Source organism: Pantoea sp. UBA7232 (assembly GCF_002473195.1).
Classification (GTDB): domain Bacteria; phylum Pseudomonadota; class Gammaproteobacteria; order Enterobacterales; family Enterobacteriaceae; genus Pantoea; species Pantoea eucrina.
Genome location: NZ_DKTK01000009.1, coordinates 1 through 56,989 on the forward strand (window position 1 = coordinate 1; position 56,989 = coordinate 56,989).

At 57.9% G+C, this 56,989-nt stretch carries 55 protein-coding genes and 1 pseudogene; 14 read left to right on the top strand and 42 right to left on the bottom strand.

The genetic code is table 11. The features are described 5' to 3' along the window. The 7 genes from B4056_RS09755 to lrhA all read right to left on the bottom strand — a co-directional run. The coding region (locus B4056_RS09755) for a 2Fe-2S iron-sulfur cluster-binding protein (protein ID WP_288654565.1) at positions 1–458 on the bottom strand (458 nt) is incomplete at its 3' end. Positions 459–570: 112 nt separating this feature from the next. Then, the gene (gene nuoF, locus B4056_RS09760) at positions 571–1,911 is read right to left on the bottom strand and encodes an NADH-quinone oxidoreductase subunit NuoF (protein WP_094111141.1); all 1,341 of its coding nucleotides are present in this window, start codon (positions 1,909–1,911) and stop codon (positions 571–573) included. Next, positions 1,911–2,426 carry an NADH-quinone oxidoreductase subunit NuoE gene (gene nuoE, locus B4056_RS09765; RefSeq protein WP_039379025.1) on the bottom strand — a complete coding sequence of 172 codons (516 nt, stop codon included), beginning with the start codon at positions 2,424–2,426 and terminating at the stop codon, positions 1,911–1,913. The genes nuoF and nuoE overlap by 1 nt, the downstream gene beginning before the upstream one ends. 2 nt (positions 2,427–2,428) lie before the next feature. Beyond that, a complete protein-coding gene (nuoC, locus tag B4056_RS09770) occupies positions 2,429–4,228 on the bottom strand; it encodes an NADH-quinone oxidoreductase subunit C/D (protein ID WP_039379028.1) in 1,800 nt (599 codons plus the stop codon). Positions 4,229–4,344: 116 nt separating this feature from the next. Beyond that, positions 4,345–5,022, bottom strand: coding sequence for a NuoB/complex I 20 kDa subunit family protein (locus tag B4056_RS09775; protein ID WP_039379030.1), 678 nt, complete (start codon positions 5,020–5,022; stop codon positions 4,345–4,347). Positions 5,023–5,037: 15 nt separating this feature from the next. Next, positions 5,038–5,481 (bottom strand): NADH-quinone oxidoreductase subunit A, encoded by a 444-nt coding sequence (locus B4056_RS09780; RefSeq protein ID WP_039379033.1) that lies wholly within the window; start codon positions 5,479–5,481, stop codon positions 5,038–5,040. Positions 5,482–6,129: 648 nt separating this feature from the next. Beyond that, the gene (lrhA, locus tag B4056_RS09785; RefSeq protein WP_039379035.1) at positions 6,130–7,053 is read right to left on the bottom strand and encodes a transcriptional regulator LrhA; all 924 of its coding nucleotides are present in this window, start codon (positions 7,051–7,053) and stop codon (positions 6,130–6,132) included. Positions 7,054–8,013: 960 nt separating this feature from the next. Between lrhA and B4056_RS09790 the strand changes: the two genes are divergently transcribed. Next, on the top strand, positions 8,014–9,231 hold the full coding sequence (locus B4056_RS09790) for a pyridoxal phosphate-dependent aminotransferase (RefSeq protein ID WP_039379037.1): 1,218 nt from the start codon (positions 8,014–8,016) through the stop codon (positions 9,229–9,231). 120 nt (positions 9,232–9,351) lie between these two features. Continuing rightward, a complete protein-coding gene (gene yfbR / locus B4056_RS09795) occupies positions 9,352–9,951 on the top strand; it encodes a 5'-deoxynucleotidase (protein WP_039379039.1) in 600 nt (199 codons plus the stop codon). Positions 9,952–9,966: 15 nt separating this feature from the next. Here the strand turns inward: yfbR and B4056_RS09800 are convergent, their stop codons facing one another. The 3 genes from B4056_RS09800 to B4056_RS09810 are packed head-to-tail and all read right to left on the bottom strand — an operon-like array spanning position 9,967 to position 11,366. Beyond that, positions 9,967–10,626, bottom strand: coding sequence for a sugar phosphatase (locus B4056_RS09800; RefSeq protein WP_094111121.1), 660 nt, complete (start codon positions 10,624–10,626; stop codon positions 9,967–9,969). Between the two features lie 28 nt (positions 10,627–10,654). Next, positions 10,655–11,107 (bottom strand): terminus macrodomain insulation protein YfbV, encoded by a 453-nt coding sequence (gene yfbV / locus B4056_RS09805; RefSeq protein ID WP_039379043.1) that lies wholly within the window; start codon positions 11,105–11,107, stop codon positions 10,655–10,657. Next, on the bottom strand, positions 11,097–11,366 hold the full coding sequence (locus B4056_RS09810; RefSeq protein WP_288654568.1) for a hypothetical protein: 270 nt from the start codon (positions 11,364–11,366) through the stop codon (positions 11,097–11,099). The genes yfbV and B4056_RS09810 overlap by 11 nt, the downstream gene beginning before the upstream one ends. Positions 11,367–11,445: 79 nt before the next feature. Between B4056_RS09810 and ackA the strand changes: the two genes are divergently transcribed. Then, positions 11,446–12,648 carry an acetate kinase gene (gene ackA, locus B4056_RS09815; protein ID WP_094111120.1) on the top strand — a complete coding sequence of 401 codons (1,203 nt, stop codon included), beginning with the start codon at positions 11,446–11,448 and terminating at the stop codon, positions 12,646–12,648. Between the two features lie 71 nt (positions 12,649–12,719). Next, entirely contained in the window at positions 12,720–14,864 is a 2,145-nt protein-coding gene (pta, locus tag B4056_RS09820) for a phosphate acetyltransferase (RefSeq protein WP_169713301.1), read from the top strand. 80 nt (positions 14,865–14,944) lie between these two features. Here pta and yfcD read toward each other — a convergent pair whose 3' ends face one another. Further along, entirely contained in the window at positions 14,945–15,490 is a 546-nt protein-coding gene (gene yfcD / locus B4056_RS09825) for an NUDIX hydrolase YfcD (protein WP_039379079.1), read from the bottom strand. Between the two features lie 328 nt (positions 15,491–15,818). Here yfcD and B4056_RS09830 point away from each other — a divergent pair, with 328 nt between their 5' ends. Then, the gene (locus tag B4056_RS09830) at positions 15,819–16,730 is read left to right on the top strand and encodes a TIGR01777 family oxidoreductase (protein WP_039379083.1); all 912 of its coding nucleotides are present in this window, start codon (positions 15,819–15,821) and stop codon (positions 16,728–16,730) included. A 13-nt stretch (positions 16,731–16,743) separates the two neighbouring features. Here the strand turns inward: B4056_RS09830 and B4056_RS09835 are convergent. The 4 genes and pseudogenes from B4056_RS09835 to dalD form a co-directional block, all read right to left on the bottom strand. Next, a pseudogene (locus B4056_RS09835) lies at positions 16,744–16,977 on the bottom strand (SDR family oxidoreductase); the annotation flags it as partial. Positions 16,978–17,212: 235 nt separating this feature from the next. Continuing rightward, a complete protein-coding gene (locus tag B4056_RS09840; RefSeq protein ID WP_113655379.1) occupies positions 17,213–18,493 on the bottom strand; it encodes an MFS transporter in 1,281 nt (426 codons plus the stop codon). Positions 18,494–18,520: 27 nt separating this feature from the next. Continuing rightward, positions 18,521–19,990, bottom strand: a complete 1,470-nt coding sequence (gene xylB / locus B4056_RS09845) for a xylulokinase (RefSeq protein ID WP_094111118.1) — start codon at positions 19,988–19,990, stop codon at positions 18,521–18,523. Positions 19,991–20,000: 10 nt separating this feature from the next. Continuing rightward, positions 20,001–21,395: a D-arabinitol 4-dehydrogenase gene (gene dalD, locus B4056_RS09850; protein ID WP_150034177.1), complete on the bottom strand. Its 1,395-nt coding sequence runs from the start codon at positions 21,393–21,395 to the stop codon at positions 20,001–20,003. A gap of 196 nt (positions 21,396–21,591) precedes the next feature. On the opposite strand from dalD, the gene B4056_RS09855 reads away from it, so the two are divergent. Beyond that, on the top strand, positions 21,592–22,539 hold the full coding sequence (locus B4056_RS09855; RefSeq protein ID WP_039379090.1) for a sugar-binding transcriptional regulator: 948 nt from the start codon (positions 21,592–21,594) through the stop codon (positions 22,537–22,539). 103 nt (positions 22,540–22,642) lie between these two features. On the opposite strand, the gene hisP is transcribed toward B4056_RS09855, so the two are convergent. The 15 genes from hisP to B4056_RS09930 all read right to left on the bottom strand — a co-directional run bounded on the left by hisP (position 22,643) and on the right by B4056_RS09930 (position 36,893). Beyond that, on the bottom strand, positions 22,643–23,416 hold the full coding sequence (hisP, locus tag B4056_RS09860) for a histidine ABC transporter ATP-binding protein HisP (protein ID WP_039379092.1): 774 nt from the start codon (positions 23,414–23,416) through the stop codon (positions 22,643–22,645). An 8-nt stretch (positions 23,417–23,424) separates the two neighbouring features. Further along, positions 23,425–24,141, bottom strand: a complete 717-nt coding sequence (locus B4056_RS09865) for an ABC transporter permease (RefSeq protein WP_039379094.1) — start codon at positions 24,139–24,141, stop codon at positions 23,425–23,427. Next, positions 24,138–24,824, bottom strand: a complete 687-nt coding sequence (locus B4056_RS09870; protein WP_039379095.1) for a histidine ABC transporter permease HisQ — start codon at positions 24,822–24,824, stop codon at positions 24,138–24,140. The genes B4056_RS09865 and B4056_RS09870 overlap by 4 nt, the downstream gene beginning before the upstream one ends. Before the next feature lie 196 nt (positions 24,825–25,020). Then, positions 25,021–25,803, bottom strand: coding sequence for a lysine/arginine/ornithine ABC transporter substrate-binding protein ArgT (gene argT / locus B4056_RS09875; protein ID WP_039379096.1), 783 nt, complete (start codon positions 25,801–25,803; stop codon positions 25,021–25,023). Between the two features lie 274 nt (positions 25,804–26,077). Beyond that, positions 26,078–26,647: a UbiX family flavin prenyltransferase gene (locus B4056_RS09880; protein ID WP_094111117.1), complete on the bottom strand. Its 570-nt coding sequence runs from the start codon at positions 26,645–26,647 to the stop codon at positions 26,078–26,080. Positions 26,648–26,783: 136 nt separating this feature from the next. Then, positions 26,784–28,301 carry an amidophosphoribosyltransferase gene (gene purF, locus B4056_RS09885; RefSeq protein WP_094111116.1) on the bottom strand — a complete coding sequence of 506 codons (1,518 nt, stop codon included), beginning with the start codon at positions 28,299–28,301 and terminating at the stop codon, positions 26,784–26,786. A 36-nt stretch (positions 28,302–28,337) separates the two neighbouring features. Further along, on the bottom strand, positions 28,338–28,823 hold the full coding sequence (cvpA, locus tag B4056_RS09890) for a colicin V production protein (RefSeq protein ID WP_039379104.1): 486 nt from the start codon (positions 28,821–28,823) through the stop codon (positions 28,338–28,340). A gap of 249 nt (positions 28,824–29,072) precedes the next feature. Continuing rightward, positions 29,073–29,834 (bottom strand): cell division protein DedD, encoded by a 762-nt coding sequence (gene dedD, locus B4056_RS09895; RefSeq protein WP_104085233.1) that lies wholly within the window; start codon positions 29,832–29,834, stop codon positions 29,073–29,075. Continuing rightward, positions 29,824–31,092, bottom strand: coding sequence for a bifunctional tetrahydrofolate synthase/dihydrofolate synthase (gene folC, locus B4056_RS09900; protein WP_288654571.1), 1,269 nt, complete (start codon positions 31,090–31,092; stop codon positions 29,824–29,826). The genes dedD and folC overlap by 11 nt, the downstream gene beginning before the upstream one ends. 171 nt (positions 31,093–31,263) lie before the next feature. Further along, complete coding sequence (gene accD / locus B4056_RS09905) at positions 31,264–32,172, bottom strand: acetyl-CoA carboxylase, carboxyltransferase subunit beta (protein WP_039379111.1); 909 nt, start codon at positions 32,170–32,172, stop codon at positions 31,264–31,266. A 132-nt stretch (positions 32,173–32,304) separates the two neighbouring features. Further along, entirely contained in the window at positions 32,305–32,967 is a 663-nt protein-coding gene (locus B4056_RS09910; protein ID WP_039379114.1) for a DedA family protein, read from the bottom strand. Positions 32,968–33,001: 34 nt separating this feature from the next. Continuing rightward, positions 33,002–33,808 carry a tRNA pseudouridine(38-40) synthase TruA gene (gene truA, locus B4056_RS09915; RefSeq protein WP_039379116.1) on the bottom strand — a complete coding sequence of 269 codons (807 nt, stop codon included), beginning with the start codon at positions 33,806–33,808 and terminating at the stop codon, positions 33,002–33,004. After that, the gene (locus B4056_RS09920; protein ID WP_065648816.1) at positions 33,808–34,818 is read right to left on the bottom strand and encodes an aspartate-semialdehyde dehydrogenase; all 1,011 of its coding nucleotides are present in this window, start codon (positions 34,816–34,818) and stop codon (positions 33,808–33,810) included. Before B4056_RS09920 ends, truA begins: the two co-directional genes overlap by 1 nt. A 92-nt stretch (positions 34,819–34,910) precedes the next feature. Further along, positions 34,911–36,062, bottom strand: coding sequence for a 4-phosphoerythronate dehydrogenase PdxB (gene pdxB, locus B4056_RS09925; protein WP_288654573.1), 1,152 nt, complete (start codon positions 36,060–36,062; stop codon positions 34,911–34,913). Positions 36,063–36,119: 57 nt separating this feature from the next. After that, positions 36,120–36,893, bottom strand: coding sequence for an AraC family transcriptional regulator (locus B4056_RS09930; RefSeq protein WP_094111111.1), 774 nt, complete (start codon positions 36,891–36,893; stop codon positions 36,120–36,122). 93 nt (positions 36,894–36,986) lie between these two features. On the opposite strand from B4056_RS09930, the gene B4056_RS09935 reads away from it, so the two are divergent. Next, the gene (locus B4056_RS09935) at positions 36,987–37,877 is read left to right on the top strand and encodes a DMT family transporter (protein ID WP_113655384.1); all 891 of its coding nucleotides are present in this window, start codon (positions 36,987–36,989) and stop codon (positions 37,875–37,877) included. Here B4056_RS09935 and B4056_RS09940 read toward each other — a convergent pair. Continuing rightward, a complete protein-coding gene (locus B4056_RS09940) occupies positions 37,864–39,240 on the bottom strand; it encodes a sensor histidine kinase (RefSeq protein ID WP_094111110.1) in 1,377 nt (458 codons plus the stop codon). The two genes, B4056_RS09935 and B4056_RS09940, sit on opposite strands and share 14 nt — an antisense overlap. Then, positions 39,231–39,902 (bottom strand): transcriptional regulator TctD, encoded by a 672-nt coding sequence (gene tctD, locus B4056_RS09945; RefSeq protein ID WP_150034173.1) that lies wholly within the window; start codon positions 39,900–39,902, stop codon positions 39,231–39,233. The genes B4056_RS09940 and tctD overlap by 10 nt, the downstream gene beginning before the upstream one ends. A gap of 120 nt (positions 39,903–40,022) precedes the next feature. Here tctD and B4056_RS09950 point away from each other — a divergent pair, with 120 nt between their 5' ends. The 4 genes from B4056_RS09950 to flk all read left to right on the top strand — a co-directional run bounded on the left by B4056_RS09950 (position 40,023) and on the right by flk (position 44,115). Continuing rightward, entirely contained in the window at positions 40,023–41,000 is a 978-nt protein-coding gene (locus tag B4056_RS09950) for a Bug family tripartite tricarboxylate transporter substrate binding protein (RefSeq protein WP_039379130.1), read from the top strand. Positions 41,001–41,011: 11 nt separating this feature from the next. After that, positions 41,012–41,443 carry a tripartite tricarboxylate transporter TctB family protein gene (locus B4056_RS09955; RefSeq protein ID WP_094111108.1) on the top strand — a complete coding sequence of 144 codons (432 nt, stop codon included), beginning with the start codon at positions 41,012–41,014 and terminating at the stop codon, positions 41,441–41,443. Positions 41,444–41,455: 12 nt separating this feature from the next. Then, complete coding sequence (locus B4056_RS09960) at positions 41,456–42,964, top strand: tripartite tricarboxylate transporter permease (protein WP_094111107.1); 1,509 nt, start codon at positions 41,456–41,458, stop codon at positions 42,962–42,964. A gap of 119 nt (positions 42,965–43,083) precedes the next feature. After that, on the top strand, positions 43,084–44,115 hold the full coding sequence (flk, locus tag B4056_RS09965) for a flagella biosynthesis regulator Flk (RefSeq protein WP_288654578.1): 1,032 nt from the start codon (positions 43,084–43,086) through the stop codon (positions 44,113–44,115). Between the two features lies 1 nt (position 44,116). On the opposite strand, the gene B4056_RS09970 is transcribed toward flk, so the two are convergent. Beyond that, entirely contained in the window at positions 44,117–44,560 is a 444-nt protein-coding gene (locus B4056_RS09970) for a rhodanese-like domain-containing protein (protein ID WP_094111105.1), read from the bottom strand. Between the two features lie 86 nt (positions 44,561–44,646). On the opposite strand from B4056_RS09970, the gene B4056_RS09975 reads away from it, so the two are divergent. Next, entirely contained in the window at positions 44,647–46,083 is a 1,437-nt protein-coding gene (locus tag B4056_RS09975) for a PLP-dependent aminotransferase family protein (protein WP_288654580.1), read from the top strand. On the opposite strand, the gene B4056_RS09980 is transcribed toward B4056_RS09975, so the two are convergent. After that, positions 46,046–47,224 (bottom strand): arabinose transporter, encoded by a 1,179-nt coding sequence (locus B4056_RS09980; RefSeq protein WP_288654582.1) that lies wholly within the window; start codon positions 47,222–47,224, stop codon positions 46,046–46,048. The genes B4056_RS09975 and B4056_RS09980 overlap by 38 nt on opposite strands. A gap of 175 nt (positions 47,225–47,399) precedes the next feature. Beyond that, entirely contained in the window at positions 47,400–48,620 is a 1,221-nt protein-coding gene (gene fabB / locus B4056_RS09985; protein ID WP_071668065.1) for a beta-ketoacyl-ACP synthase I, read from the bottom strand. Positions 48,621–48,776: 156 nt separating this feature from the next. On the opposite strand from fabB, the gene mnmC reads away from it, so the two are divergent. Further along, a complete protein-coding gene (gene mnmC, locus B4056_RS09990) occupies positions 48,777–50,789 on the top strand; it encodes a bifunctional tRNA (5-methylaminomethyl-2-thiouridine)(34)-methyltransferase MnmD/FAD-dependent 5-carboxymethylaminomethyl-2-thiouridine(34) oxidoreductase MnmC (protein WP_094111102.1) in 2,013 nt (670 codons plus the stop codon). A 28-nt stretch (positions 50,790–50,817) separates the two neighbouring features. On the opposite strand, the gene B4056_RS09995 is transcribed toward mnmC, so the two are convergent. The 6 genes from B4056_RS09995 to prmB all read right to left on the bottom strand — a co-directional run bounded on the left by B4056_RS09995 (position 50,818) and on the right by prmB (position 55,505). After that, positions 50,818–51,099 (bottom strand): YfcL family protein, encoded by a 282-nt coding sequence (locus B4056_RS09995; RefSeq protein WP_039379145.1) that lies wholly within the window; start codon positions 51,097–51,099, stop codon positions 50,818–50,820. A 30-nt stretch (positions 51,100–51,129) separates the two neighbouring features. Further along, positions 51,130–51,675, bottom strand: coding sequence for an elongation factor P hydroxylase (locus tag B4056_RS10000; protein WP_039379147.1), 546 nt, complete (start codon positions 51,673–51,675; stop codon positions 51,130–51,132). Between the two features lie 64 nt (positions 51,676–51,739). Further along, positions 51,740–52,537: a sulfite exporter TauE/SafE family protein gene (locus B4056_RS10005; RefSeq protein ID WP_039379149.1), complete on the bottom strand. Its 798-nt coding sequence runs from the start codon at positions 52,535–52,537 to the stop codon at positions 51,740–51,742. Between the two features lie 70 nt (positions 52,538–52,607). Next, positions 52,608–53,432: a penicillin-insensitive murein endopeptidase gene (gene mepA, locus B4056_RS10010; protein ID WP_094111139.1), complete on the bottom strand. Its 825-nt coding sequence runs from the start codon at positions 53,430–53,432 to the stop codon at positions 52,608–52,610. Positions 53,433–53,440: 8 nt separating this feature from the next. Beyond that, positions 53,441–54,526, bottom strand: coding sequence for a chorismate synthase (gene aroC, locus B4056_RS10015; protein ID WP_039379151.1), 1,086 nt, complete (start codon positions 54,524–54,526; stop codon positions 53,441–53,443). Between the two features lie 46 nt (positions 54,527–54,572). Next, positions 54,573–55,505, bottom strand: a complete 933-nt coding sequence (gene prmB, locus B4056_RS10020) for a 50S ribosomal protein L3 N(5)-glutamine methyltransferase (protein WP_113655387.1) — start codon at positions 55,503–55,505, stop codon at positions 54,573–54,575. 154 nt (positions 55,506–55,659) lie between these two features. Between prmB and smrB the strand changes: the two genes are divergently transcribed. Beyond that, entirely contained in the window at positions 55,660–56,208 is a 549-nt protein-coding gene (gene smrB, locus B4056_RS10025) for an endonuclease SmrB (RefSeq protein WP_039379153.1), read from the top strand. Between the two features lie 122 nt (positions 56,209–56,330). Here the strand turns inward: smrB and sixA are convergent, their stop codons facing one another. Further along, positions 56,331–56,813 (bottom strand): phosphohistidine phosphatase SixA, encoded by a 483-nt coding sequence (gene sixA / locus B4056_RS10030; protein WP_039385580.1) that lies wholly within the window; start codon positions 56,811–56,813, stop codon positions 56,331–56,333. Positions 56,814–56,989 lie beyond the last annotated feature (176 nt).

Here is a 56,989-nt window from a genome sequence, read left to right on the forward strand (position 1 = left end):
GCGATACAGCGGTTCATCTCATGGGAGATAAACGGACCAAGATCCTGATTCTGGTGCGTGCGCTTGGTAAAGCGATAACGACGGAAGCTGTGGCCCGTCATTACCGTCATATCCTGCAGATGACAGTTACCGCCCTCTTCGCAGACCGGGCAGTCGTGCGGATGGTTCGTCATCAGCCACTCTACGACGCTTTCACGAAACTCTTTCGCTTCGCCATCATCAATAGAGATAAAAGTGCCATCCGATGCCGGTGTCATGCAGGACATAACGAGGCGGCCGCGGGTATCTTCGGCATTCTGGAATTGCTTCACCGCACACTGGCGGCAGGCGCCTACGCTGCCGAGCGCCGGATGCCAGCAAAAATAGGGAATATCAAGGCCCAGAGAGAGACACGCCTGTAGCAGGTTGTCCGCTCCGTTCACATCATATTCTTTACCGTCTACATGGATTGTAGCCATAGTGAACATGCTTCCGTAAGGCTCGTCCGGGGACGAGCGTTAAACATCAAATTCTGTTATCCCGCTTTTCAGCCGGACTGGCGTCTGGCGCCTTCCGTCTACGGTGGTCTGCTTACCAGCGCGTTTTCAGCAGGTTAGGCTGAATACCGCCGATAGAACGGGTATTGCCAAACACCTGCGGCGCAATGCCAGCTTCAAACTCTTCACGGAAATATTTAATTGCGCTCTGCAGAGGCTCAACCGCGCCTGGTGCATGCGCACAGAAGGTTTTACCCGGGCCCAGCTGACGGCAAAGCTGCAGCAGCGTTTCGATATCACCCGGCTGCCCCTGCTTCTGCTCCAGCGCGCGCAGGATCTTGACGCTCCACGGCAGGCCGTCGCGGCACGGCGTACACCATCCGCACGACTCACGGGCAAAAAACTCTTCCAGGTTACGCACCAGCGACACCATATTAATCTCGTGATCTACCGCCATCGCCAGCGCCGTACCCAGACGGCTGCCCGCTTTACCGATGCTGGCAAACTCCATTGGCAGATCGAGATGCTGGTCGGTCAGAAAATCGGTTCCGGCACCGCCTGGCTGCCACGCCTTAAACTTCAGGCCATCGCGCATACCGCCGGCATAATCTTCCAGAATCTCGCGGGCGGTGATGCCAAACGGCAGTTCCCAGACGCCAGGGTTTTTAACGCGGCCGGAGAAGCCCATCATTTTGGTGCCGGCATCTTCACTTTTAGACAGCCCTTTGTACCACTCCACGCCGTTCAGGAAGATAGCTGGCACGTTGGAGAGGGTCTCAACGTTGTTAACGCAGGTTGGCTTGCCCCAGACGCCGGCGCTGGCCGGGAACGGTGGCTTTGAGCGCGGGTTAGCACGACGCCCTTCCAGCGAGTTGATCAGCGCCGTCTCTTCACCGCAGATATAGCGGCCCGCGCCGGTGTGAACAAACAGTTCAAAATCAAAACCGGTGCCGAGAATATTTTTACCGAGATAGCCCGCTTCTGTAGCTTCGGCGATGGCGCGACGCAGGTTCTCTGCTGCTTCAACATATTCACCGCGCAGGAAGATGTAGCCGCGATAAGCTTTTAGCGCGAAAGCACTGATCAGCATGCCTTCCACCAGCTGATGTGGCAGCTGCTCCATCAGCAGGCGGTCTTTATAGGTGCCTGGCTCCATCTCATCCGCGTTACACAGCAGATAACGGATATTCATGGACTCATCTTTTGGCATCAGACTCCACTTCAGGCCGGTGCTGAAGCCCGCACCGCCGCGCCCTTTCAGGCCAGAGTCTTTGACCGCCGCAACGATTTCATCCTGGCTCATGCCGTTCAGCGCTTTTTCGGCGCCAGCGTAGCCATTTTTGCTGCGGTACTCTTCCAGCCAGACCGGCTGTTTGTCGTCGCGCAGACGCCAGGTCAGCGGATGCGTTTCCGCAGCACGAATAATGGGTTTCATCATTGATACTGCTCCAGTAGCGAGGCGATACCTTCCGGCGTCAGGTGAACGTGCGTATCGTCATTCACCATCATGGTCGGCCCCTTATCGCAGTTGCCGAGGCAGCAGGTAGGCAGCAGCGTAAAGCGGCCGTCTGCCGTTGTCTGGCCGGGTTTAATATGAAGATTCTGTTCCAGCGCTGCCTGAATGCCCTGATAACCGGTAATGTGGCACACCACGCTGTCGCAGTAGCGGATCACGTGACGGCCAACCGGCGTACGGTAAATCTGGCTGTAGAACGTTGCCACGCCTTCGACATCGCTGGCCGGAATACCCAGCACATTAGCAATTGCGTGAATAGCGCCATCCGGCACCCAGCCCCGCTGTTTTTGCACGATCTTCAGCGCTTCAATTGAGGCTGCGCGCGCATCCTCGTAGTGATGTTTTTCATGCTCAATAGCGTGGTGCTCGGCCTCGCTCAGCACAAAGACCTCATTCGGGTCGATGGTTTGAATGGCAATTTTTTGATCGTGCATAATTAGCGGTCCACGTCTGACATAACAAAATCGATACTACCGAGGTAGACGATGAGATCGGATACGAGGCTGCCGCGGATCACTGACGGGATCTGCTGCAGGTGCGGGAAGCTTGGCGTGCGCACGCGGGTGCGGTAGCTCATGGTGCTGCCGTCGCTGGTCAGGTAGTAGCTGTTGATCCCTTTCGTCGCCTCAATCATCTGGAACGATTCATTGGCGGGCATCACCGGTCCCCAGGAGACCTGCAGGAAGTGGGTGATCAGGGTTTCAATGTGCTGCAGCGTACGCTCTTTCGGCGGCGGCGTGGTCAGCGGATGGTCCGCTTTGAACGGCCCTTCCGGCATGTTGTTCAGGCACTGCTCCAGAATACGCAGCGACTGCCACATCTCTTCCATTTTCAGCTGTACGCGGGTGTAAGCATCGCTGATGCCTGCGCCAACCGGAATTTCAAAATCGAAGTTTTCGTAGCCTGAATAAGGACGCCACTTACGCACGTCAAAGTCGAGACCGGTTGCACGCAGACCCGCACCGGTTGTGCCCCACGCCAGCGCTTCATCCATATTGTAAGCGGCTACGCCCTGTGAGCGTCCCATCAGCACGGTGTTGCGCAGTGCCGCTTTGTCATACTCTTTCAGGCGTTTTGGCATCCAGTCGAGGAACTCACGCAGCAGACGCTCCCAGCCTTTCGGCAGATCGTGCGCCACACCACCGATACGAAACCAGGCGGGATGCATGCGGAAACCGGTAATCGCTTCCACGACATCATAAATTTTCTGACGATCGGTAAACGCAAAGAACACTGGCGTCATTGCGCCAACGTCCTGAATAAAGGTTGAGATGTAGAGCAGGTGGCTGTTGATACGGAACAGCTCAGAGAGCATCACGCGAATGACGTTAACGCGGTCTGGTACCGTGATCCCGGCCAGTTTCTCTACGGCGAGTACGTAAGGCATTTCATTAACACAGCCGCCCAGATACTCGATACGATCGGTATAGGGGATATAGCTGTGCCAGGACTGCCGCTCGCCCATCTTCTCGGCACCGCGATGGTGATAGCCAACGTCAGGTACGCAGTCGACAATCTCTTCACCGTCGAGCTGCAGGATGATACGGAAAGCACCGTGCGCAGAGGGGTGGTTCGGGCCAAGGTTAAGGAACATAAAGTCCTCATTGGCCGTGCTGCGTTTCATGCCCCACTCTTCTGGTTTGAACGTCAGCGACTCCATCTCCAGATCTTCTTTCTGCTTAGTCAGCGTAAAGGGATCGAACTCAGTCGCGCGCGCCGGATAATCTTTACGCAGCGGGTGCCCTTCCCAGGTCTGCGGCATCATAATGCGCGTCAGATGAGGATGCCCCTGGAACGTAATGCCAAACATCTCCCAGGTCTCGCGCTCATACCAGTTGGCGTTGGCGAAGATAGTGGTGATGGTTGGCACATTCAGATCGTTTTCAGATAACGCCACCTTGAGCATAATGTCGCGGTTACGTTCAATAGAAAGCAGATGATAGAAAACGGAAAAATCCGCAGCAGGCAGGCCTGCGCGGTGGGTACGTAAACGCTCATCAAAGCCATGCAGGTCATACAGCATGACATAGGGCTTAGGCAGCTTGCGCAGAAACGTTACAATTTCCAGCAGCTGTTCGCGCTTTACCCAGACTACAGGAATGCCGGTGCGGGTTGCCTGAACAGTAAAGGCGTCCGGCCCAAAACGATTACGCAGCTCGCCGATCACCGGGTCATCCAGGTGCTCACGGGTTTGCCATGCTGGCTGAGCGAGATCTTGCGTGGTCAAATCTGTCATACGTTACTCACCATTCCGGCCTGTTATCAGGCACTCAAAAGAAGGCGTCAGGATGGCGGCACACACTACGTTGTCATTTTCTGCTGTGGCCGTTACTCCATCCGTGTACGGGATACTTACACTTCGTCCGGGGTTCTCAGGTTAGTGACGGCAATGCGCTCGCCACGTTTCCTTTCACGTTCAGACTGCATGTTGGCGCGATATACACCCTGGTCACCGACTACCCATGAGAGTGGACGGCGCTCTTTACCGATCGACTCACGCAGCAGCAGCAGCGCCTGCATATAGGCTTCCGGACGCGGCGGGCAGCCCGGAATGTAAACATCCACCGGCAGAAATTTATCCACACCCTGTACGACAGAATAGATGTCATACATCCCGCCTGAGTTAGCGCAGGCACCCATAGAGATCACCCATTTAGGTTCCAGCATCTGATCGTACAAACGCTGAATAACGGGTGCCATTTTGGTAAAAGGCGTACCGGCAATAACCATAAAGTCAGCCTGGCGCGGCGAGGCGCGCATAACTTCAGCGCCAAAGCGTGCCACGTCATGCACCGCAGTAAATGACGTAGTCATTTCTACGTAGCAGCAGGAGAGGCCAAAGTTATAGGGCCAGAGAGAGTTCTTACGACCCCAGTTCACCATGTCATGCAGAGCGTGTTCCAGCTTGCCCATATAAACGCTACGGTGAACGTGCTGTTCCAGAGGATCGGTAACAATCTCCTGTTTCTGCAGAGGATAGCGATCGCCATCCCCGCCGTTCGGGTCTACGCGTGTCAGCGTGTAGTCCATCTTATTGCCTCGCTTTTACTGCTTATGAGGGTTGGTGTGACTGTGGCTGACCGGGCTTGATTTGACCACTACGCGACGACGCGCAGGAGCCCAATCCAGCGCGCCGATGCGAACCAGATAAACCAGGCCTGCCAGGAGCACCAAAATGAAAATTGCGGCTTCGACAAAGCCGACCCAGCCGCTTTCGCGAATGGAGGTCGACCAGGCGTATAAATAGAGGGCTTCCACGTCGAAAATAACGAAAAACATGGCAACCAGATAGAATTTTGCAGAGAGGCGGATGTGGGTATCGCCAACCGATTCAATACCAGACTCAAACGGGGTGTTTTTGTAACGCGCTTTAGCACGTCCACCAAGCAGCCAGCCGCCGGTTAACATAAAGGCACAAAGGCCAAATGCGATCACAATAAATACAATAAACGCCCAGTGATGAGCGATGACTTCGGTGGTTGTTGACATACGCTTTGCTTACTCATCAAAAGTGGCGATGGCATCCTGCACTGTTGCAGCAAACACACCACATCGATTCAAGGGAAGGATAAAAACCTTATAAACGTTGCTGTCTTTCCTGATTAGGCAGCAATTTTATGGGGTTTTTTACTCCTTTCTATAACCTTTTGTCAACTTTGACAAAAGTATCCAAACATTATTTTACACCCGCATCATATTATTAACATATACCCTCATCAGCGCCAGCTAAATCGCTTCAGTTTGTGCGGTTAATTTCAGTGTAGCGGGGTTTTACATGCATGGATCGTGCGTTTAACACTCACATTTTGACAGGTCTTCCGCAGATTTCCCTCTCCCTGACAGGGTTATTTTTTTGATCCAGAACACACTTCTGCGCTTTTAGCTCTAAAAAGCAGCGCATATGGCAGGATCGGTTAGTGCAAAGAAGGCATTTTTTGATAAAAAATTTCTAAAATGACGGGAATTGAAACAACTGCTCGTTTTTCGGAAAGCCTGATAATTATCGGCCATAAAAATGCGTATCTGGCCCCGGATAACAGGCAAAAAAAAAGCCTTAGTCGCAGTTACGCCGACTAAGGCTTTTTTATAGCAATTATACAGCGCGTAACGCGCGTATTACTGCAGTGTCGCTACGGCTTACTCTTCATCATCCAGCAGCAGTGAGCTATCCGGATTTGCACTGAGATTGTAAGGATCGTTCGTCGATTGCATGGCGTTGAAAATGGCCAGCGCCAGTTCATTATCGCTGTCAGCGTTACGGCACAGCAGGTATTGCGTATCCGGTAACACTGGCAAACCTTCGGCGGCGCCCATTACGCGCAACTCAGGACTCATCATTTCAACCGGACGTGCCGTTACGCCCAGACCGGCTTTAACGGCCGCGCGCACTGCTGCCAGCGTTGATGCCACGTAAGAGATACGCCATGGAATACCCGCTTCGTTCAGATGGTCTATCGCCATATCGCGATACGGGCTTGGTTCATCCAGCAGTACCAGAGGAATCGCTTCGCCGCGCTGGAAAATATAGTCAGCGGCACAGTACCAGAGCGTTGGTGAAGTACGCAGTACCTGATGCGTGAAGTTACCCGGGCTGGACGTGGTCACAACCAGATCGACTTCTCCCTGGTTCAGCATCTCCATCATAAACGGGTTACGTTTTACACGTACATCGATGGCGAGCTTTGGATAGACTGACGTCACCCGGTTCAGCAGGAAAGGCAGAATGGTATCTGACGTGTCATCAGAGGCTCCGATAGTCAGAACGCCCTGAATATTGCTGTACATGAGTGAGGTGCAGGCTTCGTCGTTAAAACGCAGGATTTTCCTGGCATAGCCAAGCAGCTGGATACCGTGCTCCGTCAGAAGTTTGTTACGTCCATGTCGGGCAAACAGCTCTTTACCTACCAGTTGCTCCAGACGTTGCATCTGCTGGCTTACCGCTGACTGGGTTCTGCACACGGCCGCCGCCGCCGCTGCAAACGTATTCAGGTCTGCAACAGCAACAAATGTACGCAGCAGATCGAGGTCGAGATTCAGTATCGGACGATTTGCATTAGTCATGATTTTTTTCTTCACTTTATAAGATTTTTAGAACTACTACCCTGGTGTATTGCCACAAAATCAAAGAGATAAGTGGCAATGGTGCTTACTGACAATCTCCAGAGGAGATCGTCTTAAAACCGAGTTCAGGCGGGTAATGACGAGCGTACGTTCTCTGGCAGCAGAGAGGCGGCGTCATTAGAGACAGAACAACTTCAGGGCCAAAGACAAGAGTCGTACCGGTGCTGGAAGCTGTGTAGTTGCCTGGTTGCCTGCATAAAAGGTTGCAGAGCAAAAAAAGAGATAACACGTTGTTATGTCGAAACGAAGCCATAAAGTGCTTCAAATAATAAATTATACTTAATCATTTTTACGCTTTAAAGGGAAATGTTTTCGTGCAAAACATCAAATTTTTTGCTTAATAAGCCCGTTTAGCCCCTCCGGCAACGCCAGGGTTAAATTTTGAACATCTGGTTTGTAAACTTATTTGGAGCGATAAAGTTACAGAAAAACGCTCATTGCCCGCCAGTATTGCGATCGTACCCGTTGCTATTCGCGCAATTTCTATGCTGAGACTGCGCATAAGAATGCAGATATTGCCGCTGCGCCATGCATGAGTTAACGCCAGCTGAATAAAACAGCATCATTTAGCAAGATACGCTTAACTATTTCATTGCGCAGCTAATCATTAGTATGGAAAGCATAACCCGGTTTTCTTATGACAGAGGGGCAGCTGGCGTAGCCGTTACAGGCAAATCGCATCGCTATTTACCAAAATAATAGTCTTGTAAATTAACCACAGGCAGTCATAAAAACCAATTTAACCGGCATATCACCATAATTACGCTACCCACACCGGGAATCTGTCTCAATCACGCCAAAAGCCGCTGCCACCCTTCTTTTGTTATCGGGAGAGGAGTAAATTGGGCAGGTTTTAACTGGGTGGCGGGTTAAAGGACTCTGCCCGAAAAGGCGGCAACGATGAATTTCCAAATTGATAAATCCGGTAAGCTGGAAAATGTCTGTTACGACATTCGCGGACCGGTACTAAAAGAAGCAAAGCGACTTGAAGAAGAAGGCAACAAGGTTCTCAAGCTGAATATTGGCAACCCAGCGCCGTTTGGTTTTGAAGCACCTGATGAAATTCTGGTCGACGTTATACGTAATCTGCCTGGCGCGCAGGGATACTGCGACTCCAAGGGGCTCTACTCTGCTCGTAAAGCCATTATGCAGCACTATCAGGCGCGTGATATGCGCGACGTTACCGTTGAAGATATCTATATCGGCAATGGGGTATCAGAGCTGATCGTGCAGGCGATGCAGGCGCTGCTCAATAGCGGCGATGAGATGCTGGTGCCGGCACCGGATTACCCACTGTGGACGGCAGCCGTTTCACTCTCCAGCGGCAAAGCTGTCCATTACCGATGCGATGAGTCAGCCGGCTGGTTTCCGGATCTGGATGATATCCGTAGCAAAATCACACCGCGCACGCGTGGAATTGTGATTATCAACCCCAATAACCCGACCGGCGCGGTTTACAGTAAAGAGCTGCTGCTGGAGGTGGTAGAAATAGCGCGTCAGCATAACCTGATTATCTTTGCTGATGAAATCTATGACAAAATCCTCTACGACGATGCGCAGCATCACTCCATTGCGGCGCTGGCACCTGATCTCCTGACGGTGACCTTTAACGGTTTGTCTAAAACCTATCGCGTGGCCGGTTTTCGTCAGGGCTGGATGGTGCTAAACGGGCCGAAAAAGCACGCCAAAGGCTATATTGAAGGCCTGGAAATGCTCGCCTCTATGCGCCTGTGTGCCAACGTGCCCGCTCAGCATGCGATTCAGACCGCGCTGGGAGGCTACCAGAGCATCAGCGAGTTTATCGCCCCTGGCGGACGGCTCTACGAGCAGCGCCAGCGCGCCTGGGAGCTGATTAACGATATTCCCGGCGTAAGCTGCGTTAAACCGCAGGGCGCGCTTTACATGTTCCCGCGTATCGATCCGAAAAAATTTAATATTTATGACGATCAGAAGATGGTGCTCGACTTCCTGCTGCAGGAAAAAGTGCTGCTGGTACAGGGCTCCGCCTTTAACTGGCCACATCCGGATCACGTGCGCATTGTTACTCTGCCGCGGGTAGACGATCTGGAGATGGCGATCGGCAAGTTTGGACGTTTTCTGCAGGGTTACCGGCAGTAAGTCACCTTCTGCTGCAGCCAGCCAGGCGCTTAACCTGTCATGTACCTGGCTGCAGTCAGGTATATACTGTATGCATTCCGGGGAGGGGTTTCCTCCCCGCTGTGCTGACAGGATGCTGTAATGACTCAAAGCCACTTTTTCGCTCACCTCTCCCGCCTGAAACTCATCAATCGCTGGCCGCTGATGCGCAATGTACGTACAGAAAATGTCTCTGAACACAGCCTGCAGGTCGCGATGGTGGCGCATGCGCTGGCAGTGATCAAAAATCTGAAATTTGCAGGTGAACTCAATCCCGATCGTATTGCAATGCTGGCGCTCTATCATGATGCCAGTGAAGTGCTGACCGGCGATCTGCCAACGCCGGTTAAGTATTACAACGCGCAAATTGCGCATGAATACAAAAAGATTGAGAAAATTGCCCAGCAAAAGCTGATTGAAATGCTGCCGCCCGAATTGCAGGAAGCGTATCGGCCGCTGATTGATGAACACCACTATAGCGCGGCCGAACAGGCTGTGGTGAAACAGGCTGACGCTCTCTGCGCCTATCTGAAATGCCTTGAGGAGCTCTCTGCCGGCAACCATGAATTTTCACTGGCTAAAACACGGCTGGAGAAGACCCTGACCGAGCGGCGTTCACCTGAAATGGATTATTTTATGGAGGTGTTCGTCCCGAGCTTTACTCTGTCGCTTGATGAGATTTCACAGGAGACCCCGCTCTGAGCGAGCGGGTATCATTCAGGCGCGCAGGCTCAGCGAAAAGGCGCCGGTGTCGTTCTGCGTAATTTTCAGCCTGCTCAGATCGGGCAGATTAAACAGAACCTGGTTCAGACCAGGCGTATCTGCCGCTGGATCGATGGCGATCACTGCGCTGCCGGCCGCAAGGCCTGCCGCAATACCTGCGGGCGCATCTTCTACCACCACACATTCAGACGGATGCAGGCCCAGACGCTCAGCACCCAGTAAATAGGGTTCCGGATCGGGCTTGCCGCGCCGGATATCGTTAGCCGTAATAAACACCGCTGGCAAAGGGAGCTCAGCTGCGCGATGCCGGGCGTGGGCTACCGGCACCGAACCGGAGGTGACAATCGCCCAGGGGATGTTCTGCTCATTAAGCTGCGTCAGCAGCGCGCGCGCGCCGGCTATCTCCCGTATGCCCTGCGTATCCCGGGCTTCCTGCTGCTCCAGCCAGTGAAATTCCGCCTGGATGGCGGCCTCACTCTCGCCGCGCATGAAATGGCGCAGTGAATCGATAGCGGGTTTGCCGTGAATATAATCGAGTACCACCTCAGCGCTGAGCGCATGACGCTCGCCCCACTGCGTCCAGCAGCGGTTTACTGCCGGCAGTGAATCCACCAGCGTGCCATCCAGGTCAAACAGAAATCCTTTAAAATTCACCTGCTGCTCCTTATCCGATTGTGCAGAATTAAAGATCGTCCAGAAAGGTGCGATCCAGCTGTCTGAACGCCCGTTTAAGTACATCAGCCAGCGCCTGATAGGTGGGCTTTCCCTCTACCGGTGCAATCGCCTGCCCCGCCTCTTCCAGTTTGCTGCGGACTTCGTTGAACCACTGCAGCAGCGCAGGCGGCAGCGGCGTACCGGCTCGTTTACCCAGCCACCACAATCCCTGCATCGGCAGGCTGCAGGCAAACAACGCGGTGGCGATGGCTGGCCCCAGCTGCCCGCCCAGCGCTATCTGCCACGTCAGAGTAAATACGGCCAGCGGCGGCATAAAACGGATGGCAAAGCGGGTCGCCGTAACGACCCGGTTTTCCGGAAAAACTGGCGCCAGACGTTTATCCGCAGGCCAGGTTTTCATGTAGTGTTGTCCGCGCTGGAATAAGCCAAACCAGCCCGGATTACCTGCGTCATTCGCCATTATGCACCTCAACTAATACTGCATTATTTAAAATAGATTTGTAACTACACAACTTTACGTGACATCCTTCAAAACATTTTGTTTTTGCAGGTGACAGTGGGTATTCTGACGCCGTTTTCAGTAACATTACCGGAAGCTGCCGCCTGATTAAAGCACAGCCAGAGCCAGGTATTGCTACAGCGCTTTCAAAAATTTGCGTAAAATTACCGAATTTTTTTGCGTGTCGTTTTCTTTTTAGCTGGCGCATGATGTTAATCATAAATCGCCCCGCTCTCATGGGCTACGCTGTTAGTCTGATTGCGTTATTTTTAGCCACTATTTAACAAATAGGTACTTCCATGTCGACGAAGTTAGTACTGGTTCTGAACTGCGGCAGTTCTTCTCTTAAATTTGCTATCCTCAATCCAGCTACCGGCGATGAGTACCTGTCGGGACTGGCTGAATGTTTCCACCTGCCGGAAGCGCGGATTAAATGGAAGCTGGAAGGCAGCAAGCAGGAAGCACCATTGGGTGCAGGCGCAGCCCACAGCGAAGCGCTGAACTTCATCGTTAAATCTATTCTGGCACAAAAACCAGAGCTTTCGGCACAAATCGCTGCAATCGGCCACCGTATCGTACATGGCGGTGAGCGACTGACCCAGTCCGTCATCATTGATGAGGCGGTCATTCAGGGCATTAAAGATGCCTCTTCTTTTGCACCGCTGCACAATCCGGCGCATTTAATCGGCATTGATGAGGCGATGAAAAATTTCCCGCATCTCTCTGATAAGAATGTGGCGGTTTTTGATACGGCTTTCCATCAGACAATGCCTGAAGAATCGTATCTCTACGCCCTGCCTTATCATCTCTATCGCGAGCATGGCGTACGCCGCTACGGCGCTCACGGCACCAGCCACTATTATGTGACGCAGGAAGCGGCAAAAATGCTGAACAAGCCAGTCAGCGAGCTGAATATCATTACCTGCCATCTTGGCAATGGCGGCTCTGTTTCGGCTATTCGCAACGGTCAGTGTGTTGATACTTCTATGGGCCTGACGCCGCTGGAAGGGTTAGTCATGGGCACCCGCAGCGGCGACATCGATCCGGCCATTGTTTTCTTCCTGCATGACGCTCTGGGTATGAGCGTTGATGCGATCAACAAGCTGCTGACCAAAGAGTCAGGGCTGCTGGGCCTGACGGAAGTAACCAGCGACTGCCGCTATGTTGAAGATAACTATGCGACTAAAGAAGATGCAAAACGTGCGATGGATGTCTTCTGCCACCGGCTGGCCAAATATATCGGCAGCTATACGGCGCTGATGGATGGTCGCCTGGATGCAGTCATCTTTACCGGCGGTATTGGCGAAAATGCGGCTCTGGTGCGTGAGCTGGCGCTGGGCAAACTGGGCCTGCTGGGCTTTGACCTTGACCACGAGCGCAATCTGGCTGCCCGCTTTGGCAAATCCGGTTTTATCAATAAAGAGGGTACCCGCCCTGCACTCGTCATCCCGACCAATGAAGAGCTGGTGATTGCGCAGGATGCCGCGCGTCTGACGGCCTGATCCCTTTCTTCTCCGTCAGCTCAGGCTGACGGAGCGATTTTGACACCCTGTAACACCGCGAGGTTTTTAACGTGTCACGTACAATTATGCTTATCCCTACCGGCACCAGCGTCGGCCTGACCAGCGTCAGCCTTGGCGTGATCCGCGCAATGGAACGCAAAGGCGTGCGCCTGAGTGTTTTCAAGCCGATTGCACAGCCGCGCGCCGGGGGCGACCGACCGGACCAGACAACCACCATTATCCGTAAAAACTCCGCCATTCCTGCTGCTGAACCGCTGCAGATGTCGCGCGTTGAGTCACTGCTGGGTTCAAACCAGCAGGATGTGCTGATGGAGGAGATCATTGCCAACTACCACGCCACGGCCAGAGAAGCAGAGGTGGTGCTGGTCGAGGGTCTGGTACCGACACGCAAGCATCAGTTCGCCTCTGCGCTCAACTACGAGATCGCCAAAACGCTGAACGCAGAGATTGTTTTTGTGATGGCGCTGGGCAATGACTCCCCTGCTCAGTTGAAAGAGCGTATTGAGCTAAGCCAGAGCAGCTTTGGCGGCAGTAAAAACAAAAACATCACGGGCGTTATCATCAACAAGCTGAATGCCCCGGTGGATGAGCAGGGGCGTACCCGCCCCGATCTCTCAGAGATCTTCGATGACTCCTCTAAAGCCAGCGTAGCCAACATCGATCCGAAACAGCTGTTTGCCAACAGCCCGCTGCCGGTGCTGGGCTGTGTGCCATGGAGCTTTGACCTGATCGCCACGCGCGCTATCGATATGTGCCGCCACCTCAACGCGGAAATCATCAACGAAGGTGAAATCGAGACGCGCCGCGTTAAATCTGTGACCTTCTGCGCACGCAGCATCCCGCACATGCTGGAGCATTTCCGTCCCGGCTCGCTGCTGGTGACCTCGGCCGATCGCCCTGACGTACTGGTTGCTGCCTGTCTGGCAGCGATGAACGGTATTGAAATTGGTGCCATTCTGCTGACCGGCGGCTATCAGATCGAAGCGCCTATTGCCCGTCTGTGCGAGCGCGCTTTCCAGACCGGCCTGCCGGTGTTTATGGTGAAAACCAACACCTGGCAGACGTCGCTGAGCCTGCAGAGCTTCAACCTGGAAGTACCGGCTGACGATACGCAGCGTATTGAAAAAGTGCAGGAGTATGTTGCCGGCTTTATCAACGCCGACTGGGTTGAGTCGCTGACCGCCACTTCCGAACGCAGTCGTCGCCTGTCGCCTCCTGCTTTCCGCTATCAGTTGACCGAACTTGCACGTAAAGCGGGCAAACGCATTGTCCTGCCGGAAGGCGACGAACCGCGCACGGTTAAAGCGGCGGCAATCTGCGCCGAACGCGGCATTGCCACCTGCGTCCTGCTGGGGGATCCGGATGAGATCCAGCGCGTGGCGGCGGCTCAGGGCGTGGAGCTGGGCACCGGCATTGAGATTGTCGATCCGAAAGTTGTGCGCGGAAACTATGTGCCGCGCCTGGTTGAGCTGCGCAAAAGCAAAGGCATGACGGAAGTCGTGGCGGAGGAGCAGCTGGAAGACAATGTGGTGCTGGGTACCATGATGCTGGAGAGCGGAGAAGTGGATGGCCTGGTCTCTGGCGCGGTGCACACCACTGCCAATACCATTCGTCCGCCGCTGCAGCTGATCAAAACTGCGCCCGGCAGCTCGCTGGTTTCATCCGTGTTCTTTATGCTGCTGCCGGAACAGGTACTGGTTTACGGCGACTGCGCCATCAACCCCGATCCTAACCCGGAGCAGCTGGCTGAAATCGCGATTCAGTCTGCAGATTCCGCCAGCGCCTTTGGTATCGATCCGCGCGTAGCGATGATCTCTTACTCAACCGGTAACTCCGGTGCGGGCAGCGACGTTGAGAAAGTGCGCGAAGCCACCCGCATTGCGCAGGAGAAACGCCCCGATCTGGTTATTGATGGTCCGCTGCAATATGACGCGGCCATTATGGAAGATGTTGCCAGGTCCAAAGCGCCCAATTCGGCGGTTGCCGGACGCGCCACGGTCTTTATCTTCCCGGATCTCAATACCGGTAACACTACGTACAAAGCGGTGCAGCGCTCTGCCGATCTGATCTCTATCGGCCCGATGCTGCAGGGCATGCGTAAACCGGTCAATGACCTGTCACGCGGCGCGCTGGTCGATGATATCGTCTACACCATCGCCCTGACGGCCATTCAGTCGCAGCAGGCGGAAGGGTAAGCCCCCCTCCCCCTGCTCAGGTATAAAAAAAGCATGCGCCAGGCGCATGCTTTTTTTTTCGCGTCGTGCAGATGCAGCGGTCAGCTTTCGCTGTTCTGCTTGCTGCGTGCTGCATCGCTATTGCGGCTCAGCCACAGCGAGAGCGCTTTCAGTGAATCATCGGTAAACTCATCGCAGCGCGCCGTGATCTCTTCTGGCGTCATCCAGAAAATCTCATCAACTTCACTCTCCTGCATCGCAAACGGACCGTGAGAAACACAGCTGAACAGCCCGCCCCAGACGCGACAGTGCTGATCTTCAAAGTAGAATTTGCCGTGTTCAGCGAAGGGTACTGCCGCGATCCCCAGCTCCTCTTCCGCTTCGCGCCGTGCAGATTCGAGCATCTCTTCACCGCTCTGCACCACGCCACCGGCGGTGGCATCCAGCATACCGGGCATGAAATCTTTGGTTTCTGTGCGACGCTGTACCAGGATCTTGCCCATACCATCATGAACCACGATATAGGTGGCGCGATGGCGCAGACACTGTGCCCGCATCTGTGCCCGGCTGGCCTGCGCAATCACTTCGTTCTCTTCGCTGACGATATCCACCCACTCAATAGCGTCATCTGCCGTTTGATCCACCATCCGTAACCCTTTTGACGTTTCAGCGTGCGCGGCACGCGTCGGTTTTTTTATTGCTTTATCAGAATGCGCGTAAGGTAAAGCGTTCTTATCACTGTCGCAAGCGCTTAGCGTGCTTTGCCCGATCCCGCCAGCCTCAGCATAAGCAGCCGGGGTGCCACATCTTTACCGGCTTTTTTCACCTAAGGCAATAATCTGCTGGTCGGATCTTTGTCTCTCCGGCAGCCTCAGGGCCGCTTTTTCCTTCACGCTGCAGGTGCTGTCACACTCACTCTCCGCTTCTCTTCTATGCTCAATGCTGAGCAGATAATAATTTACAGGGAGGCTCACGATGCAATTACTGATTACCGGCGGCACCGGGTTGATTGGCCGCCACCTGATCCCGCGACTGCTGCAGCTCGGGCATCAGGTGAATGTAGTGACGCGTGACGTGGCAGCCGCGCGGGAAAAACTCGATGAGCGCGTCAGGCTCTGGTCCGGACTCGATCAGCAGTCCGACCTTAATGGCATAGAGGGCATTATAAATCTGGCTGGCGAACCTATCGCTGATAAGCGCTGGAGCGCCAGCCAGAAGCAGCAGCTGTGCGAAAGCCGCTGGCAAATCACTGAACAGCTGGTTTCACTGATCCACGCCAGCAGTACTCCTCCCGCGTTTCTGATCTCCGGTTCAGCCACTGGCTTCTATGGCGACAGCGGCGAGGTCATTGTGACCGAAGAGGATCCCGGTCAGGATGAATTTACCCATACGCTGTGCGCGCGCTGGGAACAGCTGGCGCTCAAGGCCGAGAGCGAGCAAACCCGGGTCTGCCTGCTGCGTACCGGCGTTGTGCTGGCGCGTGAGGGCGGTGCGCTGGAAAAGATGAAACTGCCTTTTCGTCTTGGCGTGGGCGGGCCGATTGGCAGCGGCAAACAGTATCTGCCGTGGATCCATATTGATGACATGATCGATGCCATCATCTGGCTGATGGATCACCCGTCGCTGCGCGGTCCGTTCAACATGGTTGCCCCCTATCCGGTGCGTAACGAACAGTTTGCCGCGACGCTGGGACAGGTCATGCACCGGCCCGCTTTTATGCGCACGCCGGCGGCCGCCATCAAACTGATGATGGGTGAATCAGCAGTGCTGGTGCTGGGCGGTCAGCATGTGCTGCCCAAACGGCTGGAGGCGTCCGGCTTTACCTTTCGCTGGTACGATTTACAGCAGGCGCTGCAGGATGTGGCGGGATCACCGCCCCGTCCATAACCATCGAAGTGGCTCAGGCCTGCTTCGGCTGGCTATTCGACGCCGTCAGACCTCCGTCGACCGGCAGGTTAACGCCGGTGATATAAGGCGCGTCATCGCTGGCGATAAAAGCAGTTGCGCTAGCGGTATCTTACGGCTCACCGGCGCGGCGCTGCAGAATGCGATCGTAGAAGCGTTAATGCAGCGCCTCATCTCTTTTTATCTCTTCGGTAAGATCGGTGAGAGCAAAGCCAGGGCAAAAGGCGTTGTTAACCAGCATATCGACGCGCCCATATTGCCGCTGCGGCACCCATGCCGGCTCCGGTGATCACCACCACTTACTCTGCAAAGCGCGACATCTTTCCTCCGGGTTATTTCGCGGTTGACACGGCTAAGCCTGACAGCCAGTACGCTGAGTTCAAGCGAAGCCTGCAGATTTAACGTGCCGCTTAGCTGAGGCAATAACCTGCGGATATTCAAATAGTGCACTTTTTCGTACAGGCTCAACTGCGCTGCTGCGCGATACGCGATTTCACTGCGGATGCTTCCCGGGTGTGTCCTGGTTGCGGCACGCGAATAATAAACGTCAGCACGCCGGCAAACACATACAGCCCGGTATACGCCCATACCACGCCGACGATATCGAAGAACGGCAACATAACTGAAGCAATCGCCGGTGCCACAAAGTTGCTGAGGCCTGCCGACAGATTGTAAATCGAAACGGCTGCGCCTTTATGATGCGGTTCAAGCGTCGGGAACACGGCGGTCATTGGCACAAATGCCGCGACAAAAATCCCCAGCATCACCGCCGGAATCAGCGCGATCCAGAAATTGTGGCCGGCATACAGCGGCAGGTAGTAAAACGCCAGGCTGGAGATCGCCATACCGAGGCAGCCATACCAGCGCACCTGGCGGATCCAGCCAATTTTCTCGCCGATGATGCCCCAGAAGATGTTGGTGAAAATGGTGACAAAAAAGAACACTGCCCAAATCTGCAACCATTCAGAGATGGTAAAGCCGAGACGATCAACAAACAGCAGCGGCATGATAATCGCAAAACCAAACAACGATAGCGTATTGATGATGCGAATCAGACAGGCGTAAAACACGTGCTGGTTGGTGAACAGAATGGTCACTGCGCGTGACATTTCGGTCATTTTGTCACGCAGCGGCAGATTCACGCGCGAACGGTCCACCGGCACATTGCGCAGGCTGAAAAAGGCCAGTACGCCGCCCGCCGCTACCCAGCCAATCGCCAGCCACAGCGTGCCGGTTTCACCCAGCATCGGGATAGTCAGGCTGGGCAGATAGCTGCCAACCACGCCAATGCCGACCGAATACATCGCCCAGAACCATCCGGTGGCGGCAGCCAGTTTCTCGCGCGGCAATACCTGCACCAGCATCATCATGAAGGAGTAGATGAACAGCGGATAAGCCAGCCCGCGAATGCCGTAAAACAGCACCATCAGCGGATAATTGCGCAGGCCAAGACCGAGCGACATAAACAGCGTGTGCATCACTATCCACAGCACAAAGCCAATCAGCATTGCACGTTGCGGGGTAATCAACTCCGCAACCACGCCGGAAGCCCAGGCCGCCAGCGCCGCCGCCAGTCCGTAAAAGGTAAACACCAGCGCCGACTGGCCCGGCGTGAAGCCCATGTCAGTAATATGGCGGGAGAGAAACGCCATTTCGAAGCCGTCGCCCGCCATAAAGATGGCAATCGCGAGGAAGCCCCAGAACATTTTTTTCGGTAAGCCAAACCAGTAATCGTTCGCTTGCATCACCATCTTCCTCTGTTCAGTAAGCCGTCAGGCAGGCAGCAGCGCGCGTGCCTGCTGTTGTTGAGCGTAGAGTTCGCGGAACAGGCGCAGGCGCTGCTGCAGCACCGCACCGCGCGCCGCATCGGGCTGGTAACGCGCCTGAACCGGCGGTTTCAGGCATACCTGCTGCTCGTTGCCGCCGGCACTGAGCCAGGCCAGACGCGCGGCCCCAAGAGCGCCCGAGGCGCTGGCTGGATGAGTGACGATCGGCAGCTGCAGCACATCCGCAATCAGCTGTGCCCACAGCGTGCTGCGCGCGCCGCCGCCGGTCAGGCTGCACTGGGTAATTTGTCGCTGCGCATCGCCCAGCACCGCCAGTCCGTCCGCCAGGCCAAACGCTACGCCTTCAATCACCGCATAGCCCAGCAGCGCACGCGGCGTTTCGTGGCGCAGATTGAAGAAGGCGCCTGAGGCATCAGGATCGTTGTGCGGTGTGCGTTCACCCGAGAGATAGGGCAAAAACAGCGGTGCGCGGCGGCACTGCTCCGCGCTCAGTTCTGCCATCTCTGCCATTAGCTGGTTCTCGCTCACCGATAACAGCTGGCACAGCCAGCGCAGACAGCTGGCAGCACTTAGCATCACGCTCATCTGATGCCAGCGCCCCGGCAGCGCGTGGCAAAAAGCGTGCACGCCAGATTGTGGATCGGCCTGCAGACGGTCGTTAACCACGAAGATCACGCCGGATGTGCCGAGTGAGATAAACGCATCGCCGGGATTAACCGCGCCAACGCCTACCGCAGAGGCCGCGTTATCACCGCCGCCGCCTGCCACGCTCACCGTGGCGGGCAAACCCCAGGCGCGGGCAACATCTTCATGCAGCGTGCCGCTGACTGCACTTCCCTCCACCAGCGTGGGCAGTTGCGCGCGCGTCAGTCCGCTTATCGCCAGCAGTTCATCTGACCAGTCGCGCTGTGCCACATCCAGCCACAGCGTGCCCGCCGCATCGGACGGCTCGCTGACGAATGCTCCGGTGAGCCGCCAGCGCAGATAATCTTTCGGCAGCAGCACTTTCGCGATGCGCCGGAAGATCGCGGGTTCATGCTCAGCCACCCAGTGCAGTTTGGGGGCGGTAAAGCCCGGCATGATCATGTTGCCGCTGATGTGCATCATCTGCGGATGTCGGGTGCGCAGCGTCTCGCACTCGGCGGCGCTGCGCGTGTCGTTCCACAGTATGCACGGGCGCAATACCTGGCCGTCGGCATCCAGCAGCACTGCGCCGTGCATCTGGCCGGAGAGACCAATGGCGCGGATGGCGTGCCAGGCATCCGGCACCTGTTGCCGCAGTGCGGCCAGCACCTGTTCGCACGCCTGCCACCAGCTTTCCGGATCCTGCTCAGCCCAGTGCGAATGTGGACGCTGCACGCTAAGCGTGGCATGGCTGGAAGCCACAATGTCGCCCTGCGCGTTGACGATCAGCGCTTTGAGTTCGGAGGTGCCAATATCAATGCCGAGATACATCACACGCTCCTTATACCGCTGCCAGCATCTGTTCAGGCTGTTTCAGCCAGCGCTGCAGATCCGCCACCGTACGGTGCATCAGCGTGTGAAATGCCGCATCATCCGCCAGTTCAGCAAACAGCGCTTTGTCGCGGATAAACACGTCCAGCGCATCGGCGGCCGCAAATTGCTGATGCAATGCCTCTGCCTGCAACGCGCCATCCTGATAGGTATAAGGCAGATCGTCAGCGGCCCAGCGCTGCAGAAACAGGAAGAACAGCGCCGGCAATACCGCCGTGGCGGCGGGCTCCACGCCGCGCTGCCAGGTCTCACGCAGCGTCGGCGTTACCATGCCAGGGATTTTTGACAGGCCATCCGCGCCGACGCGCTGGTTGGTGTCTTTAATGTACGGATTACTGAAGCGCGCCAGTACCACATCGCGGTAATCGGCGAGATCGAGCGGGCTCGGCGTGAGCGACGGAATAACATCCTGAGTGATGTAGTCGTGCGCCAGCTGATAAATCGCCGGCTGGCGCGTGCTGTCGTCAATGTAGTTCAGTCCGGTAAGCGTGCCCGCCCAGGCAATCGCCGCGTGCGTGGCGTTGAGAATGCGTATTTTCGCCTCTTCCCACGGTAACACCGTGTCCACCAGCTCAACGCCCACTCTCTCCAGCGCCGGGCGACCGGCGATGAAATTGTCTTCGATTACCCATTGAATGAAGGATTCAGCCATCACGGCCGCGCCATCCTCCTTACCGGTAGCGGCCCTGACGCGTTCCGCCACATCGGATGTCGGGCGCGGTGTGATGCGGTCTACCATGGTGTCAGGCGACGTGGTGTTATCACGCACCCAGGCCGCCAGCGCGATATCGCCTTTCGCCGCCAGGAACGAGAGAAAGCCGTGGCGGAAACGCTCTCCGTTGTGGCGCAGGTTATCGCAGCTCAGCAGCGTAACCGCTGCGCCGCCGCTGGCCATACGCTGCTGCAGAATCCGCGTTAGCGCGCCGTACAGCGTGCGGATTTCACCGTGAATATCGGCCTGTACGTCCGGCTGCGCCAGGTCTAGCTCATGCTCTGGCGTCAGGTAGTAACCGGCTTCGGTCACGGTGAAGCTGATCACGCGGGTGTGCGCCTCTGCGCCCTGGGCGACCAGCGCACTGATGTCACTGTCCCACGGCAGGATTTTGCGCAGCGAGGTGATGGTTTCATACGCGCGTTCGCCCTCTGGCGTGACAGTCTCCAGCACATATTCACCGTTCTGCGCCTGCAGCTGATTAAGCAGTGCTGCTGCATCATTGCGGATGTTGCCCAGCGCAATGCTCCAGCTCTCATCACCCTGCTCACGTAGCTTGTGCAGATACCACGCCTGATGGGCACGGTGGAAGGAGCCTGCACCGATGTGCATCCATACCAAGTTCGTTGTCATAATCGCCTCAAAGTAAACTTTTGCCACTGCGAAGGGCATTTGCCCGATGCGACGTAGCATAGTCGGCGGCTAACATTTGGTTCTGCGAGATGCATCACAATTAATACATTTGCTCTCATTTAGGGCTTTTGCCCGATTAGCGCTTGCGTCTGATTCCGCGATAAACTGACGCTTCAGTTTTCGACGGAAGCGCGTGATGAGCAGAGAAGAGAAAAAACAGGAGCTGGCGGCGCGAGCGGCATGGATGTATTACGTCGCTGGCGTAACACAGCAGGAGATTGCGCGCGCGCTCGGCTTATCGCGTCAGGTGGCGCAGCGGCTGGTGTCCAGCGCACGGGAAATGGGCATGGTCAGCGTCAAAATCGATCATCCGGTTACCCACTGTCTGCAACTGGCGCACGAGGTGCAGACGAAATTTGGTCTTGAGCTGTGTCGGGTGGTGCCTTCTGCCCGTCTGGAGGATGACGCTATTCAGCAGATGCTGGCCGTTGAAGGGGCCTCAGTGATGAGCCAGTTTATCAGCGAGGAGCAGCCGCAGGTGTTCGGCATTGGATCCGGCAAAACGCTGCGTTCGATGATCGACGCGCTGCCGTGGATTGAACGACCACAGCATCAGTGCGTGTCGATGATTGGTGCGATTGCGCGCGATGATTCCGGTACGCGTTACGACGTGCCGCTAAAGATGGCTGAGAAAATGCAGGGCAAATATTTTTTTATCCCCGCGCCGCTCTATGCCGACACGCCAGAAGACAAAACCATGTGGGTGCAGCATCAGGTCTATCAGCGCGTGACGCAGCGCGCCCTGCAGGCAGACGTTGCGTTTGTTGGCATTGGTGAAGTGCAGCCGGGCTGTCCGCTAAATGCCGAAGGCTTTATTACCGATGTGCAGGTCAGAGAGCTTAACACGCGTGGCGTGGTGGGTGAGATGCTTGGCCATTTCTTTAATCAGCAGGGCGAGCGGGTGTGGGGCGAAACCGATGCGCTGCTCACCAGCGTGCTGCTGGAGAGCCAGACGCAGCGGAAGATTATCGGCTTTGCCGGCAGCGCACGGAAATATCCGGCCATTCGCGCCGCGCTATTGGGTGGGTGGATCTCCGGGCTAGTGACCGACGAAGACACGGCGCTGAAGTTGCTTGGCGAGTGATTAAAACGCTTCTGCAATACGCAGCGGCGCGATTTATCGCGCCGGGTTAATCGCAAAATGGCAAACAAGCGCGCCATGAATTACGCCGCTACGGCTCAGCAGCCTATTTTAACGAGCCTTTCAGGAACTGCTGCAGGCGCGGACTCTTTGGATTGCCAAACAGCTCATCGGGCGTCCCCTCTTCCTCAATTTTTCCCTGATGCAGGAAAATCACATGGTTTGAGACGTGGCGGGCAAATTCCATCTCGTGCGTGACCACGACCATGGTTTTTCCCTCTTCCGCCAGCTTCTGCATAATACGCAGGACTTCGCCTACCAGCTCGGGATCGAGCGCTGAGGTCGGTTCATCAAACAGCAGCACTTCCGGTTCCATTGCCAGCGCACGGGCAATGGAGACGCGCTGCTGCTGGCCGCCAGAGAGATGTACCGGATATTTTGCCCGCGCGCGCGCATCAATCCCGACTTTATCCAGATATTTGATCGCCCGTTCGCGCGCTTCCGCCTTGCTCAGACCGAGCACCTGAATGGGTGCTTCCGTCACGTTATCCAGCACCGTCATATGACTCCAGAGGTTGAAGTGCTGAAACACCATGGTGAGGCGCGTGCGCAGCGAGCGCAGCTGCTCCTTGTTCGCCACTTTCAGCTGGCCGTCGGTATCGCGCACCAGCGCAATCTGTTCGTTATTAACGGCGATAGCCCCTTCGCTCGGCTTTTCGAGGAAGTTAATGCAGCGTAAAAACGTACTTTTCCCGGAGCCGGAAGAGCCAATGATGCTAATCACATCGCCGGCATTGGCGCGCAGTGAGACGCCTTTCAGAACTTCATGTTCACCGTAACGTTTGTGCAGTTCGGCAACCTGTAATTTATTTTCAGCCATAGTGATACTCAGTGCGACGAAGAGGGTTTCACATGTGCCAGAAAGCGGCGCTCCGCAAGGCGGAACAGGCTAATCAGCACATAAGAGATAATCAGATAGAGCACGGCAGCGAGCCCAAACGCGGTAAACGGCTGATAGGTGGCCGAGTTAATATCACGCGCGATTTTCAGCAGATCCGGCACGGTCGCAGTAAACGCCAGCGCGGTGGAGTGCAGCATCAGGATCACTTCATTGCTGTATGCGGGTAGCGCGGTACGCAGCGCGGAGGGCAAAATGATGCAGCGGTAAAGCTTTACGGTTGAAAAACCGTAGGCGCGCGCCGCTTCAATTTCGCCATGTGGCACGGCGCGGATGGCGCCCGCAAAGATTTCAGTGGTGTAGGCGCAGGTATTCAGCGTAAATGCCAGCAGCGTACAGTTCAGACCGCTGCGAAAAAAGGCGTTCAGCAGCTCAGATCCTTTCACCACTTCCAGCGTATACATGCCGGAGTAGAACACCAGCAGCTGGACGTAGAGCGGCGTGCCGCGGAACACATAGGTAAACAGCCAGACCGGGGTTGAGATAAACCGGTTGGGTGATACGCGGGCGATGGCCAGGATCACAGCCAGACAGCCGCCGAGCACGACAGAAAGAATAAGCAGCCACAGCGTGATCGCCACGCCGGTAAAGCGATAGCCATCGGTCCAGAGCAGTTGTTTCCAGTACTCCTGAATAATCTCAATCATAATTCTGCCCTTTTTACCCCGACCGAGTAGCGGCGCTCAAGCCACCACAGCACGCCATTAGAAAGCGTGGTAAACACCAGATAGATCACCCCTGCCACAATGGCAAAGTAGAACGGCTGCCAGGTGCTCTTGCCCGCCAGCTGCGTCGCTTTGACCACATCCTCCAGCCCCAGCAGCGACACCAGTGCGGTAGCCTTGAGGATCACCTGCCAGTTGTTTCCGATACCGGGTAGCGCAAAACGCATCATGGCCGGAAACAGAATGCGCCGGAACGTCTGCGAGCCGGTAAAACCAAAGGCGGTAGCGGCTTCAATCTGTCCCTTCGGCACCGCCAGAAACGCGCCGCGAAAGGTTTCAGTAAAATAGGCGCCGTAGATAAACCCGAGGGTAATGATACCGGCCACCATCGGGTCGATATCAAACTGCGCCAGGCCCAGCGCGTCAGTTACCGCGTTGAGCGCAATCTGCAGCCCGTAAAAGATCAGCAGCATCAGCACCAGATCGGGCACGCCGCGGATCAGGGTGGTGTACCCTTCCGCGATGATGGCCAGCGGCCGGCTGCGCGACAGTTTGGCACCCGCCCCGAGCAGGCCGAGGATAACCGCCAGCAGCACGGCGCTCAGCGCCAGCTCCAGCGTCACCAGCGTGCCTTTGAGAATGACTTCAGAATAGCCGTACAACATGATTTCGATCCTGTCGTGAGGGGAAAATAACACACGCTGCCCGGGAAATAGCGGACAGTCCTGACCAGGGATATGAATCACGGAAGGATAGCGGCAAGCGTATGAACCCCGGGAGTTTACATAAGTAAGCGCCCGGAGTGAATAGTTATGGCCCCGGTTCCTGTCACTCAATCCGCAGTATCAGGAAACAGGTCGATCAGTCACCGTAGACGTTGAAATCGAAATATTTTTTCGCAATCTTGTCGTAGGTGCCATCTTTGCGCATCTCATTAAACGCCTTATCGATGGCGGCTTTAAGATCGCTGTCATCTTTGCGCAGGCCCATGCCGGTGCCTACACCAAAGATTTTGTCATCTTTCACCGCCGGGCCAGCAAACGCATAGTTTTTGCCTACCGGCTGCTTCAGAAAGCCTTCGCTCGCCTGCACTTCATCCTGGAAAGCGGCATCAATGCGTCCGGCGTTCAGGTCCTGATAGACCAGATCCTGATTTGCATAAGGCGTCACGGTAACGCCCTTCGGCCGCCAGTATTGATTCGCATAGGTTTCCTGCGTGGTACCCTGCAGCAGACCGATATTTTTGCCCTTCAGCGATTCAATCGTTGGCTGCAGCGGAGAGCCTTTTGCCGCCACCAGACGGGCGTTAGCCGCATAGAGTTTTTCCGAGAAGCCAATCTCCTCCTGACGCTTTTCGGTGATAGAGAGCGACGAAATAATGGCATCAATTTTTTTCGCTTTCAGCGACGGAATAAGCGCATCGAAATCACTTTCCACATAGGTACATTTGGCCTGAATGCGTTTGCAAATCTCATTGGCAAGGTCGATATCAAACCCCACCAGCTGGCCCTGGGCATTTTTTGACTCAAACGGCGGGTAAGTTGGATCGGTCCCGATACGCAGCGACTGCGGTACTGCGGCAAAAACGCTGGCGGTGCCGGTCATTGCCAGCAGCAGGGAGAGAGCCAGAACTCGCTTTTTCATAGTTTACCCTCAAGTGACGTGCTTATTGTTATGTGGTGTGATGTGTGTTTTGCGCTGAATGGATTGCAGTTTTCATGCCAGGTCTCAGAGCTGGCAATGCAGCACGCAGGCGCACTAACGAGAGCGTCGTAACGGGACGCAGAGAGTTCGTTATGAAGGGAATATAACAGCGGGATGCAGAAGAAAAAGCGAGTTTGCTAACTTTTAGTGCAGATTATGCACGAAGAGTGATCGACACCGCGAATTCGCACATCCATTGTGCAGCGCGCAACCTTTATGCGCCATTCCAGCGCATGAACAGATCTTCCGGTAGCGTGATATCAAACTGATCCACCACGCGATTAACCGTCTGGTCGACCAAATCCTCAATACGCTGCGGCCGGTGATAGAACGCCGGCACCGGCGGCATGATCATCGCGCCCAGTTCAGCCGCCGTGGTCATCATACGCAGATGACCGACGTGCAGCGGGGTTTCGCGTACGCAGAGCACCAGGCGGCGCTGCTCTTTCAGCACGACGTCAGCGGCGCGCGTCAGCAGGCTGTCGCTGTAGCTGTGTACAATGCCGGAGAGCGTTTTCATTGAGCACGGCAGGATCACCATACCCAGCGTTTTAAATGAGCCGGAAGAGATGCTTGCCCCGATATCCCGCACGTCATGCACCACGCTGGCAAGCGCCTGCACATCCCGCACGCTGTAGTCCGTTTCCAGCGCCAGCGTCTGGCGCGCTGCCGGGCTCATCACCAGATGGGTTTCCACTTCCGGCACCGATTGCAGCACCTGCAGCAGCCGCACGCCGTAGATTGCGCCACTGGCGCCGGAAATACCCACGATGAGACGTTTCATAACTCTGCCTTACTCTGTTCAGAATCGGCAATGATAGCCTGCCACAGGCAAAAATGCGCTGGCGCCCGGTGAAAAAGCGCAAAACAGACGGGGCAGACTTTCGCCTGCCCCGCGGGAGTGCCGGATAAAAGCTCAATCAGCCTTCGTTATGGATCTCCAGCCCTTCCACTTCGTTCTGACGCTGCAGCGCTTTGGCGTCGTCGTTACGCAGCGACTGCAGATACTCGAGGTATTGCTGATCCACATCCTTAGTGACGTAAACGCCGTTGAAGACGGAGCACTCAAACTGCTCAATGTCCGGATTCTCTTCGCGTACCGCTTCGATCAGATCGTTCAGATCCTGGAAGATCAGCGCATCCGCCTTAATCAGCTTGCGGATCTCCTCCACCTCACGGCCATGGGCAATCAGCTCGGTAGCGCTTGGCATGTCGATGCCATAGACGTTTGGAAAGCGGATCTCCGGTGCAGCCGACGCGAGATAAACCCGTTTAGCACCCGCCTCGCGCGCCATCTCGATAATCTGTTCAGAGGTCGTACCGCGCACGATAGAGTCATCCACCAGCAGCACGTTTTTATCGCGGAACTCTGCACGGTTGGCGTTGAGCTTACGGCGAACGGCGCTGCGGCGCAGATGCTGGCCCGGCATGATAAAGGTGCGGCCCACATAGCGGTTTTTCACAAATCCCTGACGGTAGGGCTTGTTCAGGATGCGCGCAATCTCCAGCGCGGTATCGGTCGAGGTTTCCGGAATCGGAATCACCACGTCGATATCGAGATCTTCCCACTCCCGGGCAATTTTTTCCCCGAGCTTGGTGCCCATGCGCACGCGCGCGCTATAGACGGAAATCTTATCCAGGAAAGAGTCCGGGCGGGCAAAATAGACATATTCAAACAGGCAGGGATTACTTTTCGGGTCCTCTGAACACTGGCGGGTCGAAAGCTGGCCCTGTTCAGTGATATAGACCGCTTCACCCGGCGCAACGTCACGAATGAACTCAAATCCCAGCGTATCCAGCGCCACGCTCTCCGAGGCAACCATATACTCTGTGCGGCCATCCTGCATGTCGCGCTTGCCGAGCACCAGTGGACGAATCCCGTTCGGATCGCGAAACGCCACCATACCGTGTCCGATAATCATCGCCACCACGGCATAAGCGCCACGCACCTGCTGATGCACTGCCGCTACCGCGGCAAAAATGGTTTCCGCATCGAGCGGATAGTGCTGAAAGCGATCCAGCTCCTGCGCAAAAATGTTGAGCAGGATCTCTGAATCGGAGGTGGTATTAACGTGACGGCGACCGGTCTCAAACAGCTGTTTGCGCAGCTCATGCGCATTGGTGAGATTGCCGTTATGCGCCAGCGTAATACCGTAAGGGGAGTTAACGTAAAATGGCTGCGCTTCAGAGGCGCTGGAGCTGCCGGCGGTAGGGTAACGCACGTGGCCGATACCGATATTGCCCTGCAAACGCTGCATGTGGCGCGCTTCAAACACGTCGCTGACCAGACCATTTGCTTTGCGCAGACGGAAGCAGTTCAGCGCATCGATAGTACAAATGCCGGCGGCATCCTGTCCGCGGTGCTGCAGCACCGTTAACGCGTCATAGATCGACTGGTTTACTGGCATAAAACCGGTGATACCAACAATACCGCACATATTGTCATTTCCTCATTAGCCGCACTCCCGATGGTGTCACCGGGGTAAAAAACTTGACGTGCTTTTCAGGTAATCAAAAAACCACCTGATGATATAACTGAACTGGGGAATGAGCTGAGACTGTTGCCAGTCCGGGCTTTTTGAAAAGCCGGTGAATGTATCAAGGAAGAAAAGAATGGCGGAAACAATCAGCACGCCACGCAACGCCCCGAAACAGACCCCCAACACCCTGTCGGTTCCCGACAAGCCGGTTTTCTCAACCAGCGAGCCGATCACATAGTTCACGATGGCACCCACAATCAGGGTGGCAACGAATAACACCGCAATTGCGATGCCGTTGCGAACCAGTTCGTCGTTAAAACCTGTAAACCAGACTGCCAGGTAGGCGTAGTAATGACTGGCGACAAAAAACGCGCATCCCCAGGTAACAAGAGATAAGGCTTCCCGGACAAACCCGCGAATCAGGCTGACCAGAGCCGAAAAACCAACTACCGCAATAATGACGTAATCAATCCAGATCATGAACGCTTCCAGTACAGTGCTTCGCACCCCTGCATCCAGTTCGGGGCGCATTCTAACAGAAAAAGAAAACGTTTGCGTAGCCTTTTCCCGTTCGCGGTGATGAAAAAGGGCGAGGAAAAATAATTCCTTCGCCCGTTACTATCAGCAATATTTAACTAGCTGATTTTAAAGTTAATTAACTGCTTTAACCCGGCATTTACGCGCTATAAGCCACGCCTGTTACTGCTATCGGCGTGGCTTATCAGCCTGTCAGCGCACGCTATAGGGTTTCACCACGCCGCCCAGTCCGGAAACGCTCTGCAGCTCGCTCAGCGAACTTTGCAGCTTCGCTTTAGAGGCGTCAGGTCCGACGTAGATACGGGTGATTTGCCCCTGCACCGGCGATGACGGCACGGTAAAGGCGCGGTAGCCAGAGAGCCGCAGCTTCGCCACAATCTCGTCCACTTTCGCAGCGTTCTTCAGTGCGCCAAGCTGTACCACATACGCCTGCCCCGCTGGCGCGCTGGCTGGCTTCGACGTTTCTGCCGGCTTGCTCTGCTCCGCTGCTTTTGGCTGCTCTGCGGGTTTTGGCGTCTCCACCGGCTTCGGCTTCGGTTGCTCTGCCGGCTTCGGCCTGCTCTGCTCGGTGGTTTTAGGTTTCGTCTGCTCAGCAGGTTTCTGCTGGGTTCTGGGCTGCGTCTGCTGATGCACCGCCGGTGGCGTGACTACGCTCGGCTGGCTGTTCTGCACCGGCTGCGCGCTGCCGCTGACGGCCGGATTTTGCGTGGCCTGAGTGGTCGCTGACTGCTGCGCAGCACCGGCGCCTTCCGGCGGCTGCGACGGCAGCGGCTGCGTGACCGGCGGCACCATTTCGCTATCCTGCTGATCGTCAGGTTTTGGCACCAGCGGAATCGCTGCAAACTCTTCCTTATAATGCTTTTTCTTACCGTCCAGCAGGCCCGGCAGCACAATGACACCAATCGCCACCAGGATCACCGTGCCCACTAACCGATTTTGAAACTTACTCGCCACTGCCGTTCTCCGCTGCCATCGATTCCATAACCTGTGCTACGGTGTGAAATGACCCACACACCAGAATCACATCCTGCCGGCTGGCCTGCGCACGCGCCGCCCGCCACGCCGCATCAACGCTGGTATACGCCGTACCGCTCTCCAGATGCGCAAGCAGCTCCTCTGCCGATGCGCCACGCGGACCCGCCAGCGGCGCGCAGTACCAGTGCGTCACCTGCGGCGCCAGCGCAGCGAGCGTACCGGCAATATCTTTGTCGTGCAGCATACCCGCTACCGCATGAACCGATCCGCCCGCGGGCAGCGCTGCCAGACGCGACGCCAGCCAGGCAGCCGCGTGCGGGTTGTGCGCGACGTCCAGAATCACCTGCGGCGCATGGCTTATGGTCTGGAAACGCCCTGCCAGTACCGCCTGCGGCAGATGCGCGCGGATAATGGCGTCAGGCACCTGCAGACCCGATGCGCGTAACGCAGCCAGCGCCGTGGCCGCATTCGGCAGCGGCACCTGCGGCAGCGGCAGATCGCGCAGCTCACCCTGCGCATCCTGCAGCATCCAGCTATCACTACCGCCCTGCCACTGCCAGTCGCGATTGACCTGATGCAGCACGGCACCGGTCTCTGCTGCCACCGCAGCGATGCTTGCTGGCATCTCCGCTTCGCCCACTACGGCAGGTTTACCGGCGCGGAAAATACCCGCTTTCTCCCGCCCGATACTCTCGCGGTCGGGGCCAAGCCAGTCCGTGTGATCGAGTGCGATACTGGTGATCACCGCCACATCACTATCAACAATGTTGGTGGCATCAAGACGGCCACCCAGTCCGACTTCGAGGATCACCACGTCAAGATTCGCCTGGCGGAACAGATTAAGCGCAGAGAGCGTGCCAAATTCAAAATAGGTGAGCGAGGTATCACCACGCCCCGCCTCGATTTCAGCAAAGCTGGCGCTGTGCTGCGCCTCCGGCAGCTCCGCACCCTGCACGCGTACGCGCTCGGTGTAGCGCACCAGATGCGGCGAACTGTAGACGCCCGTACGGTAGCCTGCTGCCATCAGCAGCGTTTCCAGCGTGCGGCAGGTGGTGCCTTTGCCGTTGGTGCCGGCGACGGTAAAGATAAAGGGAGCGGGTTTCAGCAGGTCAAGCTGCGCGGCAACGCGCTGAATACGATCCAGACCCAGTTCAATCGCCTGTGAGTGAAGATGCTCAAGATAGTGAAGCCACGTGGCCAGCGGCGACGTGCCCTGAGGAGGCTGATGCGTGTTCATGAGTCCCGTCTGTTGCGTAGTACAGCTCATCGTTCAGCGCAGCGGCGGAAAGAGAGGCCTGCGCGCGGCTGATGGCTATCAACAGGCAGGAACCGGCACGGCTGCTCACTGAATAATGGGATGTACGGAATGAAAGTAAAAAGGCGCATCGCTGCGCCTTTCGGTTGCCTGTCAGGCGTCGTTGCTTTCTGGTTCCACCACCACCGGTGGCTCGCCATCCAGCTGCGGAGCCGGCAGGTTCATCATTTTTGCCAGCAGGCTGGCCAGCTTAAAGCGCATTTCCGGACGACGGATGATCATGTCGATCGCGCCTTTTTCAATCAGGAACTCACTGCGCTGGAAGCCCGGCGGCAGCTTTTCACGTACCGTCTGCTCAATCACGCGTGGACCGGCAAAACCGATCAGCGCTTTTGGCTCCGCCACGTTGAGATCGCCCAGCATCGCAAAGCTGGCAGAAACGCCCCCCATGGTCGGGTCAGTCAGCACGGAGATATAAGGCAGACCGCGCTCCTGCATTTTCGCCAGGGCCGCACTGGTTTTTGCCATCTGCATCAGCGACTGCAGCGCTTCCTGCATACGTGCACCGCCGCTGGCCGAGAAGCAGATCAGCGGGCAGTTATCTTCCAGCGCCTGCTCTACGGCACGCACAAAGCGCGCGCCCACGACTGAGCCCATCGAGCCGCCCATAAAGGCAAACTCAAACGCCGCCGCCACAACCGGCATGCCGTGCAGCTGGCCTTTCATGACGATCAGCGCATCTTTTTCGCCGGTGTCTTTCTGGGCCGCTACCAGACGATCCTTATACTTTTTGGAGTCGCGGAACTTGAGCAGATCTTTTGGCTCCAGCTCGCTTCCCAGCTCAACCATCGACCCTTCATCCATCAGGCTATGCAGACGCTCGCGCGCGTGCATACGCATGTGGTGGTCGCACTTCGGGCAGACCTCAAGGTTGCGCTCCAGCTCGGCGCGGTAGAGCACCTGACCACAGCTGTCGCACTTGGTCCACACCCCTTCCGGGATGCTGGCTTTGCGCGTAGGCGTCGTGGTGCTTTTATTCAGTATGCGTTCAATCCAGCTCATTGATGACCTTTCTGTTTAATGCTGACCTGGTCCAGTCTTTTCGTTACTGCTGAAATCACCTTCAGCAGGCCGTAAATGTCGCTCATTAAACCACAACCTGTTCACGCTGTGGATAAAAATCTGGTGACGGGCTTACTGCGATTTCTGCTGACGCGCCTGACGGCGATGACGCCATACTTCAATCACGCCTGGCAGTATCGATACCACGATAATGCCGACAATCAGCAGCTTGAGGTTCTCCTGCACCACCGGCAGATCGCCAAACAGATAGCCGGCATAGGAGAACAGCAGTACCCACAACAGCGCGCCCGTAACGTTGAAGAGCGCAAAGTGGCGATAGGACATATGTCCCATACCCGCCACGAAGGGGGCAAAGGTTCGCACGATTGGCACAAAGCGCGCAAGTATAATGGTTTTACCGCCGTGGCGATCGTAGAACGCATGGGTTTTATCGAGATAGCTGCGGCGGAAGATTTTAGACTGCGGATTACTGAACAGCTTCTCACCAAACAGGCGGCCAATGGTGTAGTTCACCGCATCGCCGAGGATAGCAGCGATAACCAGCAGCGTGACCATCAGATGCACGTTTAAGTCGTTGCCCGGTAAGGCAGCAAGCGCGCCTGCCACAAACAGCAGCGAATCACCCGGCAGGAATGGCGTTACCACCAGACCGGTCTCGCAAAACAGGATCAGGAACAGGATGGCGTAGATCCAGATGCCATACTGCGCCACCAGTTCGGCCAGGTGCACATCAATGTGCAGAATAAAATCGACAACAAAATGGATAAACTCCATACCAGCTAACTCCCTGACACCCTACGGTTAAAAATTAATCTGCGAGGAACAGTGGTCCCGGCGCAGGCTGTGGTAACGCAAAATGGGACGGGTAATCCACCGCCACCAGGTATAACCCTTCCGCTTTCGCGGTTGCCGCTGCCAGCGTGCGATCTTTTGCCGCCAGCAGATCCGCTATCCAGCTCTCCGGCTGATTGCCATTGCCAACCTCTATCAGGCTGCCGACGATGTTACGCACCATATGGTGCACGAAGGCGTTCGCTTTGATATCGACAATGACAAATGCCCCCTGCCGTATGACGTTCAGATGGATCACGTTACGCCATGGCGTACGCGACTGGCACTGAACGGCACGAAACGAGGTGAAGTCATTTTCACCCAGCAGATGCTGACCGGCACGCTGCATTTTCTCTGCGTCCAGCGGATGGTAGTAGTGCGTCAGCCCGTTGCCGAGAATAGCCGGGCGCAGCCGCTGATTATAAATCACATAGCGGTAGCGTCGCGCGGTCGCGCTGAAGCGCGCGTGAAAGCTCTCCGGCACCGCTTTTACCCAGCGTACGGCGATATCATCCGGCAGATTGGCATTGACCCCCAGCGTCCAGGCGCTGTCAGCGCGCCGGGAAGTGGTTTCAAAATGCACTACCTGACCGGTGCCGTGTACGCCTGCGTCTGTCCGCCCAGCGCAAAACACGCTGACGTCATGGTTCGCTACTTTCGCCAGCGCTTTCTCCAGCTTCTCCTGCACACTGCGTACTTCATTTTGCCGCTGCCAGCCATAGTAGCGGCTGCCGTCATACTCAATGCCCAGCGCCAGCTTCAGGGTTGTCGCCTCCGCCTGCATCAGTAGAAATACTCCTGCACCAGCTTCTCCGCCGTTTTCACTGCCATCAGCGCGCCGCCAAAGCGTACGTTATCCGCCACCGACCAGAACTGCAGCAGCTCCGGAATGCCGTAGTCGTTGCGCAGGCTGCCAATGCTCAGCACTTCATTACCGGAGGCGTCGCCCACCTGCGTCGGGTAATCCCCCTCTTCGCTCAGGCTGATATCTTCCGCACGCGCCAGTTCATCACGTGCCTCTTCGGCAGAGAGCGGACGCAGATTTTCCAGATAAACGATTTGCGCATTACCGTAAAACACCGGCGCCTGCACGCTGCTCACGGCAATCGGCAGTCCCTCATCCTGCAGCACTTTACGCACCTGCTCCACGACGCGACGTTCACTTGCCACGCTGCCGCTGCTGTCTGCCTGCTGCGGCAGCAGGTTAAATGCCAGCTGACGGCCAAAATAGTGTTCGTCAGGCGGAATGCCATTCAGCAGGCGCGCACTCTCGCCTGCCAGTCCATCCACGGCAGCTTTGCCCTGGCTGGATACTGACAGCAGGTTTGTTACCTGAATGCGGCTCAGCCCGGCGGTTTCAACCAGTGGCTTGATGGCGCATAACAGCTGGCTTACCAGCGCATCTGCCACGCTGATGATATTACGGTTACGGTAGTCCGCCAGCACCTGCGGGTTCACATCCGGTACCACCAGCGGCACATCCGGCTCCAGCGCGAACAGATCGCTGCTGTCGATCACCAGGCATCCCTGGCTCGCCGCCTCTTCTGCGTAGCGGGCTGACGCCTCGCGACCGGCAGTGAAAAACGCCAGCTGCGCCTGGGTCCAGTCGAACTCAGCCGCATCCTGTACGCGCACCGAACGGCCGGCAAAACGCAGCGTTTCACCCGCGCTGTTTTCGCTTGCCAGCAGATGGATCTCACCAACCGGGAACTGGCGTTCCGCCAGCAGTTCCAGTACAGCGTTTCCTGTGGCGCCTGTTGCGCCCAGTAGCGCAATATTCCAGCCGTCAGACATGTTGGTTTACTCCAGACAATGACATAAAAACAGAAGGCGGTAATGATACCGCCTCATAATTCAGATTCGTTCCCGCTGTGCGCCGTGGCGCATCATTCCGGGAGAGAGGATGGCTGCCCCTGCAGGCTGACGCTAAAGCCCAGCTGCTTCAGCATGCTGGCGCTGTCGGCGCTGTCGCAGATCACCTGCAGCGAAGACCACTCGCGGCGCTCCTCATACTGCCGGCGCAGCCGGTCAAACTCGCCCGGCTGGCCTGCTGCTTTACGCAGCGGCGCGTCGTCGCGGCGCACATCATACACCAGGTGTGCCAGTCGTTTCAGCGTTGCCTGATCGAGTTCACCGTGCAGCGTGATGCTGCTGAACTCCGGCGGCGGCAGCAGACTCTCCAGCGCCACCTGCTGCGGCTGGCCGATAAACGCGCTCCAGGCTTCAAAGACCTGCGTCGTGCCACGCGCTTTACCCTCCAGCGTGTAGCCTGCGATATGGGCGGTGGCGATATCCACGCGCGCCAGCAAATCGAGACTGAGATCGGGTTCCGGCTCCCATACATCCAGTACCACGCGCAGATCGCCACGCATTTTCAGCACTTCCAGCAGCGCAGCGTTGTCAACCACCGGGCCGCGGCAGGCGTTAATCAAAATAGTGTCAGGCCGCAGCGCCATCAGCAGCGCCGCATCCGCCAGGTGCCAGCTTTTATAGCGCCCTTCTTTATTCAGCGGCGTATGAAACGTCAGGATATCCGCCTGTGCCACCAGCGTTTCCAGCGTATGAAACGGCCCGGTATCGCCGCGATCGGCACGGGGCGGATCGCACAGCAGCGTTTTAACACCCCAGGCTTCCAGTCGCGCCTGCAGACGGCTGCCGACGTTACCCACGCCCACGATACCCACGGTGCGATCGCGCAGCGCAAAGCCGTCGCGTTCAGCCAGCAGCAGCAGCGCAGAGAAGACATACTCCACTACCGCGATAGCGTTACAGCCCGGTGCGGCGGAAAAGCCGATACCGGCCGCCTGCAGCGAGGGCTGATCCACATGATCGGTGCCGGCTGTGGCGGTGCCGACAAATTTTACCGGCGTGCCCGCCAGCAGCGCCGCATTGACCGGGGTGACTGAGCGCACCATCAGCGCGCTGGCATCGCGCAGCTCCGCTTCAGGCAGCGGACGGCCCGGTACGGCAACCACCTCACCGGTGCGGCTGAAGAGTTCACGGGCATAGGGCATGTTTTCATCAACGAGAATTTTCACGGCGGAAGTCCTGTCTGCGGGAAATGAACGCCGGCTAGTGTGCCACAAAGGCGCCTGTTAGCCTAACCGGCTGCGATAGCGTTCCGGAGAGGTGCCCGCCTGCTGCTGAAACATGACAATCAGCGCCGAGGCGGAGCTATAGCCGAGTTCATGAGCGATAGCCTGCACGCTCTTGCCCTGCTCCAGCAGCGCAAGCGTGCGCAGAAAACGCAGCCGCTGCCGCCACTCGCTAAAGGACATTTTCAGCTGCTGCTGGCAGCGCCGCGCCAGCGTACGTTCTGTGGTAAACACGCGCTGCGCCCACTGCGCCAGCGTGGTGTTGTCGCCGGGATTTTCCTCCAGCGCACGCAGCACCGGTGCAAGAAACTTATCATCTGAGGCGGGCAGATAGCTGGTATGCGCGGGTGCCTGGCGCAGGCGATCCAGCAGCACATCACACAGGCGCCACTCCGCCTCGCTCTGCGGCTGCGCCAGCGCGCGCTGCGCGAACTCATTCATAATCGCATGCGTTATCGCATCCGCCGTCAGCAGGCAGGCGCGCGCCGGCAGGCCGTGACACAGTTCGGCTGCCAGATTCAGGGTACGAAACTGTGCCTGACAGTGGTTATAGCTGCTGTGTCGCTGGCCGGGAGGGATCCATACCGGCATCTCAGCCGGTGCCAGCAGGCGCTCGCCTTCAATGTCCAGCTCCAGCACGTGGCGGGTAACAAAAATCGCCTGGCCCCACGCATGCTGATGCGGCAGATACTCGGTGCGGGCATGCGTCTGCTCATAACGCATAAAGATGCGCGGCGCGTCGGCTGGCGGGCAATAGGCAACCTGAATAGTCATTCTGTCCGGTCATTAACAAATATTGTCCGATTTTAACTATCTGTTTTAAACCGGTCAAACGTATGCTGGCGGCACTTTTTTACGGAGCCTGTTATGAATCTGCTGTTTCCGCTCATTGCGGTGCTGATCTGGTCAGTCAACACCATCGTCAGCAAACTTTCGGCTGACGCTATCGATCCCGCCGCTATCTCATTTTATCGCTGGCTGCTGGCGCTGCTGGTGCTGACACCGTTCTGCCTGCGCGGCGTATGGCGGCATCGGCGCACCATAAAAGGCCACCTCGGCCAGCTGCTGCTGCTGGGGCTGCTTGGCATGGTGCTCTATCAGAGCCTTGCCTACTATGCGGCGCATAGCGTGTCGGCGGTGATGATGGGCATACTGGGCGCCACCATTCCGCTGCTGACGATTCTGCTCAGCCTGCTGGTGCTGCGTCTGGCTCCCACGCGCGGTATTCTGCTGGGCGGTATTCTCTCGTTTATCGGGCTGGTCTGGCTGGTCAGCGGCGGCAACCCGGCTCAGCTGCTGGCGCAGCGACCCGGCAATGGCGAAGTCATGATGCTGGCGGCCTCCACCTCTTATGCGCTCTATGGCGTGCTGACCAAACGCTGGGCGATCCCGCTCCCCACCTGGCAAAGCCTCTATGTGCAGATTTTCTTCGGTGTTGTGCTGCTGCTGCCGGGCTTTCTGCTCGCGCCGGAGGTCGCGCTGACGCAGCAGAACCTGCCGCTGGTGCTGTTTGCCGGGCTGTTTGCCTCGATCGTGGCGCCCTTTTTGTGGATCCTTGGCGTGCAGCGGCTGGGTGCCAGCACCACCAGTATCTTTATGAACGTGGTGCCGGTATTTACAGCGCTTATTGCGGTGCTGTTTCTGCATGAGCAGCTGCACAGCTATCACTGGATTGGCGGCGGTATTACGCTTACCGGCGTGATCCTGGCGCAGCGGCTGAAGACGCCGCTGCGCCAGCCGGCCATCAGGGAAAGCTGACGGTGACCCGCAGTCCGCCCAGCTGCGGGCTGCGATCGAGACGCAGCCGCGCGCCGTGCCAGGCGCAGATATCTTTCACCAGCGCCAGCCCGATACCCGCACCAGGCTGCCCGCTGGGATCGAGACGTGCAAACGGCTGGAGCGCCTGCTGCTGCTGCGCAGCGTCTATACCGGGGCCGCTGTCTTCAATCTCCAGCTGATGCCCCTGCAGCCGTGCCGTTACCGTTCCCTGCGCCGGCGTATATTTAATCGCATTATCCAGCAGGTTGGCGCACAGTTCAGCCAGCAGCAGCGCGTCTCCCTGTACGCGACATGCCTCTTCGCCCTCGAAACCTAAATCAATCTGCTTGTGCCGCGCGGCGGTATAGCCGCTCAGGCACGCCTGCTGCACAATCTGACTGAGATCAACGCGGGTAAAGGGTTTATCTTCGCCGTGGCGCGCCTTGATCTGCGCCAGCTGCAGCAGCCGGTCAGTCAGCTCTACGGTATCGTTCAGCGTGTGGCGCATGCCCTGCAGGCTCTCACGCCACTGCTGCGGATCGTCACTGCTGAGCGCCACGCTGACCTGGGTTTTCAAAATGGTCAGCGGCGTACGCAGCTGGTGCGACACATCGGCGCTGAAGCGCTCCTGCCGCGCCAGCAGCCCGCGCAGCCGCTCCAGATGCCGGTTAAATGCCACAATCAGCGGCTGCAGTTCTGACCAGGGTACCAGCGACGGCAAGGGCGTCAGCTCCCCTGGCGCACGGCGCAGCATAATCCGCGACAGCCGGCGCAGCGGCCGCAGCACCCGGCGCAGCAGCATCCCCGCCAGCAGCAGCGTGATCAGCACCAGGAAACTCTGGCTGATCAGCGCCGTACGCAGCAGGCTGTCGGCAAAGGCGTGCCGGGAGTTCAGCGTTTCCGCCACCAGCACCAGCGCCATGCCTTCTACCCCCTCTTCATTCACCGGCTGCCATAGCGCCGCCACGCGAATCGGCTGCCTGCGGTAGTGCGCGTCATAAAAGTGCACCAGCGCCGGGTAAGCCTCAGAGAGCGGCGCGTTACGCGGCAGCAGCGGCAGATCGGGATAGCCGGAGAGCGTATTTCCCTGCGGGGAAATAACCTGATAGAAGAGCTGGTCGTTCATATTACGCTCAAAACTGTCCAGCACTACCCAGGGCACATCAACCTCCAGATGGCGCTGACGTACCACCAGCCTTTCCGCCACGGTACGGGCTGACGCCAGCAGTGAACGGTCATAGGCCTGGTTTGCTGCCTGCAGCGCGCTCTGATAATGGGTATAGACCGAGAGCGCCCACAGCAGCAGCAGCGGTACGCCCAGCCACAGCAGCAGTTCACCGCGCAGCGAGTGCATCAGTCGCACGGCTGCTGCTCCAGGCTGTAGCCGAGCCCGCGCAGGGTCACAATCACCACGTCGCTGCCGGAGAGCTTTTTGCGCACCCGATGCACATAAAGCTCAATGCTCTCCGGGCTGGCGTCGTCGGCCAGCGTAAACGTCTGCTCATAAAGATGCTGGCGCGATACCGGTCGTCCCGGCCGCTGCATCAGCGTGGAGAGCACGCTCGATTCGCGCGGCGTCAGCGACAGCGGTTTATGATTCAGCAGGAAATAGCCTTCGCTATCGCGTTCCAGCTGTCCAAGCCGCTGCGTCTGCGCCGTCTGCCCGTGGCTGCGGCGCAGCAGCGCGCGCAGCCGCGCATCCAGCTCATCCAGCTCAAACGGCTTGGTCAGGTAGTCGTCGGCGCCGCCGTTTAAGCCCTGTACCCGCTGCGCCAGCGTACTTTGTGCCGTCAGCAGCAGCACCGGCACGTTCTGTCCGCGTTTGCGCAGCCGCGCCAGTACTGCCAGGCCATCCAGCCGTGGCAGTGACACATCCAGCACCACCAGCGCGTAGTCCTCACTTTGCAATATATGATCGGCGGCCAGCCCGTCCGCGACCCAGTCGACAGCAAACCCTTTTTGCGTGAGCGCCTTTTGCAGCCATGAGGCCAGTTCAGTGGTGTCTTCCACCAGTAAGAGACGCATATCACATCCTGTCATTTTTGCTGATAGCTGAAAGGTAAATGAAAGGTTACTCCTTTAACAATTCAGCAACCGAAAATGTTCGGTAGCAATCACAATCTGGAAGAATGACTGGAGCGAACCATGAAAAAAACAGGCCTTCTCGTCCTCGCCTCATCCCTGCTGGCTTTTTCAGTAACCTCTGCGCTGGCAGAGGTACCACAGCGCACCGAGTGTATCGCCCCGGCCAAACCCGGTGGCGGTTTTGACCTGACCTGTAAGCTGATCCAGGTCTCGATGCAGGAGACCGGCCAGCTCACCTCGCCCATGCGCGTAACCTACATGCCAGGCGGCGTCGGCGCAGTGGCCTATAACGCCATCATTGCGCAGCGCCCGGCCGAAGCGGGTACGCTGGTAGCCTTCTCCGGCGGGTCGCTGCTTAATCTGTCACAGGGCAAATTTGGCCGCTATTCCGTGGACGACGTGAAGTGGCTGGCCGCCGTCGGCACTGACTACGGCATGGTGGCGGTACGCGCCGACGCGCCGTGGAAAACGCTGGGCGAGCTGATGGAGGCGATGAAAAACGATCCTAATAAAGTCGTCGTAGGCGCCGGCGCCTCCATCGGCAGTCAGGACTGGATGAAAACCGCGCTGCTGGCGCGTGAAGCCGGTATCGATCCGCGCAAAATGCGCTATGTCGCCTTTGAAGGTGGCGGCGAGCCGGTGACCGCGCTGCTTGGCAACCATATTCAGGTGGTGTCCGGTGATATGAGTGAAATGGTGCCACACCTGCAGGGCGGCAAAATGCGCGTGCTGGCGGTGATGAGCGACAAACGTCTGCCGGGAAATCTGGCCGATATCCCCACCGCTAAAGAGCAGGGCTTTAACGTTGAATGGCCGGTGATCCGGGGTTATTACCTGGGTCCTAAAGTCAGCGATGCGGAGTACCAGTGGTGGGAAGATTCGTTTAAAAAACTGGTTGCCACCAAAGAGTTTCAGCAGCAGCGCGACGCGCGCGGCCTGTTTGAATTCAACATGTTTGGCAGCGAGCTGGATGCTTACGTGAAAAAACAGGTCGCTGACTATCGTGAAAAAGCGAAATCGTTCGGGCTGGCGAAATAGCGGAGGCGATAATGAGCGATCGTATTTTTGCCGCCGTCTGGCTGGCGCTCTGTATTGCCGGCCTGTTTATCGGCTGGCAGATCCAGAGTGAATATAGCTATGAGCCGGTCGGTCCGCGCCCTTTCCCGCTGCTGCTGCTCGGGCTGATGGCGATCTGCGCCGTCATGATGCTGCTGCGCAAGCCTGATGTCATACAGTGGCCATCAGCCACCACGTTTAAAAAACTGATTGTCCTGTGCATTCTGCTGATGGCGTATGGCTGGCAGTTCGAACATCTGGGCTTTCCGCTCTGCACGACCCTGCTGACCTTTGGTATCGGCCTGCTGTTTGGTGCGCGCTGGTGGGCGGCGGCGATCTCTGGCGTGGTGATGGGCGTGGCGCTGTTTTACGCCTTCGACCGGCTGCTTGACGTAACGCTGCCGATGGGCAGCTGGCTGAGTTAACAGGAGTCAATAATGGATACCTGGTCTTTTCTGATGCAGGGCTTCGCCGTCGCTATGACGCCGGAGAACCTGATGATCGCCCTGATCGGCTGCTTTATCGGCACCATTGTCGGCTTACTGCCGGGGCTGGGCCCGATTAACGGCGTGGCGATCCTGATGCCGCTGGCGTTTGCTCTGCACCTGCCGGCTGAATCAGCGCTGATCCTGCTGGCTACTGTCTATATCGGCTGTGAATATGGCGGACGTATCTCTTCAATTCTGCTGAATGTGCCGGGTGACGCAGGTGCTATCATGACCGCACTGGATGGCTATCCGATGGCGCAGCAGGGTAAAGCGGGCGTAGCGCTCTCTATCTCCGCCGTTAGCTCGTTTGTTGGCTCCACCATCGCCATCATCGGCATCATTCTGTTTGCCCCGATTCTGGCGAACTGGTCGCTGGCATTTGGTCCGGCGGAATATTTTGCCCTGATGGTGTTTGCCATCGCCTGCCTCGGCAGCATGATGAGCCACAACCCGCTGAAATCGTTCCTGGCCGCCCTGATCGGTCTGAGCATGGCTACCGTGGGCGTCGATGCGAATACCGGTGTTTATCGTTTTACCTTCGACAGCATTCACCTTTCCGACGGCATTCAGTTTGTGGTGGTGGTGATTGGCCTGTTCTCGGTCAGCGAAATTTTGCTGATGCTGGAGTCCACCAGCGGGGGCAAGAAAGTCGCACGCGCCAGCGGCCGCATGATGTTCAATATGAAAGAAGCGGCCCAGGCAACCGGCGCCACGCTGCGCTCCTCCTTTCTGGGCTTTTTCGTTGGCGTGCTGCCGGGTGCGGGTGCCACTATCGCCAGCGCTATCGCCTATATGACGGAGAAGAAGATTAGCGGCAGTGACCAGTTCGGCAAGGGGGATATTCGCGGCGTGGCAGCACCGGAAGCAGCAAATAATGCCTCGGCGTGTGGATCATTTATTCCGATGCTGACGCTGGGCATTCCGGGTTCCGGTACCACGGCGGTGATGGTAGGCGCGCTGACGCTTTATAACATTACGCCGGGTCCGGCGATGTTTATCGAACAGCCTGACATTGTCTGGGGCCTGATTGCCGCACTGCTGATCGGCAACGTGATGCTGCTGATCATGAATATCCCGATGATCAATATCTTTGCCCGTATGCTGACCATCCCGCTCTGGTTCCTGGTACCTGCGATCGCCGCCATTTCCGCCGTCGGCGTGTATGCGGTGCACAGCACAACCTTCGACCTGCTGCTGATGGTGGGATTAGGCATCTTCGGCTATATCCTGCGCAAGATGGATTTCCCGATGTCGCCGCTGATCCTCGGCTTTGTGCTGGGGGAAATGCTGGAGCAGAACCTGCGCCGTGCGCTCTCAATCAGTAACGGCAACCTGCCTATTCTGTGGGAGAGTCTCATCTGCAAAGTGCTGCTGGTGCTGGCGGTCGCAGTCCTGGTGGTGCCATTCGTCTGGAAACGCTGGCGTCGCAGCCGCTTCAGAGCGGCAGAGGCGGAATAAATCCGCATCTTCTCGCTTTTCTGATATCAGCCCCCGTGGATTTCCCGGGGGCTTTTGCTATCATATGCCCCTCTTTTTCCGGCGCACCCGGATCTGACTCGTTTTTCAAGGATTCCGCCATGCAACCTCTCAGCGGTCCCGGTGTGCCCGCGGGCGATCGTTCTGCGCTTACCGGTGCTTCCGGCCCGGCTCGCCCCGGCGGTCCGGCTGGCGAACAGCCTCTCTCTCCGGCGCAGCGCACCACGCTGGAACGGCTCATTGTACGCATTATGTCTCTCAGCACCCTGAAAGCGCCTGAGCTGTGGGCGGGCGTACGCCATGAAGTGGGCGTGAAGAGCGATGCTGACTTTCAGTCGCGCCATTTTCCGGCTGCTGAACAGCACCTTAATCGTCGCCTGAGTCAGGTGCAGGACAGTCACGCCACGCGCCAGCTGCTCCAGCAGCTGCAGGATAAACTGCCGCAGGGCAACAACCGTCAGGCGGTAAGCGACTTTATCCGCCAGCAGTTTAACCAGACGGTGCTGAGTGCGCTGAGCCAGGATCAGCTGCGTCAGGTGCTGACCATGCTGCAGAACGGCCAGATGGCGATCCCGCAGCCGCAGCAGAGCCGCAGTACCGATCGCACGCTGCTGCCGGCGGAGCAGCAGGCGCTGAACCAGCAGGTGACGCGGCTGGCGGCCACGACCGGCGAGTCGCCGGTAAAACTGCTGACCGACGCGCTGAAGCTGGTGAATCTTAAAAGCGGCGATCCGGTGCCGTCGCGGCACTTTCCGCTGCTGACGCAGTATCTGCAGGTACGCCAGACGCTGGGGCAGCACAGCGCACCCACGCTGCAGCTGCTGGAAAGCTCGCTGAAACAGCCGCTGAATCGTGATGAACAGCAGCTGCTGCAGGATTACAGCCAGCAGCGTTTTCAGGCGACGCCGCAAACCGTGCTGACCGCCGCGCAGTGTCAGGATCTGCTGAATCAGCTTTTCAGCCGCCGGGCTGAGCGTGGTGATACGCTGCCGCTGACTGACAGTGCGCGCCAGCCACAGCCTATATGGGCACCGTTTACAGAGATCCTGCCGCGGCCGCTGGCGCAGCGCCCGGCGCTGTCGCTGATCATCGCGGTGGGTGTGGTGCTGTTTCTGCTCTGGCTGCTGGCCTGAGTCAGCAGCCGCACCCGGCCGCAGCACCGTGCTGTGGCCACTCTCCCGCGGCGGTTCCCCCTGCCAGCGGATGTCCGTCGCGCTTCCAGAAATCCAGCCCGCCAATCAGCTCTTTAACCTGAAATCCCAGCGCTGCCAGTTTTAGTGCCGCTTTGGTTGAGCCATTGCAGCCAATGCCGTCACAGTAGGTGATATAGACCTTGCTGCGATCGAGCGCCGCCGTGCTGTGTGCGCTGATGGTACGGTGAGGAAACGAACGCGCACCGCAGATATGTCCTGCAGCATAGTGTTCAGGGCTGCGGGCATCAAAAACAACAATGGCAGCCTCGCCGCGTGCCAGGTCTTCTGCCAGATCCCAGGCATCGGTGTAATAACTCAGCTTCTGCTGCAGATAGGCGTAACTCTCTTCCGCACTGGCGGCGGGATAGTGTAAGACAGCGGACATACTCTTCTCCTGTTGCGATGTGCACCCACTTTACGGCAAATTGGTCTCTGCAATGAGACCCTTTCTGTCAGAGTAATAAGACCATTATGTATCAGGAACTGGCCACGCTTTTTCAGCAGCAGGCGCAGGGTGGACGACGCGAGCGCCTCTGTCGCGCCCTGCGGCAGGCGATCGTCAGCGGCCAGCTGCGCCACGGTGAGAAGCTTCCCTCCAGCCGTCAGCTGGCCGCAGAGCTGTCAGTCGCGCGCGTAACCGCGGAAGCGGCCTACGCGCAGCTGGAAAGCGAAGGTTATCTGCAGCGCCACACCGGACGCGGTACTTTTGTCGCGATTACGCTGGCTCCGCCGCCAGATACGCCGTCAACCCGCCGGGCACCGCACTTCTCGCAGCGTGGCCTGCAGCTGCTGGCGACCGGCGGCTGTCAGGATCCGCCCTTCCCCGCCGCGTTTGCCGCCGGATCGCCCGATTTACGGGCTTTCCCGCATACGCAGTGGCGGCGCATCAGCAGCAATGTGCAGCGCCGGCTCGGCAGCCGCGTAATGGGCTACGGCGATCCGCTCGGCTATCTGCCGCTGCGCGAGGCGGTCTCGGAGTATCTGAGCCTGTCGCGCGGTATGCGCTGTCGTCCGGAACAGGTCATCATCCTGACCAGCTCGCAGCAGGCGCTGCTGCTGCTGGCGCTGCTGCTGCTGGATCCGGACGATGAAGTCTGGCTGGAGGATCCTGGCTATCCGGGGGCACGTAACGCCTTTCTTGCCGCAGGCGCGCACTGCCGGGCGATGCCGCTGGATGAAAACGGCGCGATCCCGCTCTCCGGTCGCGCCCGGCTGGTTTACCTGACGCCCGGGCATCACTATCCAACCGGTATAGCAATGAGCCTGCCGCGACGGCTGGAGTGGCTGGCATGGGCGCAGCAGCATAACAGCTGGCTGATTGAGGACGATTACGACAGCGAATTTCATTACGGTGATCGGCCTGCTCCGGCGCTGCAGGGCATGACGCACGACAGCAGGGTCATCTCGCTGGGGACCTTTTCCAAAACCCTGTTTCCCTCCCTGCGCCTGGCGTGGATGGTGGTACCGCCGCAGCTGACTGAGCCGCTGGGCCGGGCGCGCAGCGTGCTGGATGGGCATAGCGCGCTGCTGCCGCAGGCTATCACCGCTGAATTTCTGCAGCAGGGCCATTTTGCCAGCCATTTGCGGCTGATGCGGCAGCTCTATCACTACCGGCGCGACCGGCTTCTGGAGGAGATTCATAGCCGTATGCAGCCGTGGCTGCGCCCGCTTCCGGCAAACGGTGGTCTGCAACTGACTGTCGCGCTACTGCAGGGCAATGAGGCCGCGCTGACGCAGCAGGCTGAGGCTGCGGGTCTGCTGCTGCCGCGCCTCTCCCCGCTATACCATGCGGCTGCGCCGCAGCCTGGCTGGCTGCTCGGCTTCGCAGCGCTGACACCGGCTGAGATCGCCAGCGCCTGCGACACGCTGGTTATGCTACTGGCGCACGGCGTGCGCAGCACCAGGTGATAACGGAACCGGCCACGGCGCAGAGCGCGCCCGCCAGATAGACGGCGCCATAGCCAGACGCCGTCGCCAGCAGTCCGGTTAGCGGGCCGCTGATCCCATAGGCGATATCCTGAAAGGCAGAGAAAGCGCCCAGGGCAGTACCGCGTATCTGCGACGCGACGCGACGCACCACTTCAACCCCCAGCGCCGGAAAGATCAGCGAGCAGCCACAGCCGGTGAGGGCCGCCCCCGCCAGCGCCAGCGCCAGCCAGCCTGAGGTGGCAACGGCAAGCAGCAGCAGACCCAGCGCTTCCACCAGCAGTGACACCAGCGCAACCCTGCTCCCGCCATAGCGATCCGGCAGATGACCAAAGAGGATCCGCACTCCGGTAAAAGCGCAGCCAAAGGCGGTGAGCGCAAAGCCGGCGTGTCCCCACGCCTGAGCAGCAAAATAGAGCGAGGTAAAGGTGCCGATTACGGCGAAACCGGCGCCCTGCAGCGCCAGCACCAGCCCCGGTGAAAAAATGGCGCTGATAACGCTCCACAGCGACGGCCGCGTGCCGCCGGCAACCGGCACCGCACGGATCCAGCCGTTAACCATCAGAGCCAGCAGCGGCAGCAGCAGCGCCGCGCCGCTGATAGCCAGCAGTCCGCCATGCTGATACATCAGCACTCCCAGCGGAGCGCCTGCCGCCAGCGCGCCATAAATCGCCATTCCGTTCCAGGACATGACCAGACCAGAGCGCCTGGCCCCCGCCAGCCCCAGCCCCCAGGTCAGATTACCGGTCAGCAGCAGGCTTTCCCCTACGCCCAGCAGCAGACGCGCCACTATCAGCAGCATAAAGCGCACGCCGGGTGCGATCGGCAGCAGCACGGCGGCGGCATAAGCAGCCCCTGTCAGCGCAATCGTCAGCATACCGTAGCGGGTGGTAGCGCGTGCTCCCTGCTGATCCGCACGCCGGCCAGCAAAACCGCGCGTCAGCAGGGTGGCAATAAACTGACTGCCGGTTGCAATGCCCACCATCAGGTTACTCATGCCCAGTTCCTGATGCACATACAGCGGGATCACCGGCAGTGCCAGTCCGGCGGTCAGATAGCTGAGAAACACGGCAAACGAGGTACAGGCGAGCGGCAATACGGACGCGTTAGCGTGAGCGGTCATCTTTGCGCACTCCTTGTCAGCGACGATAGCGCAGGGAAATTACGGGAAGGTAAAACAGGAGTGTATGCAGGTAAAAGCGGGGTTGTCAAAACGGCTCAGGCTGAGCAGAGAAAGCCAGGCTGCCATCGCGGCAGCCTGTGATATCCCGTCAGGGGGCGACGGGACGCGGGCAGATTTAGCCCTGATATTTACGCATGGTCAGCGTGGCGTTGGTGCCGCCAAAGCCGAAGCTGTTGGACATGACCGTGGTCAGCGCTTTTTCCGTTGGCTGCGTCACGATGTTCATCCCTGCTGCGGCCTCGTCCAGATCGTCGATGTTGATGCTCGGCGCGATAAAGCTGTGCTCCAGCATCAGCAGGGTGTAGATCGCTTCCTGCACGCCCGCTGCACCCAGGGAGTGACCGGTCATGGCTTTGGTCGCTGAAATGTACGGGGTGTTGTCACCAAATACTTCACGGATTGCGCCCAGCTCTTTCACATCGCCAACCGGCGTGGAGGTGCCGTGCGTGTTCAGATAGTCGATCGGTGCATCGAGGCCCTGCATCGCCATCTTCATGCAGCGCACCGCGCCTTCACCTGACGGTGCAACCATGTCAGCGCCATCAGACGTTGCGCCATAGCCAACAATCTCAGCATAGATATGCGCACCACGTGCCAGCGCATGCTCCAGCTCTTCAACCACTACCATGCCACCGCCGCCGGCGATAACAAAACCGTCACGGTTAGCATCATAGGTGCGCGAGGCTTTCTCAGGCGCATCGTTATATTTGGTCGAAAGTGCGCCCATCGCGTCAAACTCGCAGGACATTTCCCAGGTCAGCTCTTCACCGCCACCGGCAAAGACCACATCCTGTTTGCCCAGCTGAATCTGCTCAACGGCGTTGCCGATGCAGTGTGCTGAAGTGGCACAGGCGGAGCTGATGGAGTAGTTCACGCCGTGAATTTTAAACGGGGTCGCGAGGCAGGCAGATACACCTGAGGCCATGGCTTTGGTCACTACATAAGGACCCACGCCTTTCAGGCCGCGCGGACCGCGCATAGCGTCAGCACCGAACACCTGATAGCGCGGTGAACCACCGCCGGAACCGGCGATCAGACCCACGCGCGGGTTGTTCTGATACTGCTCGTCAGTCAGGCCTGAATCTTTGACCGCTTCCGCCATAGAAAGATAGGCGTAAATAGAGGCATCACTCATGAAACGCACGATTTTGCGATCGATGAGCCCGTTGGTATCCAGTTTGACGTTGCCCCACACGTGGCTGCGCATACCGGCTTCTTTCATCTCTTCAGAGAAAGTGATACCGGAACGGCCTTCACGCAGAGAAGCCAGCACTTCCTGCTGGTTATTACCAATGCTGGAAACGATACCCAGGCCAGTAATCACTGCACGTTTCATTCAATAGTCCTCATTCCACATCTTTTTGGATTGACGTGCACTCTAGCGTACAGTTGTACGCCGAACAAGTCCGATCAGCCATTTCCTTTTGTAAATTTGCGTCATGTGACGCCACTCGCTAAAATCGCGCCACTGCCTGAAAAATGAGCCTTTCCCGTGAAATTATCCCCGGTTGAACACGCGCAATTAACCTGGAACGATCAGGGTACACCTGTTTCCCGAGCGTTCGATGATGTCTACTTCTCTAACGATAATGGACTGGAAGAGACCCGCTATGTGTTTCTCGGCGGTAATCAGCTGCCGCAGCGTTTCAGCACGCATACGCGGGATCTGTTTATTGTGGCGGAGAGCGGCTTTGGCACCGGTCTGAACTTTCTCACGTTATGGCAGGCGTTCGATCAGTTTCGCGCGCAGCAGCCTGCTGCGACGCTGCAGCGGCTGCACTTTATCAGCTGTGAAAAGTATCCGCTAACGCAGGCCGATCTCGCTGCCGCGCAGGCGCGCTGGCCGGAGCTGGCGCCGTGGGCAACGCAGCTGCAGCAGCAGTGGCCATCGGCGCTGCCCGGCTGTCAGCGGCTGCTGTTTGACGGTGGACGGGTTACGCTTGATCTCTGGTTTGGCGACATTAATACGCTGATAACAGAGTTTGATGAGAGCCTGCAGGGTCAGGTTGACGCCTGGTTTCTGGACGGCTTTGCGCCGGCTAAAAACCCGGATATGTGGACCCCGGCGCTGTTCAGCGCTCTGGCGCGGCTGGCGCGTGCCGGAGGAACGCTGGCGACCTTTACCGCTGCGGGTTTTGTCAGGCGTGGCCTGCAGGAAGCGGGATTCACCATCAGTAAACGTAAAGGCTTTGCGCATAAGCGCGAAATGCTGACCGGTACGCTGGCGCATGCAGTGCCGCTGCCCTCCATGCAGCCGTGGTATGCGCGGCCTGCAGCAGCGGGCCAGGATGTCGCCATCATTGGCGGCGGCGTCGCCAGTGCGCTGCTGGCGCTGGCATTACTGCGCCGCGGCTGGCGCGTGACGCTCTACTGCGCCGATGAGGCCCCGGCACTGGGTGCATCCGGCAACCGTCAGGCAGCGCTCTACCCCTTACTGAACCAGCACGATCCCGCGCTGGCGCAGTTTTTCCCCGCCGCTTTCAGCTTCGCGCGTCGTCTTTACGATAGCCTGCCGGAGCGTGCTGAACAGAGCTGGTGCGGAGTGCTGCAGCTGGCGTGGGATGAAAAAAGCGCCGATAAGATTGCGCAGATGCTGGCCCTGGCGCTGCCGGCGGAGATCGCTTACGGCGTCTCACCGGCCGAGGCGGAGCAGCTGGCGGGCGTTGCGCTGGGTATGGGCGGCATCTGCTATCCGCGTGGCGGATGGATCTCCCCTTCCCAGCTTACCAGCAACCTGCTGGATCAGGCGCAGACGCAGGGTCTGCACCAGCACTGGCTGCACCGGGTTACGCAGCTGACGCCGCATGAAAACGGCTGGACGCTGCACTTTTCCGACCGGGCTGATATGCAGCATCAGAATGTCGTACTGGCCAACGGGCATGCGCTGCGGACGCTGGAACAGAGCCAGGATCTGCCGGTCTACCCGGTCGCAGGCCAGGTAAGCCATGCGCCCTCATCAGCCGCGCTGGCAAACCTGCAGAGCGTGCTCTGTTACGATGGCTATCTGACACCCGTCAGCCCGACGTTTGGCACCCACTGCATCGGCGCCAGCTATCATCGCGGTGACACCGCGACCGCTTTTCGTGCCGATGATCAGCAGAGCAACCGTCAGCGTCTGATGGCGTGCCTGCCGCAGGCCGCCTGGCCGCAGCAGGTTGATCTCAGTGATAACGAGGCGCGGACTGGCGTGCGCTGCGCCACGCGCGATCATCTGCCCATGAGCGGCGGCCTGCCGGACTACGCTGCCACGCTGGCGCAGTATGCTGACCTGCCGGGACAGCGCGCCCGCGGGGAGAAGATTGCTGAAGCCCCGCACTATCACGGGCTGTTCGTGCTGGGGGCGCTGGGATCGCGCGGGCTCTGCAGCGCGCCGCTGGCAGCTGAAGTGCTGGCGGCACAAATGAGCGGTGAGCCGCAGCCGCTCGATGCCGCAACGCTGGCGGCGCTGAATCCGAACCGCTACTGGGTGCGTAAATTGCTGAAGGGAAAAAAGGCGGGGCGCTGAGAGCCGGGGCGAAAAGTCGCCCCGCGCATCAGGCGGTCTGACGTGCCTGACTAAACAGGTTATCCCACATGCCGACCACCAGCGCCTGATCGCGTGGCGAGAGTTCACCGGCGGCGATAGCATTCTGCAGGCTCCGGGAGACGACAATCTGCAGCGCTTCCGGCGTGTGTTCGCCGCTCTGCTCAATTTCCGCAACCGCCAGCGTCAGATGGCCGCGCAGATAACCGCTGGCAAACAGCTCATCATCACTGGCGTGATCGACCATATCGTCAATCAGCGCCAGAATGCGGGACTCAAATTCTACGATCATCTCTCATTCCTTTCATTTTAAGCAGGCGAATTAAAGCGTTTCCGGCCACGGAAACTGCGCTGCAGTGAGCGCTGGCGTACCATAATAGCGGTTCAGCGCCGCAATAAACTGTGCCGGGCGAGCCGGGATCCCCTGCTCCAGATAGTGCATCACCTGGGCATGGACCCGGCGCTGAAACGCAATGCGATCGGGTTCACAATCGCCTTCGAGATTGTCACAGCTGACATTAAAGGGGAAGTCCGCCGCAACGCAGAATAGCCACTCCAGCGCCTGCGGTTTTACTTCAACCGCTTCAAACTGGCTCTGCGTCTGCGCATCACGCCCGTCGGGGCAGTACCAGTAGCCAAAATCAACCTGCTGCCGACGCGCGTCGCCCGCAATACACCAGTGCGAAATTTCATGCAGCGCGCTGGCGTAAAATCCATGGGCAAAAACTACGCGGTGCCAGGGTGATTCCGCATCTGCCGGAAGATAAATCGGTTCATCATCGCCTTTAATTAGACGTGTCTTAAAAGTCTCAGCAAAGCAGCCGTCGAAGATGTCGATCAGCTGCTGATAGTGGTGTTCTGTCGGCATAGTCATCTGTCAGTTAATCATCTGGCGCCATTGTCGCACCGGCGGCACGATTTGACGAGTCGGTTTATCCTGCGGCAAACCAGGCCAGTAGCTCAGCCCCGTGGCTGTCCCACAGCAGTTTGGCGCTCATGACCGCAGAAACGGTCACAACCATCGGGCGGATCAGCCGCTGGCCGCGGCTCAGTACCAGTCGCGCACCCAGCCGCGCCCCGATAAATGCGCCGAGCAGCATCACTACGCCGGTTCCCCACACCAGTTTGCCGCCAAACATAAAGAACAGCAGGCTGGCGAAGTTGGAGGTGAAATTCAGCACCTTGGCATGCGCCGTCGCTTTGGCAAGATTGAAACCGCAAAGCGTGACAAAGGCGAGCGCATAGAAAGAGCCGGCTCCCGGACCGAAGAAGCCATCATAGAAGCCCACACAGCCGCCGCCCACCAGCGCAAACGCCACGCCCTGCAGACGATGCTCGCGATCCACCTCTCCCAGACGCGGCATCAGCAGGAACCAGAGTCCGATGGCGATAAGCAGCAGCGGCAGGATCTGACGCAGAATATCCGCCTGAATATGCTGGATCAGCAGCGTGCCGCCGACCGCGCCGAGAAACGTCATCGCGATGTTCAGCCGCTGGTCACGCAGGTTTACGGCGCCACGGCGGACAAAATAGAGGCTGGCGGAGAAAGAGCCGCCAACCGACTGCAGCTTGTTGGTCGCCAGCGCCTGTGCCGGTGACAGCCCGGCCGCCAGCAGCGAAGGAACGGTCAGCAATCCCCCGCCCCCGGCAATGGAGTCGATAAAAGCGGCCAGTATGGCAACAAAAAACAGTACGCCAAGGATAAGCGGGCTGACGATAAAAAGGTCCATTTCACTTCTCGCAGCAGGTAGCAGACAAGCCCGGCGCGGGGCAATAGCCGTTGCGCGCCGGGAGAGGTACTCAGAGCCGGTGGTTATCCAGCAGCGCCTGACAGGATGGCGGCAGCGGCGGCGGGGCTTTTTTTACCGGTGGCGTGCTGCCGGGCTTTTTCGGCAGGAACCAGCTCTCAAGCTCTGCACCGCAGCCGTCGCCCGGCGGCGGTGGCGCCTGATCTTCACACTCCAGGCTGCCGGCCGGACAGCGCAGGCGCACATGCATATGCGCCCGATGCGCAAACCACGGGCGAACTTTATGCAGCCACTCGCGATCGCTGCCGGCATCGGCGCAAAGCTGTTTTTTGATCGCCGGATTCACAAAAATTCGCGTGACGTCGCTGTCTTTCGCGGCCAGCTTGATCAGGCTATCAATCTGCGGCTGCCAGTGACGGGCGATCACCTGTTTATCATCCGGCGCCACCAGATCCAGCGGCTGCGGCTTCAGCAACTGCTGTGCGCTCCAGCGGGTTTTTGGCAGCTGCAGCCAGATATCCACATCCAGTCCGGTCTGATGACTGGCGTGGCCGCTGCTGAAACGTCCACCCGCCGCCATTCCCATATCGCCAATCAGCACCTGCCCCAGATGAAGCTGACGGGTGCGGGTGCTGAGGCGCTCAATAAAGGCGATCAGATCGGGATGACCATAGTAGCGGCGCTGATCCTGACGCATGACCTGATAGTCCGGTGCGTCCAGCGGCAGCGCCTGCGCGCCGACGATACAGCCATTGGCAAAGCCGCCAATCGACTGCGGCGCACCAGAGACAGGGTGCTGGATCTGCTGCCACGGCGTGGCGGCAACGGCGGCCGCGCTACCCAGCAGCGCGGCGAAAGTGAGCAGAGCGCGGCGCATCATCAGGCTCACCAGCGCGGTACGCTGCTGTTAACGTCAGCGTTTTGCCCGCGCTGGCGTAACAGGTGATCCATCAGCACAATCGCCATCATCGCTTCGGCAATCGGCACGGCGCGAATGCCGACGCAGGGATCGTGACGCCCTTTGGTGATCATCTCCACCTCCTCCCCCGTGCGGGTAATGGTGTTACCCGGTACGGTAATGCTGGAGGTCGGTTTCATCGCCAGGTTGGCGCTGATGGTCTGCCCGCTGCTGATGCCGCCGAGGATGCCGCCGGCGTGATTGCTCTGAAAGCCGCTGGCGCGGATTTCGTCGCGATGCTCGCTGCCGCGCTGGTTAACGACGGCAAAGCCATCGCCAATCTCTACGCCTTTAACGGCGTTGATGCTCATCAGCGCATGCGCCAGATCGGCATCGAGGCGATCGAACACCGGCTCACCGAGGCCCGGTGGCACGTTTTCCGCCATCACGGTCACTTTCGCGCCGATAGAATCGCCCTCTTTCTTCAGGGCGCGCATCAGCGTATCCAGCGCCTCCAGCTTGCTGGCGTCCGGACAGAAAAACGGATTCTCTTCAACGATGCTCCAGTCTTTCAGCTCACAGGCGACGTCGCCAATCTGCGCCAGATAGCCACGCACTACGATACCGTGCTGCTGCTGCAGATATTTTTTGGCGATGGCACCGGCGGCCACGCGCATAGCGGTTTCGCGTGCTGAGGAGCGTCCGCCTCCGCGATAGTCGCGCAAACCATACTTCTGCTCATAGGTGTAATCTGCGTGGCCGGGCCGGAACAGATCTTTAATCGCGCCGTAATCCTGCGAACGCTGATCGGTGTTCTCGATTAACAGGCCGATAGAGGTGCCGGTAGTGACCCCTTCAAACACACCAGACAAAATTTTCACCTGATCCGGCTCGCGACGCTGAGTGGTATAGCGCGAGGTGCCGGGACGGCGGCGATCGAGATCGTGCTGGATATCGGCTTCAGTCAGCGGAATACCGGGCGGCACGCCGTCAACGATGCAGCCCAGCGCAAGACCGTGCGACTCGCCAAACGTGGTAACGCGAAAAAGTTGTCCAATGCTGTTTCCGGCCATGATGGCTCCTTGTTGCCATAGTGCGGGCGCTCAGGCGCGCCGCAAATTAATCTTTAAAAAAGGAGAAATGGTGCTGCGCCGCCACGATCTGATCGCGCGTCAGCATAAAGACGCCGTCGCCGCCGTTATCAAACTCCAGCCAGGTGAAAGGCACGTCAGGATATTGCTCAATCATATGCACCATGCTGTTGCCGACTTCGCAAATCAGCACGCCCTGCTCGCTGAGATAGTCAGGCGCACAGGCGAGAATGCGGCGTACCAGCTTCAGGCCATCGCTGCCAGCCGCCAGGCCAAGTTCCGGTTCATGATGATATTCGCCAGGCAGATCGTCCATATCTTCCGCATCCACGTACGGCGGGTTGGTGACGATCAGGTCATATTTTACCGGTGGCAGGTTGCGGAACAGATCGGCGCGAATCGGCGTGACGTGATGCAGCAGGCCATGCTCTTCAATGTTTTGTTCCGCCACCGCCAGCGCGTCGTGGGAGATATCGACCGCATCCACTTCCGCTTCAGGAAAGGCATAGGCGCAGGCGATAGCGATGCAGCCGCTGCCGGTACACATATCCAGAATATGCTGTGGCTGGCCGGGGATCAGACCCGCAAAGCGGTTTTCAATCAGCTCGCCAATGGGTGAGCGCGGAACCAGCACCCGTTCGTCTACGTAGAACTCATGTCCGCAGAACCAGGCTTTGTTGGTCAGGTAAGCGACCGGAATACGTTCATTCACGCGGCGGATCACCCGCTCAACGATACGGTGCCGTTCACTGGCGGTCAGGCGCGCATTGCGCATATCTTCAGGAATATCGAGCGGCAGCCACAGAGTGGGCAGAACCAGCTGGACCGCTTCGTCCCAGGGATTATCCGTGCCGTGACCATACCAGATGCCAGCCGCTGAAAAACGGCTGACGGCCCAGCGCAACATATCCTGAATAGTGTGCAGTTCGTTTACTGCCTCATCGACGAAAATCTTGTCCACGTAGCCCTCCGCAGGCCATAAAATCAATCGGCCGATAGTTTGCCATGAAGCGGGCCAGAATTCAGCGCAGCGAGGCGAAAAAGCTGACATTTGTCAGCGCTTAGCGGTAAGGTAACAGCCCGGTAAACTGCAACGTTGAAAGAATTTTCCCGCCATGAGTAAAAAGACGCCGCTGAACGACGACGATCAGGCGCTGTTTCGTCAGTTAATGATCGGGACGCGTAAGCTGAAACAGGACACTATCGTACATAAACCTGCGGTTAAAACCCGGGAAGTCCCGCTGAAACGTCTGCTTTCCGAACAGGCTGACAACAGCCACTATTTTTCCGATGAGTTTCAGCCGCTGCTCTCCAGCGACGGGCCGGTGCGCTATGTCCGTGCTGACGTCAGCCACTATGAACTGAAGAAGCTGCGTCGCGGTGACTACACGCCGGAAATTTTTCTCGACCTGCACGGGCTGACGCAGATGCAGGCGAAGCAGGAGCTGGGCGCGCTCATCGCCGCCTGCCGCCGCGAACATATTTTTTGCGCCAGCGTCATGACCGGCCACGGAAAACATATTCTTAAACAGCAGACGCCGCTATGGCTGGCGCAGCACCCGCATGTGATGGCGTTTCACCAGGCACCTAAAATGTTCGGCGGCGACGCCGCACTGCTGGTGCTGATTGAGGTAGAAGAGTGGCAACCGCCCGAACTGCCTTAGCAGATGAGGTGACAGGTTGCAGCAAGGCGGCAAGCAAATGAATCCCCGGGAGCTTACATCAGTAAGTGACCGGGGTGAAGGCGCGCAGCCAACGCAGCTGCAGCCTGAATTATGAAGGGGAATCAGATAGCTTTAGCAAGCCTGGCCGGACTCACCTGCCACAAAAGCTTACCTTCGCACTCGTCGGCATTAAAATCGATACAGGCGATAGCCGACGTGGCGAACATGGGCGGCGCTTCCTGCGGGCACAGCTCAGAAACCAGGTATCCTACCAGCGGCAGATGCGAAATCACCAGCACGGCTTTCACGCCCTGCACCGCCAGCGCCTGCAAATGCAATGCGACCTGTCCCGGATCGCCGCCCGGCGTCAGTTCAGAAAGAACGTCCTGGTTTTGCGGCAAATCCAGTGCCTCGCGCACGGTGGCGAGCGTCTGCCCGGCGCGCAGATAGGGGCTGACCAGCACCCTTCCGATATCCGGCGTCTGGCTGTTGAGCCAGCTCGCCATCTGACGTGATTCGTTACAGCCGCACAGCGTAAGGGGGCGAGCAGAATCGCTCGCGGCTTCCAGAGCTGCATCGCCATGACGCATGATAAAAACTTGCATAAAGCACCGCTGTTGTTGGTCGATATCGTCCGGTACCACGGCACCAGACGCTTCATTCTGCGAATGAAGGCTGTGTTTTACCCCAATGGCTTCAGTATAGTCAACCGGTTGCTTATTAAATAAGCGCCCGCTAAATCGGTACCGGCTGACCTGTACTGCATCTTCTCTGCTAAGCG

Excerpts from the sequence above, each read along its gene's own strand:
- nuoF (WP_094111141.1), bottom strand. The coding sequence starts at position 1,911 with ATGAAACCCATTATTCGTGCTGCGGAAACGCATCCGCTGACCTGGCGT.
- nuoE (WP_039379025.1), bottom strand. The coding sequence starts at position 2,426 with ATGCACGATCAAAAAATTGCCATTCAAACCATCGACCCGAATGAGGTC.
- nuoC (WP_039379028.1), bottom strand. The coding sequence starts at position 4,228 with ATGACAGATTTGACCACGCAAGATCTCGCTCAGCCAGCATGGCAAACC.
- B4056_RS09775 (WP_039379030.1), bottom strand. The coding sequence starts at position 5,022 with ATGGACTACACGCTGACACGCGTAGACCCGAACGGCGGGGATGGCGAT.
- B4056_RS09780 (WP_039379033.1), bottom strand. The coding sequence starts at position 5,481 with ATGTCAACAACCACCGAAGTCATCGCTCATCACTGGGCGTTTATTGTA.
- lrhA (WP_039379035.1), bottom strand. The coding sequence starts at position 7,053 with ATGACTAATGCAAATCGTCCGATACTGAATCTCGACCTCGATCTGCTG.
- B4056_RS09790 (WP_039379037.1), top strand. The coding sequence starts at position 8,014 with ATGAATTTCCAAATTGATAAATCCGGTAAGCTGGAAAATGTCTGTTAC.
- yfbR (WP_039379039.1), top strand. The coding sequence starts at position 9,352 with ATGACTCAAAGCCACTTTTTCGCTCACCTCTCCCGCCTGAAACTCATC.
- yfbV (WP_039379043.1), bottom strand. The coding sequence starts at position 11,107 with ATGGCGAATGACGCAGGTAATCCGGGCTGGTTTGGCTTATTCCAGCGC.
- B4056_RS09810 (WP_288654568.1), bottom strand. The coding sequence starts at position 11,366 with ATGATTAACATCATGCGCCAGCTAAAAAGAAAACGACACGCAAAAAAA.
- ackA (WP_094111120.1), top strand. The coding sequence starts at position 11,446 with ATGTCGACGAAGTTAGTACTGGTTCTGAACTGCGGCAGTTCTTCTCTT.
- yfcD (WP_039379079.1), bottom strand. The coding sequence starts at position 15,490 with ATGGTGGATCAAACGGCAGATGACGCTATTGAGTGGGTGGATATCGTC.
- B4056_RS09830 (WP_039379083.1), top strand. The coding sequence starts at position 15,819 with ATGCAATTACTGATTACCGGCGGCACCGGGTTGATTGGCCGCCACCTG.
- B4056_RS09840 (WP_113655379.1), bottom strand. The coding sequence starts at position 18,493 with ATGCAAGCGAACGATTACTGGTTTGGCTTACCGAAAAAAATGTTCTGG.
- xylB (WP_094111118.1), bottom strand. The coding sequence starts at position 19,990 with ATGTATCTCGGCATTGATATTGGCACCTCCGAACTCAAAGCGCTGATC.
- dalD (WP_150034177.1), bottom strand. The coding sequence starts at position 21,395 with ATGACAACGAACTTGGTATGGATGCACATCGGTGCAGGCTCCTTCCAC.
- B4056_RS09855 (WP_039379090.1), top strand. The coding sequence starts at position 21,592 with ATGAGCAGAGAAGAGAAAAAACAGGAGCTGGCGGCGCGAGCGGCATGG.
- hisP (WP_039379092.1), bottom strand. The coding sequence starts at position 23,416 with ATGGCTGAAAATAAATTACAGGTTGCCGAACTGCACAAACGTTACGGT.
- B4056_RS09865 (WP_039379094.1), bottom strand. The coding sequence starts at position 24,141 with ATGATTGAGATTATTCAGGAGTACTGGAAACAACTGCTCTGGACCGAT.
- B4056_RS09870 (WP_039379095.1), bottom strand. The coding sequence starts at position 24,824 with ATGTTGTACGGCTATTCTGAAGTCATTCTCAAAGGCACGCTGGTGACG.
- argT (WP_039379096.1), bottom strand. The coding sequence starts at position 25,803 with ATGAAAAAGCGAGTTCTGGCTCTCTCCCTGCTGCTGGCAATGACCGGC.
- B4056_RS09880 (WP_094111117.1), bottom strand. The coding sequence starts at position 26,647 with ATGAAACGTCTCATCGTGGGTATTTCCGGCGCCAGTGGCGCAATCTAC.
- purF (WP_094111116.1), bottom strand. The coding sequence starts at position 28,301 with ATGTGCGGTATTGTTGGTATCACCGGTTTTATGCCAGTAAACCAGTCG.
- cvpA (WP_039379104.1), bottom strand. The coding sequence starts at position 28,823 with ATGATCTGGATTGATTACGTCATTATTGCGGTAGTTGGTTTTTCGGCT.
- folC (WP_288654571.1), bottom strand. The coding sequence starts at position 31,092 with ATGAACACGCATCAGCCTCCTCAGGGCACGTCGCCGCTGGCCACGTGG.
- accD (WP_039379111.1), bottom strand. The coding sequence starts at position 32,172 with ATGAGCTGGATTGAACGCATACTGAATAAAAGCACCACGACGCCTACG.
- B4056_RS09910 (WP_039379114.1), bottom strand. The coding sequence starts at position 32,967 with ATGGAGTTTATCCATTTTGTTGTCGATTTTATTCTGCACATTGATGTG.
- truA (WP_039379116.1), bottom strand. The coding sequence starts at position 33,808 with ATGCAGGCGGAGGCGACAACCCTGAAGCTGGCGCTGGGCATTGAGTAT.
- B4056_RS09920 (WP_065648816.1), bottom strand. The coding sequence starts at position 34,818 with ATGTCTGACGGCTGGAATATTGCGCTACTGGGCGCAACAGGCGCCACA.
- B4056_RS09930 (WP_094111111.1), bottom strand. The coding sequence starts at position 36,893 with ATGACTATTCAGGTTGCCTATTGCCCGCCAGCCGACGCGCCGCGCATC.
- B4056_RS09935 (WP_113655384.1), top strand. The coding sequence starts at position 36,987 with ATGAATCTGCTGTTTCCGCTCATTGCGGTGCTGATCTGGTCAGTCAAC.
- tctD (WP_150034173.1), bottom strand. The coding sequence starts at position 39,902 with ATGCGTCTCTTACTGGTGGAAGACACCACTGAACTGGCCTCATGGCTG.
- B4056_RS09950 (WP_039379130.1), top strand. The coding sequence starts at position 40,023 with ATGAAAAAAACAGGCCTTCTCGTCCTCGCCTCATCCCTGCTGGCTTTT.
- B4056_RS09955 (WP_094111108.1), top strand. The coding sequence starts at position 41,012 with ATGAGCGATCGTATTTTTGCCGCCGTCTGGCTGGCGCTCTGTATTGCC.
- B4056_RS09960 (WP_094111107.1), top strand. The coding sequence starts at position 41,456 with ATGGATACCTGGTCTTTTCTGATGCAGGGCTTCGCCGTCGCTATGACG.
- flk (WP_288654578.1), top strand. The coding sequence starts at position 43,084 with ATGCAACCTCTCAGCGGTCCCGGTGTGCCCGCGGGCGATCGTTCTGCG.
- B4056_RS09970 (WP_094111105.1), bottom strand. The coding sequence starts at position 44,560 with ATGTCCGCTGTCTTACACTATCCCGCCGCCAGTGCGGAAGAGAGTTAC.
- B4056_RS09975 (WP_288654580.1), top strand. The coding sequence starts at position 44,647 with ATGTATCAGGAACTGGCCACGCTTTTTCAGCAGCAGGCGCAGGGTGGA.
- B4056_RS09980 (WP_288654582.1), bottom strand. The coding sequence starts at position 47,224 with ATGACCGCTCACGCTAACGCGTCCGTATTGCCGCTCGCCTGTACCTCG.
- fabB (WP_071668065.1), bottom strand. The coding sequence starts at position 48,620 with ATGAAACGTGCAGTGATTACTGGCCTGGGTATCGTTTCCAGCATTGGT.
- B4056_RS09995 (WP_039379145.1), bottom strand. The coding sequence starts at position 51,099 with ATGATCGTAGAATTTGAGTCCCGCATTCTGGCGCTGATTGACGATATG.
- B4056_RS10000 (WP_039379147.1), bottom strand. The coding sequence starts at position 51,675 with ATGCCGACAGAACACCACTATCAGCAGCTGATCGACATCTTCGACGGC.
- B4056_RS10005 (WP_039379149.1), bottom strand. The coding sequence starts at position 52,537 with ATGGACCTTTTTATCGTCAGCCCGCTTATCCTTGGCGTACTGTTTTTT.
- mepA (WP_094111139.1), bottom strand. The coding sequence starts at position 53,432 with ATGCGCCGCGCTCTGCTCACTTTCGCCGCGCTGCTGGGTAGCGCGGCC.
- aroC (WP_039379151.1), bottom strand. The coding sequence starts at position 54,526 with ATGGCCGGAAACAGCATTGGACAACTTTTTCGCGTTACCACGTTTGGC.
- smrB (WP_039379153.1), top strand. The coding sequence starts at position 55,660 with ATGAGTAAAAAGACGCCGCTGAACGACGACGATCAGGCGCTGTTTCGT.
- sixA (WP_039385580.1), bottom strand. The coding sequence starts at position 56,813 with ATGCAAGTTTTTATCATGCGTCATGGCGATGCAGCTCTGGAAGCCGCG.